Here is a 54,441-nt window from a genome sequence, read left to right as displayed (position 1 = left end):
ATGTTTCCGGCAAAGTCAGGAGCGTCACCGTAGTGAATACGGGGGCCTTCCAGCGCCTTGTCGATGATGCCGGCTTCGTGAAGATTGCCAGGGACAAGTCGATTTCACCCTCTCAGGCACTCAAACAGTTGTCAGTGGAGAATCTTCAACCTTGCTACGGAGTGGTCGTGGTGGACCACAGTGCTGCGACGGTGCGCGCGCGGTTGCGATTGTGGCAAATGCAGGAGGGCGAGGGCCCAGGGGTATTCAGAGAACCAGGCGTAAGCGACTGCCCCAATAACAGACCAGTCAAATGAGGTGAGCAGGCCAAGAGCCCCTGAGGTAGATTACACCTGCCTGAGTTGTATCACGACGGCAACTGCACCTGCGGCTTGGTCGAGGCAAAGATCGCCCAGCTGGAAATGAACAACGCCGCGATCAACGGCCCAATCACAAACCCGTTGAGCCCGAATACCGCCAACCCACCCAAGGTCGACACCAGCACCAGGTAATCCGGCATCCGCGTATCCTTGCCCACCAGGATCGGCCGCAGCAGGTTGTCCACCAGGCCGATCACCAGCACGCCGAACGCGGTCAGCACGATCCCCTGCCAGATCGCCCCGGTCAGCAGGAAGTACAGCGCCACCGGCCCCCAGACGATTCCCGCCCCCACCGCCGGCAGCAACGACAAAAACGCCATCAGCACCGCCCACACCAGCACGCTGGGAATGCCCAGTACCCAGAAGATCAGCCCGCCCAACGCCCCCTGGGTGATCGCCACCAGCAGGTTGCCCTTGACCGTGGCCCGCACCACGCGCTTGAACTTCAACTGCAGGCGGCGCTTCTGCTGCTCGGGCAGCGGCACCGCCTGGCGCACCTTGCGCGCCACCTCCGCGCCCTCGCGCAGGAAGAAGAACAGCAGGTAGAGCATGATGCCGAAGCTCACCAGGAACTCGAAGGTGCCCTGGCCGAAGCTGAACGCCTGGCCGGCGAGGAACTGGCTGCCCTGGGTCGCCCACTTGCTGATCTTGTCGCGCAGGCCGTCGAGGTTGCCCATGCCCATGCGGTCGAGGAAATGCTGGGCATAGGCCGGCAGCATGTCCTTGCCGCGTTCGATATAGCCGGCGATATCCAACTGGCCGCTCTCGATGCGCTGGTATAGCGCGGCGCCCTCCTGCACCAGCAAGGCGCCGATGACGATCACCGGCAGCACGGCGATCAGCAGGCAGGTGAGCAGCGCCGTCGCCGTGGCCAGGTTGCGCCGCCCGCCGAAGCGCAGCAACAGGTGGCGCTGCAGGGGCGCGAAGAGTATCCCGAGGATCACCGCCCAGAAGATCGCGCCGGAGTACGGCAGCAGGATCCAGATGAAGGCGATGGTCACCAGTGCCAGCAGCACGGTCAGGGCTTTGTTCTGCAAGACGGCTTCGTTCATGGGCATTCCTCGAGGGCTCAACAATTTAGTGCCTCGCGCATCGGCAAAAGTGCCGTTGATCCAGATCAATACCTGCGCGATGCCACCGTCTTAGCATCCGCGCCTTTTGCCCCCGGTGCGCACCATGACATTTCCCGCCAAGCCCGAACTGCTCGCTCCCGCCGGCACCCTCAAGACCATGCGCTACGCCTTCGCCTACGGCGCCGACGCGGTCTACGCCGGCCAGCCGCGCTACAGCCTGCGGGTGCGCAACAACGAATTCGACCACGCCAACCTGGCCCTCGGCATCCAGGAGGCCCAGGCCCAGGGCAAGCGCTTCTACGTGGTGGTCAACATCGCCCCGCACAACGCCAAGCTCAAGACCTTCCTCAAGGACCTCGCACCGGTGATCGAGATGGGTCCGGATGCACTGATCATGTCCGACCCGGGACTGATCATGCTGGTGCGCCAGCACTTCCCGCAGATGCCCATCCACCTGTCGGTGCAAGCCAACACGGTGAACTGGGCCAGCGTTCAATTCTGGCAAGGCCTGGGGCTGACCCGGGTGATCCTGTCGCGGGAGCTGTCGCTGGAGGAGATCGAGGAGATCCGCCAGCAGGTACCGGAGATGGAGCTGGAAGTCTTCGTGCACGGCGCGTTGTGCATGGCCTATTCCGGGCGCTGCCTGCTGTCGGGCTACATGAACAAGCGCGACGCCAACCAGGGCACCTGCACCAATGCCTGCCGCTGGAAGTACCAGGCCACCCCGGCCAGCGAGAACGCCACCGGCGATATCGTCCGTGAATGCGAGCCGACCCTGGGCCTCGGCGCGCCGACCGAACAGGTGTTCCTGCTCCAGGAGTCCAACCGCCCCGGCGAAGAGATGCCGGCCTTCGAGGACGAGCACGGCACCTACATCATGAACGCCAAGGACCTGCGCGCCATCCAGCACGTCGAGCGCCTGGCTCGGATGGGCGTGCACTCGCTGAAGATCGAAGGCCGCACCAAGTCGCACTTCTACTGTGCCCGCGCCGTGCAGTCCTACCGCCAGGCCATCGACGACGCGGTGGCCGGGCGGCCGTTCGACCGCGGCCTGATGAGCAACCTCGAATCCCTCGCCCAGCGCGGCTACACCGAAGGTTTCCTGCGCCGCCACGTGCACGACGAGTACCAGAACTACCAGCGCGGCAACTCGGTGTCCGAGCGCCAGCAGTTCGTCGGCGAACTGACCGGGGTGCGCGTGGACGGCCTGGCCGAGGTGAAGGTGAAGAACCGCTTCGCCGTGGGCGACCATCTGGAGCTGATGACCCCGCGCGGCAACTACCACTTCGACCTGCACCGCCTGCGCAACCGCCAGCAGCAGGCCATCGAAGTGGCGCCGGGCGACGGCCATGTGGTGTACCTGCCGATTCCCGAGCAGGTCTCGCTGGAATTCGGCCTGCTGATGCGCGACCTGGAGAGTGGCGAGGCCGCTGCCTGACAAATCTGTAATCCCCGCCTCAGGTGGCTGACAGGCGCTGGCGACGACCATCGGAGTCATTCCCGATCGCGGGGCAAGCTCCCACCGTGGGAGCGGGCTTGCCCCGCGATTGGATGGACCTTGCCAGCACCGAGAACACGCCATGCCACCGACTCCAACCCGCCGCACCTTCGTCAAGGGCCTGGGTGCCGCCAGCGCCCTGGCCGGCCTCGGCCTCTGGCGCCCACTGGCCCAGGCCGCCGAAGGCCGCCTGCCGCTGCACGACCTGAGCGGCCAGCAGTTCGACCTGTTCATCGGCCAGACCCCGGTCAACATCACCGGCCGCCCACGCAGCGCGCAGACCATCAACGCCAGCCTGCCCGGCCCGCAGTTGCGCTGGCGCGAGGGCGACACCGTGACCCTGCGCGTGCGCAACCGCCTGGACCAGCCCACCTCGATCCACTGGCACGGCATCATCCTGCCGGCCAACATGGACGGCGTGCCGGGCCTGAGCTTCGCCGGCATCGAACCCGGCGGCGACTACCTCTACCAGTTCACCCTGCGCCAGAGCGGCACCTACTGGTACCACAGCCACTCCGGGCTGCAGGAGCAGGCTGGCGTGTACGGTGCCATCGTCATCGAGCCCCGCGAACCCGAGCCGCACCAGTACCAACGCGACCATGTGCTGCTGTTCAGCGACTGGTCAGACCAGGCGCCGGAAGCGCTGATGGCCACCCTGAAGAAACAGTCCGACGCCTTCAACTACCACAAGCGCACGGTCGGCGACTTCGTCGACGATGTCGCGGAAAATGGCTGGAGCAAGGCTGTCGACAACCGCTGGGCCTGGGCGAAGATGCGCATGAGCCCGACCGACCTGGCCGACATCAGCGCCGCCAGCTACACCTACCTGCTCAACGGCCAGCCCCCGGACGGCAACTTCACCTGCCTGTTCCAGCCCGGCGAGACCGTGCGCCTGCGCCTGATCAACGCCTCGGCGATGACCTATTTCGATTTCCGCATCCCAGGTCTGAAGCTCACGGTGATCGCCGCCGACGGCCTGCCGGTGACCCCGGTGACCGTGGACGAACTGCGCATCGCCGTGGCCGAAACCTACGACGTGCTGGTCACCGTGGGCGACCTGCCCGCCTACACGCTGTACGCCCAGAGCATGGACCGCACCGGCTTCGCCCGTGGCACCCTGGCCCGCGCGGCGGGTTTGCAGGCCCCCGTGCCCGAGCCGGACCCGCGTCCGGTGCTGACCATGGACGACATGGGGCACGGCGGCATGGGCGGGATGGACCATTCGAACATGCCGGCGATGGACCACGGCAACATGGCGGGCATGGACCACTCGAGCATGACCATGATGCAACGCCACCCTGCCAGCGAGACCGATAACCCGCTGGTGGACATGCAGACCATGGCCCCCCGCGCCAACCTGGCCGATCCCGGCATTGGCCTGCGCGGCAACGGCCGCCGGGTGCTGACCTACGCCGACCTGCGCAGCCCCTACCCCGATCCGGACGGGCGCGAACCGTCGCGGGACATCGAGCTGCACCTGACTGGCCACATGGAACGCTTCGCCTGGTCGTTCGACGGCATCAAGTTCAGCGATGCCGAGCCGCTACGCCTGAAGTACGGCGAGCGGGTGCGCATCACCCTGGTCAACGACACCATGATGACCCACCCCATCCACCTGCACGGCATGTGGAGCGACCTGGAGGATGAACAAGGGCGCTTCCTGGTGCGCAAGCACACCATCGACATGCCCCCCGGCAGCCGGCGCAGCTACCGCGTCACCGCCGATGCCCTGGGTCGCTGGGCCTATCACTGCCACCTGCTCTACCACATGGAGACCGGCATGTTCCGCGAGGTACGGGTCGATGAATGAGAACCGCAACCGCCACATCGTCACCGGTGTCGCGCTGATGGCCTTGCTGGCCAGTGAACGGGCCCTCGCCGCGGGCATGGATCACATGAACCATGGCGCCATGCCGATGGACCACGGCCAGATGAACCACGGCAGCATGCCCATGGACCACAGCCAGATGAACCACGCGGCGGCACCTCCCAGCCAACCGCGCACACCGCTGCCGGTGATCACCGATGCCGATCGCCGCGCCGCCTTCCCGCCGTTGCCGGGACATCAGGTGCATGACCGGGCGACCAACTGGGCGGTGATCGTCGACCAACTGGAGTACCAGAACTTCGAAAACAGCAGCGCCCTGAACTGGAACGCCACCGCCTGGGTCGGCGGCGATATCGACCGCCTGTGGCTGCGCACCGAGGGTGAACGGGAACAAGGCAAGACCCACAAGGCCGAGCTGCAGGCCCTCTGGGGCCATGCCATCAGCCCCTGGTGGGAACTGGTCGGCGGCGTGCGCCAGGACTTCAAGCCCGCCAGCGGCCAGAGCTGGGCCGCCTTCGGCATCCAGGGCACGCCGCTCTACGGCCTGGAGCTGGAGGCCACTGCCTATGCCGGCGAGCGACAGCAGACCGCGCTGCGCCTGGAGGCCGGTTACGCTATGCTGCTGACCAATCGCTGGATCCTCGAACCGACCGTCGAAGCCAACTTCTTCGGGCGCAACGATGCCGGGCGCGAACAGGGCTCGGGGCTGGCCGAAAGCGAAGTGGGCCTGCGCCTGCGCTACGAGATCACCCGCGCGTTCGCACCCTATGTTGGCGTCAGCTTCAACCGCCTGCACGGCAACCGCGCCGACCAGGCTCGGGAGGATGGCGAGGACATCGGCCAGACCCGGCTGGTGGCCGGGGTTCGCCTGCGCTTTTAAGGCCTGACGCCGCCCCTGTGGGAGCGGGTTTACCCGCGAATGCGATGGTGGGCTCGCTGACGCATTCGCGGGTAAACCCGCTCCCACAGGATCGGTGCTGATCAACCCGATATGTTTAGTTTCACAGGAGCTCCACCATGCTGCGCAAACACCTGCTCACACTCGGCCTGTTGGCCGTCACCGGCCTGGCCCAGGCCGCCGAGACCATCGACGTCTACCGCGACCCCAACTGCGGTTGCTGCAAGGAATGGATCAAGCACCTGAGCGACAACGGCTTCACCGTCAACGACCACGTCGAGCCGAACATGAGCGCGGTCAAGCAGCGCCTGGGCGTCGAGCCACGCCTGGCGTCGTGCCACACCGGGGTGATCGACGGCAAGTTCGTCGAAGGCCATGTCCCGGCGGAGCAGGTACGCCTGCTGACCAAGCGCAACGACCTCAAGGGCATCGCGGTGCCGGGCATGCCGATGGGCTCGCCGGGCATGGAGATGGGTGACCACAAGGACGCCTACCAGGTCATCGGTGTGACCCGGGATGGCCAGGACACCGTGGTCGCCAGCTACTGATGCTCAGCCTCGGGGCGCTGTTCCTCAGCGCCTTCGGCGCCGCCACCCTGTTGCCGCTGCAGTCCGAGGCGGTGCTGGTCGGGCTGCTCATTCGCGAACCGAGTGCCTGGGCGATCCTGCTGCTGGTGGCCACGCTCGGCAACGTGCTCGGTTCCATCGTCAACTGGCTGCTGGGGCGGGCCATCGAGCACCTGCGCGAACGCCGCTGGTTCCCGTTCAGCGCCAGCCAGCTGGAGCGCGCCCAGCGCCGCTACCAGCGCTGGGGCCAGTGGTCGCTGCTGCTGAGCTGGATGCCGGTGATCGGCGACCCGCTGACCTTGATCGCCGGGATCATGCGCGAGCCGTTCTGGCGCTTCGTGCTGCTGGTCACCCTGGCCAAGGGTGGGCGCTATATCGTGGTGGCGATGATCACCTTGGGCTGGTTTCACAGTGGGTGAACAGAAGGAATTCGAAGGACTGGCTGGGCCCTGAGGTCCCAGCCAGTATCAAGCTCAAGCCGCGTCGGCAGCCTGCAGGTCGCCGAGCAGGCGCCCTGCCATGTCCAGCTTCTTCTGCAGCGTGTCCACAAACGAGAGCGCGGAGTGGGCCTGCAACAGATTGGGCTCAATCTTACGCTGCCCGAAGAGGTCGCCATAGGAGTGGGACTGTCCTATCGCCGTATGGTCCAGGACCATTGAAGCGATCGCCTTTTCGGCAGCACTGCCATGTTCGGCAAGATACTCCAGGTGCTCAAACGACTGGGAGAGCGGACTGGTCGGCCGCTGCAGCGAATTCATGGTCGCGTTGAAGTCATTGCGTGTCGGCAAAGCAACCTCATCGTCAATCTTGACAAAGCCGAGCTTGACGGCCTTCAACGAAGTTGCCGGCTCAGATTGTCCGCCGGTCATCGCGTCGTAAATCGCTTCAGGCTCCACAGGCTGCGCAGTGCTCGCTCCGACCAAAGTGGCAGTCATCAGCGCAGGGGCATCGTCGCCTGCATCCACCACGACAGCCGCCACCTGCACATCAGGCTTCTGGGCGTACAACTCAATGAACTCGGCATCGACTTCTTTGACAAACTCCACCGCCGCTTCAGGCCCCACCCGCTCGGGGTCCGGAAACTCGGCAAATCGCGAAGCCAGGAATATCACCGCATCGAGCACCTTGGCGGCAGCCATCGAGTCGTTTTGCATCAGTGCGATATTGTCCGGGTACTGGGCTTCCTTCAGAGAGTATCCGCCGACGATATCGACCTCGTTGATGCTCATCTCGACCTTCAGCTCTGGCACAAGCTCGCCCAGCTTGACGACATTCGACAACAGGCAGTTGGCGTTACGCATGATATTGCTGCCCGTGAGCTGCTCCGTGTAGCTGGCCATGAACTGCTCGGTTGGCAGGTCCTCCTGCTTGGCCAGTATTCCGTTTGCCTGCGACCTCATGACATCCGGGAGTCCCTTGGCCATCTGCTCGTTGAATGAACGCATCACGTCCGGCGCCGAAGCCGTGGCCTGCGTACCACCCGTCGCAACGCCGGGACGAAAGCCAAAGAACTCGGCAATCGCGATGAACAGGCGCATCAGGATGCCATGCTTCTGCGGTTCCTCATGGCGTGCCAAGCGCTGCGCCGACTCGCTGGTTTTCACCTGTGCGCAATCGCTGCTCTCGTTGACAGGGTCCAGGCTGGCGCCACATACCCAACTGGTTGAAACCGATTCGATCATTGTGCAAACCTCATCTTGCAGCATCGTTTGGCTTGGGGAGAAGACCGCTCCCACACCTGCAAGAACAGATGTCTTCTCCGAAGTGTCTTGCCTCCAACATGACGGAAGCTGAGTGAACGATACCGACGCCGCGCATCGGGCCCCATCAGCCCTTATCGCCTTTTTTGCACTTTTCGACTGTCACCTACCAGACACGCTGTCCGTAGATTCGCAGACATGAAAAAGCCGCAAGGGCCAACGCCCTTGCGGCTCGCAACATCCTTTCAAACAGCCTGGTGTATTCAGGCCATGATGCCTGCCGCCCTGATCCCCTGGTTATCATTGCGCAGGATTTCCTGGATCAGCTGACGCACCTGGTCGATCATCTTCGCCAAATCATCGGTACAGCGCTGGAACAACTCCTTCTGGTTGCCGGCAACCGCCGCCTCGAGCTCCTGCTCCTTGGCCCAGACATCCTGCAACGACTTGATGGCATGGGCGATGCCTGTGCCGAAGGCAGCGCCACTCTGGGCCACGCCGTTGAGCGTGTGCAGGGTGGTGTTGCGGGTGTCGATGGCGTTCTGCAGGTGCTTGACCTCGATACGGTTCTCGGCGATCAGCTGTTTCGAGGCCATCGCCAGCTCGCCGGGCTTGGCATACTCGGCAGCATGGCTGGCTTGTTCCAGGCCCTTGATGGTCCGCGCATCTCCCAGGTTCTTGAGCATACCGGTAGTGCCGCTGGCCAAGGTGAACATGCCCAATGCGCCGCTGACGGCCGCCGAGGCGAACAGCGCATTGCTGGCGGTTCTCATCCAGCCGATCTGCTCCTTGCTCGCCAGCACGCTGACTTCGGCCTGGGTCCTGCGCCCCTGCGCGTTGCCGTCCCGCACCTGCATGGCGGCCCGAAGAATGGCCAGCAGGCTTTCCAGGTCCTGGCTGCAGGGCGTGGCCTGCGGCGTATCCAGGCTTACCCGCCCTTGCTTCTCGGCAAATGCCGCGCTCGTCGCTGCGTAGGGCATGGCTAGCATCGCCCACAGTGGCTGCCCAACTTTCTGTCCCTCGGTGACCGGCAGTTGGGCATCCACGTGGGACGAATGATCGATAGTGGAAATGGTCAGACTCATGATTGACTCCTTGATCAGGCAATGACGTTTCGGCAAGCGATATCGGCGCAGGCTTTGCTGCGGTTGTTCAACAGTTCCAGCAGTTGCTCGAAGCGTTGCTCCTTCCCCGCGAGCAGTTGTTCAAGCGCCTTGGCCAACTGCTCGAGAAAACTGTGTCCCTGGTCCAGCAGCAGGCGCATTTCCGCCAGCTGGGCCTCGCTGCGCAGTGCCAGCCCCTGCATCACCGAACTGGCCGCCTGCCCGGCGCTGGACAGCGTGGTGGTGGCCATGCTGGCGCCAGTGAGGGTCATCTGCAGCTTGGCCCGGGTGCCCGCGCTGGCGGTCGAGGTGACCCCGGTGGAGGCGACGCTCTGGATCTTCTGGCCCACCGACAGGACCGTCTGCGCGACCTTGCCACTCACCTTGCCGGCCACCCGGGCGGCGACCACCGCGAGGCTGCCGCCGCAGGTCAGCACCACCGAGGCCAACGCCAGAGCGACCTCCACCGCCATCAGCACCGGCCCGAGGTACTTCATCACTTCCTTGGAGATATGCCCGTCCTCGGCGGCCTGGTTCAACGACATGGACACCACACCCATGACGCCACCGGCGATCATCAGCGCGCCCGCGACAGCGCCCAGGCCGGTGGCGACCATGACGGTCCCCACCACGATGGAGACGATGGCTGCGGCCCAGCCGAAAACCTTGGCGAACACGTTCGCCGTGCCGGCATCCTGGTGTCGCTGGGCCACCTCGTCCATCTTCTGCGCGTTGAGCGCCATCTGCTGGCGGTTCTGCTCGGTGAGCTGACGTACCTGCTGCAGGTTCAGCTCGGTCTGGCGAGCACCCAACCGGCTCAGCAGTTCGGTGAGGCGGATATCCAGTTCGGCGTCGGAGATGTCCCCGGCGAGTTGGCCAAGGATCAATGCACCGACATCAGGTACCGCGACCAGCACCGGTTGCATGAGGCCTTCAGCGTCGATCAGCTTATCGACTACCTGCCCCTGTAGCTGTCCCGTCGCCAGTGCCCCTGGAGGATCCAGCCGGACATTCATGTCCTGCTTGATCGTTGCGATTCTGGACGGTGTGCCGGTCTCGCCGGGCAACTGGATCGCCGCACCCGGCAGTAGCGGTTCCGATTCGGTTTCAGCCGGCATCAGCAGCGACTGCTCCACAGGCAGAAGTTCAGCTCGCATGACGTACGTCCTCCTTCTGCTGCAAAGTCTCCAGCAGCACCTGCGCCTGACCTGCCAGGCCGGCATGCTCGCTGTCAACCGCCAGGATCTGCGCCTGCTCGTAGCCGCTGCGCGCCGATGCCAGATCGCCCAGGTGCTGGTGGCACTGCGCGGCATGGAAGGTAAAGCGCGGGTCCTGCGGCGCGAGCATCGCGCCATAGGCATAGGCCGGCAATGCGTCCTGGTAGCGCTCAAGGGCCTGGTACGCGCCCGCCACGCCCAGAAACGCCCGGGGATCGTAATGGTCGAGCGCCGCCAGCCCCTTGAACAGTGTCAGCGCATCGTCCAGCCGCCCCGCCTGGTAGAAGTTGAACGCCTGGGCATAGAGCGCTTCCAGTTGCGTCGCGCAAACCCCATGCAGCATGGCGAACGTGCCGCCATCACCGAAGAAGCGCTCGATCGCATCGACGTTGTTGTCATCGGTATCGTGGCCAACCATCTGTTGTACTGCCGTCATCACCTACCTCAGTTCTGCAGAATCTTGGACAGCATCGAGAACCAGGTCTCGACGAACTTCATCATCACCTCGGTGGAGGTGGTGTAGCGCGACCCCACGTCGTTGAGCAGGGTGGTCTGTTCGGTCACCTTGTCGTTGACGATGCGGGTACGGTCGCTGAGTGCCTGGGAGAAATTGGCCAGCGGGTTGTTGTCCTTGTCCCAGGCGTACTGCGCCTTCAGGTCGCTCATCGGCCCGCTGACCTTTTGCAGGCGGCCGCCGTTTTCACTCGACGCAGCGGCAGATTGCGCGCCCTCGAGGAAATGCCGCACCGTGACGACCCCGGCCGACTGGAACGTATCCAGGCTCGAGAGCAGTCGGCGCTCGGGGCTCTTCTCCCAGCTGTCCGCGTCAAGGTCGTAGAGCTTGCGGTCGAAAAGGTTGAAGCCATCGTCTTCCAGCTTGAAGGTGCCCTTATCGGCCATAACCACGTTGACCTTCGACTGGATCACGCTGAAGATCTTCAACTCCGCCGTGAGGCACTTGAGCTGCTCGCTGAGCTCGGTGCGTTCGGCCTTCTGCTTGCGCATGCGCAGGCCCATCGCCGCCATGACCAGCTCGTCCATGCGCAGGCGTTCGCCCAGGTTCTGCAACTGCAGAGGCGCCCCCGGTAACCAGCTGGCATAAGCCTCAAGCAACTGGCAAAGCGCATCGACATGCTGCTCAGGCAACGGTTGCGCCAGCAGGCTCTCGAAATAGGGACGATTCTGGGCCAGGCGCGCCTGCCCTTCACTCCCCAACAACTTGCCAACGACCTGCTCCCAGAGTTCCGGGTTCAGTGGTTGGCCTTGGCCGTCCACGGCCACGATCCTGTGTCGATTCAGGACCTCGTCCAGCTGCTTGAAATCCCCCCAGTTTTCCACCGGTGCGACACGATCTACCTGCGGCAATGGGACAGGGCGACTACTTGCTTCAATAGAACTGCTCATCATCTGTATCCGTTTGGCCAGGTACCCGTATTGGGGTACATGCAGATGAAGTCTATTGAAGGGCGAGCGACCCTTCCGTCAGGCCCGGCCGCGATTTTGTAGTTTCCGAATAACGCGTTCTGACGCCCGATGAGCGTCAGCCGATGCGCCCCAGCGGCTGGATATTGATCTGCGTGGTGAGCTCCTGGAACGACAGCACCGGCAAGTCGAAATAGATGCCCTCGACCAGTTTGCGTACATAGCGGCGGATATCCATCGACACCACCAGCACGGGCCTGGCCTGAACATCCTGCAGATCGCCCACCATGGCTTTCACCTGGGCGAGAAAGGCGTCGCTCTGCGCCGGTTCCAGGGCCAGGTAGCTGCCGGCGCTGGTCTGGCGGATGCCGTTGCGGATCATCTCCTCGACCTTCGGATCCAGAAGGTAGGCCGGCAGCAGGTTGTGGCCGCTGGCGTACTTGTAGCAGATGTAGCGCTTGAGGCTGCTGCGCACGTATTCGGCCAGCTGCACCACATCCTTTTCCTTCTGCCCCCATTCCACCAGGGCCTCGAGGATCGAGCGCATGTTGCGGATCGAGATGCCCTCGCCCACCAGCCGCTGGAACACCTCGGTGATGCGCTGCAACGGCAGGATGCGCTGCACTTCCTTGACCAGCTCGGCATAGCCCTGCTCCATCTGCTCCAGCAGGTAGCGGGTCTCCTGGATGCCGATGAAGTCCCCGGCGTACTCGCACAACACCTGGGACAGGTGCCAGGCGAGCACCTGGTCGATCGCCAGGAAGGCGCATCCGGCACGCTCCAGACGCTCGCGCTGGGCCTGTTCCACCCACAGCGCCGCACGCCCTGGTTGCAGGGCTTCACCTTCCTCGTAGGGCACGTCGATGAGCGCCAGCTGGCTGGGCTTTTCCTGGACCATCAGTCGCTCCGGCATCAACCTGCCACGCGCCACCGGCACCTCCTGCAACAGGATGCGATACTCGCCCGGACCGAGTGCACTGGTGAAACGCAGGCGGATGCCGGGAAACGGCACGCCATGCTCCAGGTACAGCGCCTGACGGACCCGCGCCAGCTCGTCGTTCAGCGAAGCGGCTTCCAGTGCAGCCTGCAGGCCGCTGTCCACGTCGATGAGCAACGGCACAGTCAAGGCGAACGCCTGCGTATCGGCAGCCGACTTCGCCTTGCCGGAAGGCTTGAGCGTGGGCGCGCCGGCGCCATTGGCCAGCAACGCCGGCAGGCCACCGCTTTGCTGCCGACCGTCCTCCTCGATACGCCGTTGGCGGATCGCCCACCAGCCACCGCCCCCAACCAGTAGGGCCAGGGTAAAGAACGTGACCGTCGGAAAGCCCGGAACAAGCCCGAACAACACCAGCAATGCGCCGCCGATCATCAGGGCCTTGGGTTGCGCCATCACCTGGTTGCCGATGTTCGCCCCCAGGTCGCGCGCCCCTTCGCCGTCGCGGGTGACGATAACGCCCGCGGTGATGGCGATCAGCAGCGCCGGCACCTGGCTGACCATGCCATCGCCCACGGTGAGCACCGCATAGAGCTGCAAGGCGTCAGCCGCGCTCATGCCCTTCTGCATCACGCCGATGGCCAGACCCGCCAACAGGTTGACCACGATGATCACCAGCCCGGCGATGGCATCGCCCTTGACGAACTTCATCGCCCCGTCCATGGCCCCGTACATCTGGCTGGCCTTCTCCACCTCGCCACGGCGCTCGCGGGCCTCGTTGACGTCGATGACCCCGGCGCGCAGGTCGCCATCGATGCTCATCTGCTTGCCCGGCATGGCATCGAGGGAAAACCGCGCACTCACCTCCGCCACCCGCTCGGCGCCCTTGGTGATGACCAGGAACTGCACGATGGTGATGATCAGGAACAGGATGCAGCCCACCACCAGGTTGCCACCCACCACGAAGTCGCCGAAGGTCTGCACGATCTGCCCGGCGTCAGCCTCCAGCAGGATCATCCGCGTGGTGCTGATCGACAGCGCCAGGCGAAACAGCGTGGTGACCAGCAGCACCGAGGGGAACACCGAGAAGTGCAGTGGCGAGACGACGTACACCGACATCATCATCAACACCACGGCGATGGTCATGTTCAGGGCGATCAGCAGGTCCAGCAGCAGCGGCGGCAACGGCAGGATCATCATGAACACCACCGCCAGCAGCATCACGGCCAGCATCAGGTCCTTGCGCGCGCCGATATGGCCGAGCATGCGGGTCAAAGTGTTCATGAGCGGTCCTTGCGTCGCAGGTACTCGGCGAAATTGGCTTGAGCCTGCTCCAGCCGGCCCGCCATCTGCTGAGCCTGACTCAGGCACAGCCACAGGGGTGCCCGCTGCTCGCCAGCATCACGCAGCGCCAGGCACTGCTGCTCGGCACGCGCCCAATCGCCCAGTTCCAGCGCCGCCACGACCGAGGCGCGCCTGCTGGCGAGGTGGTCGGGCTCAACCCGCAATAGCACCTCCAGCAAGGTTTGCGCCCCCTCGGGCCGACCACATCTCAGGTGCAGCCAGGCCAACAGCTGCAGGACATCACGCTGTTCAATCGTCAATTGCATCTATTCATACCTTGAGCAGAAGGTTCGCGTAGCACGCCAGCGTGTGCCGATCGGCCAGCAATGCTTGCAGCAGTACCGCCGCCTGGCGGTCCTCGCGGGCCTGGGTTTTCAGGAGTTGCTCCACCAGTGAGCCCAGTGTCGTGGCGAAACGCTGGGGGTCGTACAGGGCTCGCAGCTCGTGTTCGGGAGCGGCGTACGACAGGCGCAGGCGTGCCATCTGCTGCTGCGGGTAGAGGTCACGCAGATGAGCCTGCACGGGTTGTCCCGGCATTGGCAGCGGTTCACCCGCCGAGCGAGGAAGCGCTGTGTCGACGGCCAATGATGGCAGCCACAGGTCATGGAGCTGCCCGGCTCGCTCGATCACGCTCATGCCGTAAGCACTTCGGCGCGCACCCACGACAGCAGCCGGTATGCTTCATGCAGGAGCTGTTCGGTCACCCGGCGTTCATCGAGGCTAACCAGCAGCGCCAGACAGTCGTCCGGCAGCAGGCCGCAACGCAGCAGTTGACCAGGTGCCTGGTGGTCATGAACATGCCTGAGCGCACTCGACAGGGCACGCTCAAACAGTGTTCCATGCACGGTAAAGGTCAGCCAGAGCGTCAACTGCCCTGCCTGTCGCTCAAACTGCAGGACACCGATTTGCGAAAGTTCCAGTCGCTGAAAGGTCTCCTGCGGATGCGTCAGAACCACTCCCTGATCGCGGCAGAACCGAGCGATGGCGTCAGTACAAGAATCCATGCTCATTCCTCCTGCACACCTCGCAACGACACCTCCTCCTCGTCAATGACCAGGTCCATGGTCAACTGACAGACCGCCAGCAGATGTTCGCGCTGGGCCTCTTCCCTGAAAACCTGCAAGGGCAACAGGCGAAAGATCCGCCGCAGTTCACGCAGACAGTGAACACGTTGAGCGCCAGGGGCGAGCGGCAGCGCGGTGAGCAGGCGCAGGATGTCCTGCTCGGTTACCCAGCGTTTGTCGATCAGCGCCAGCAGGTCGCTGACCAGGTCAGAAGGCCCGTACGCCACTGGGCTCTCCGGCAAGCTGGCGGAACAGCGCGAGCGTATCGCCTTCCAGTTTCTTGAGGGCCTGCACCAGCCTCATGTCGCTGATGACCTGCTGCAGCTGGTTGCTGTCCAGATGCGAGGACGGCCCACTGATATGACTGGCCAGGCCGTTGAGCATGAACTGGGCGATATCACCGATGGCCGCGTCGCCGAAGCGTGTCCGCAGGTCGTCCCAGGCGTGCCTCAGCCCGCGATAACCGCACAGGAAGTCGCGATAAACCTCGCGCAGCGCGGCCACCTCGGCGACACCCTGCTCCTGGGTCGCCTGGGCCAGCGGACCGATCTCGATCCCCAGCGCGATCGCCTGGCCCTGTGTTTGCGCCATGCTTGCCATGACCTGGTCCAACGTGTCGAGCGCCCCACTGCCATCAGCCGTCTTGCCCAATGCGTCGCGGGCATAGGCCAGGGCCAGGTAGCGATGGCAGGCCTCGCCGGAAAAACCATCCAGGCGTGCCTCCAGTTCGTCCGACGTCAGGCTGGGATGCTGACGCAACCAGGCCACCAGCTCCTCCAGGGCGCGGCGCTGGACGTCCGGCACCTTGGCCAGCATCTCCTCGGCCGCCTGGCCCGTCTGCAGCCCATGCTGGCGCGCATCGGTGACGCGGCTGCGGGTACTGAGCCGGGCATTGGCCAACGACGAGAAGGCCATCGACACCTCCTCCGCCATCTCGGCCTGCTGCCCCATCGGGGTCACCTGCCGAGCCTGGAAGGTTGCCTGCGTCTCCCAACCGCCCCCCATGGCCACCATCGGGTCAACCCGGGCAAAGCCGATGACTTCGCTCATCCCCACCTCACATCGAAATAAATGAATGAGCGGCATGCTAGAGGCAAGCCAGCAGCCGTACTGTCAGCGTCGGGCGCTTCTTTTTAGCCTGTCGGCGCGCGCAACACGTAGCGACCGACATCTAAAAACATGCGACTCACAGTGAAATCCGTCTCCGGGCAGGCTCCCTAGAATGCTCGCCTTCATTCACGCACCCACATCGTTCCCATGTCGCCATCGCTGCTCCAGATTCCCCAGGCCCTGAAGTCTGCCGTGAACGGCGCCACCCTGATCCAGGTCAACGGCAAGGTCTCCCAGGTCACCGGTACCCTGATCCGTGCGCTGGCGCCCGGGGTGCAGGTGGGCGAACTGTGCCAACTGCGCAGGCCCAACCATGAGCAGGCGCTGCTGGCCGAGGTCATCGGCCTGCAACAGGACCAGGCGTTGCTCGCCCCTCTGGGCGATATGCAGGGCCTTTGCACGCGCACCGAGGTCTGCCCCACCGGAAGCATGCATCGCGTGGGCGTGGGGGATCATTTGCTGGGAACAGTGCTCGACGGCCTCGGCAACCCGCTCGACGGCAGCATGCCGGTCACACCGCAAGCCTGGTACCCGGTGCACCGGGATGCGCCGGCGCCCTTGAGCCGCAAGCTGGTCGACACACCCTTGAGCCTGGGCATCCGTTGCATCGATGGCCTGCTCACCTGCGCCGAAGGGCAGCGCGTCGGCATCTTCGCGCCTGCCGGCGGCGGCAAGAGCACGCTGCTGGCCTCGCTGCTGCGCAACGCGCAGGCCGACGTGATCGTGCTCGCCCTGATCGGCGAGCGCGGCCGCGAGGTGCGCGAGTTCATTCACCATGAACTCGGCGAGCAAGGCCTGCGCCGTGCGGTGGTGGTAGTCGCCACGTCAGACCGTCCGGCGATGGAGCGGGCCCGGGCGGGCTTCGTCGCCACCACCGTGGCGGAGTATTTCCGCGACCAGGGCCGCAAGGTCCTGTTGCTGATGGATTCGCTGACCCGCTTCGCCCGTGCCCAGCGGGAGATCGGCCTGGCCGCCGGTGAGCCGCCTACCCGGCGCGGCTTTCCGCCGTCGGTGTTCGCCCAGTTGCCGCGCCTGCTCGAACGTGCCGGGCACTCGGACAAGGGCTCGATCACCGCGCTCTACACCGTGCTGGTGGAGGGCGACGACCTGAACGAACCGATCGCCGAGGAAACCCGCTCGATCCTCGATGGCCATATCGTGCTGTCGCAAGCGCTGGGAGCGGCCAACCACTACCCGGCCATCGACGTGCTGCGCTCGGTCAGCCGGGTCATGCACCAGGTGGTCAGCCCTGCCCATCGCGCCGCCGCCAGCCAGTTGCGCCAGTGGATGGCGCGCTATGAAGACGTCGAGCTGCTGCTGCGGGTCGGCGAGTACACCCGAGGCCAGGACCCGGCCGTGGATCAGGCCATCGACAAGCGCGACGCCATTCGCGGCTGGCTGTGTCAGGCGCCGCACGAGCGCAGTTCGCTGCAACAGAGCCTCGAACAACTGCTGGAGATCGCCCGGTGCCCTTGACCAACCTGTTATCCATCAAGCAACGCCGGCTGCAACGGGCCGAGCGCGAAGCGCGCACTCAGCAGGCACGCTTGCAGGCGGCCCAGGCGGACAAGGCGCAATCGGTCGAGGCGCACCTGGCGTATCGGCGCTGGTCCCTCGAAGAGGAGCAGCGCCTGTTCGATGCGCAGGTGGGCCGCCTGACCAATCTGCATGGCCTGGAACACTGGCGTCGGCAGGTCGGCCTGCTCGGTGAGCGCGAAGCGAGCCTGCGTGGCCAGGTGGTGGCCTGCGAGGACGCGCTGATGCGCCAGCACTCGGCACGCCAGCAGGCGCAAGCGAAGCTCGCCAAGGCCAGCCAACAGTTGGACAGTTTCAAGCAGTTGCACGAGCAGGCTTCCCGGCAAGCCGCTCGGCGCACAGAGCACAGCCAGGAGCTCGAAGTGGAAGAGCGCCATGCCCAGCGAGGTTCGCCATGCTGAACACCCTGCCTGTCCCTGCGCTGCCGGACAATCCATTGCCTGACACGCCTGGACCTGGGCCTTGCAACGAGCAGCGACTGTTGTTCGAACACCTGCTGGAAGTTCCACGGCTCAAGTGCAGGGCACCACAGGATACTGGCCATCGACCCGCCCGGGACCAAGCCAGGCCTGAACGCCCTATCACCCCGCTAGTCCTGAACATGGCTGTCTTGATCGCAAAGTGCCCGCCCGCCTGCGCAGCAGAACGACCTGCGCTGATCGAGGACGTCATCGAGCCCTCCCTTCCGGAGCCAGTGCCAGCGATACCTGATGTAGTCAAGCCAATCTCGTTGACCGAGGCAAGTCGTGCCGAGGCAGACCCTCAATCCGTCCACGACAGTACCGACAACGTGCCGGATCGCCTGCTACCCGGTGATACCGACCCAATCCTTGCGCCCCCTGCCCCATCGAGCGAGCGCCCCCTGATCGACAGGGTCCTGCCATCAACTGTCGTTACCCCCGTCCAGGATCTGCAGACGCTTGTGGAGCGCCTGCAATTGCAACTGTTCGCCCGCAGGACTGGCACCCGCGAACAGGCCCTGTTGCAGGTGCAGTTACCTCAGCTGGGCCATGTCGAAGTACGCATGAACCCTGCGAGCGCTGGTCTGCAGGTAGAGATCCAGGCTGCGCCTGCCACCCTGCGGCAATTGCAGGTGGCCGGCACGGACCTGCTTGAACGCCTGCAACGACTCGATCCCGCACAGGCGGTCAGCCTCGGCTTCGGCGCAAATGGCGACAGCCAGCAAGGCTCGCGATCGTGTCCCAGGAAGTGGTGTAACTGAACCAGCCGAAGGCGCCCTGCGGGCGAAAGAGGATGGTCATCGTGGTTCTTGGCTAACGTTGAGTTTGCGGACTTAACCTTCACCAGAGAAACCACGATGACCAAGCCCACTATCGCATTGACCGAGTTGGTTGAGAAAGGGGCAGACGCTGATCTGCTCAAGCAAATGATCCAGTTCGTTGCCCAGCGCATGATGGAGTTCGATGTCGAAGGCCTGTGCGGCGCCGGCTTCGATGTCAAAAGCCCAGACCGGACAAACAGCCGCAATGGCTACCGTGATCGCCTCTGGCAAACCCGCGCCGGTGACGTTGACCTGAAGATCCCGAAGCTGCGCCAGGGCAGCTACTTTCCTGGCTTTCTCGAGCCTCGACGTACCGCCGAGAAGGCCATGGCAGCGGTGATCCAAGAAGCTTACATTCAGGGCGTTTCAACGCGTTCGGTGGACGAGCTGGTCAAGGCCATGGGCATGACCGGCATCTCCAAAAGCCAAGTGTCACGGCTGGCTGGTGAGATCGATGAGCGCGTTCACGCCTTCCTTGACCGACCGCTTGAAGGCGACTGGCCCTATCTCTGGATAGATGCCACCTACGTCAAAGTGCGGGAGGCCGGGCGCATCGTCTCGGTCGCCGTAATAATCGCTGTGGCCGTGAACACCGATGGTGGCCGTGAAGTCCTGGGCATGCGTGTTGGCCCATCAGAAGCCGAGCCGTTCTGGACGGACTTCCTGCGAAGCCTGATGCGGCGTGGCTTACGTGGAGTGAAGTTGGTCATCTCCGATGCCCACGAGGGGCTCAAGGCGGCTGTCTCCAAGGTCTTCAACGCGACCTGGCAGCGCTGCCGCGTGCATTTCATGCGTAACGCCATGGCCCATGTCGGCAAGGGTCAGCGCACCATGGTGGCAGCGCTTCTGCGCACGGTTTTCGCCCAGGACAGCCGTGCCGAATGTCATCAGCAGTGGCGCCTGGTCGCCGATCAGTTGCGCGAAAAGTACCCCAAGATCGCGACGCTCATGGACGGCTGCGAGGATGAAGTGCTGGCGCACATGGCGTTTCCAAAAGCGCACCGTCAGCAGTTGCACAGCACCAATCCACTGGAACGGCTCAACGCTGAAATCAAACGTCGCACCGACGTCGTGGGCATCTTTCCCAACGACCCTGCAATCACACGGCTGGTAGGCGCGATGCTGCTGGAGCAGAACGACGAGTGGTGCCTGCAACGGCGGTATATGCAGTTGGAGGCCTTCGAGGCAGTCAGCGATAATCCACAGGCCAAGCTGTCGGCCGTGATCAACTAAACGGCAAACTCAGTGGTCAAGGCCATGATGAGTTACACCACTTCCCGGGACACGATCAGGCTCGCGCAACAAGCGCCATGTAGAGGACGAAGGCTGGCCTGAACCATGAGTACACCGAACTTGCCTGCCGCCCACGCTCAGGAGCTGCGCTTGCAGCAGTTACTGAGCCATCACCAACCCCATTATGCCGACGATCAAGGGCAGGTCTCGCTGAGCGTCAGCGTTCCCGGCGATGACCTGGATCTGGCCGTGCTGATCGATTGGCATGGCGTGCAGGCTCGTCTGCTGTGTCGTCGGCAACAGCTGGCGCAATGGCTCGCACCGCAGTTGCAGGCCGCCGACTTTGCCAGCCTGCCCAGCGCACTGCAGTTGGCGGTGCTGCAACGGGACACACCTCGCCTACCCGGCCTGCAATGCCTGGGCATCGAACCGGCAGACGCCATCGACCGCACACCCGGTCTGCAGGTGACGCTGAGAAACGCGCAAGGCCTGCTGCCCTGCTGGGTACAAGGCGACAGCGAGCACCTGTTGGCGGCCTTGCCACGGCGTCCACTGCGCGAACGCCTGAACATCCAGCTCAACCTCTCGCTGCAGTGGCGCCCCCTCGAAGTGACGTTGCACGACCTGCGCGACCTGGGCACGGGCGACATCCTGCTGCTGCCTGCCGGTACGCCAAGCTCCCCGCGACTGCTGGGCGTACTCGAGGGGCACCCCTGGGCCGAACTGCAACTCGACGACACACACCTGGAGCTAGTCCGCATGCACGATACCCCCACTGTGACCGACACCACGCTGGAAGCGCTGGAGCAACTGCCCATCCCGGTCAGCTTCGAAGTCGGGCGCCAGACCCTCGACCTGCACACGCTGTCGGCCCTGCAACCTGGAGCGCTGATCGAGCTGCACAGCCCACTGGATGCCCAAGTGCGCATCCTCGCCAACCAGTGCTGCATCGGCACCGGCCTGCTGGTACAGATCGACGGCCGCCTCGGGGTGCGCGTCGACCGCCTGCTGGAACAGCAACCGACATGATCCAGCTGCCGGACGAACTGAGCCTGATCCTCGGCCTGGCGCTGCTGTCGCTGGTGCCCTTCATCGCGGTCATGGCCACCTCGTTCCTGAAGATGGCCGTGGTCTTCTCGTTGCTGCGCAATGCCCTGGGCGTCCAGCAGATCCCGCCGAACATGGCCCTGTATGGCCTGGCGATCATCCTCAGTATCTACGTCATGGCCCCGGTAGGCATGGCCACCTACGACTACCTGAGCGCCCATCAGACCACCCTCGCCGACGCCCGCTCGGTCGAACGCTTCCTCGACGAAGGCATGACGCCGTTTCGCAGCTTCCTTGATGGTCAGGTCAACGAGCGCGAGCGCGCCTTCTTCCTCGATAGCGCCCGCCAGCTATGGCCCAGCCGGTACGCCGAACGGGTCGATGGCAACAGCCTGCTGGTGCTGCTGCCGGCGTTCACCATCAGCGAGCTGAGCCGGGCCTTCGAGATCGGCTTCTTGATCTACCTGCCCTTCATCGCCATCGACCTGATCATCTCCAACATCCTCCTGGCCATGGGCATGATGATGGTCTCGCCCGTGACCATTTCGCTGCCCTTCAAACTGCTGCTGTTCGTCCTGCTCGATGGCTGGGGGCGACTCTCCCATGGCCTGGTGCTGAGCTACGGAGGCTGACATGGGCAGTACCGAAGTCCTGCACTTCGCCAGCCAGTCGCTGTGGCTGGTGCTGGTCCTGTCCCTGCCGACGGTGCTGATGGCCGCGCTGGTCGGTACCCTGGTTTCCCTGGTGCAGGCGTTGACCCAGGTGCAGGAGCAGACCCTCGGCTTTGTCGCCAAGTTGGTGGCGGTGGTCGTCACCCTGTTCGTCACCGCCGACTGGATGGGCGGCGAGTTGTACCGCTACACCGACCTGGTGCTCAACCGGATTCCCTCGGTGCGATGACGGTCCAGGCGCTTGAACAGATGCTGCTGGGCTTCAGCCTGATCCTGCCCCGGTTGTTCGGCTGCTTTGTCCTGCTGCCGATCCTCGGCAAGCAGGTGCTGGGCGGCGCGCTGGTGCGCAATGGCGTGGCTTGTTCGCTGGCGCTGTTCATCTACCCCTGCGTGGCCGACACCCTGCCCGCCGAACTGGACGGGTTGCAGTTGGGCCTGCTGATCGGCAAGGAAGTGCTGCTCGGCCTGCTGCTGGGCTTCGTGGTGGTCATCCCGTTCTGGGCCCTGGAGGCCTGCGGTTTTCTCATCGACAACCAGCGCGGCGCCACCCTGGCGTCCACCCTCAACCCGCTGCTGGGCAGCCAGACCAGCCCCACTGGTGCCTTGTTGGCGCAGACCCTGGTTACCCTGTTTTTTACCGGCGGCGCCTTCCTGGGGCTGCTGGGGGCGCTGCTGGGCAGTTATGCCAGCTGGCCGCTGGCAAGCTTCTACCCGCACATCGGCAGCCAATGGAACACCTTCTTCCTCGCCCAGTGCGACTACCTGCTGACCCTGTGCGCACTGTTCGCCGCACCGTTGCTGATCGCCATGTTCCTCGCCGAATTCGGCCTGGCCCTGGTCAGCCGCTTCGCGCCGTCGCTGAACGTGTTCATCCTCTCCATGCCGATCAAGAGCCTGGTCTGCAGCGCGCTGTTGGTACCGTACCTGTTCCTGCTGATGACATTGGCCGAGGATCAGGTGTTCATCGCGCTGGCCAAGGTACGTCTGCTCGGTCCGTTGCTGGAGCAACCATGAGCACCGAAAAAACCGAACAGCCCACACGAGCGAAATTGCGCGATGCGCGCCACAACGGTCAGGTGGCCAGGAGCAAGGAACTGGTCTCCACGGTGCTGATCCTGAGCCTGGTTGCTTTGCCCATGGCTTTTCCCGACTACTTTCTCGGGCATCTTGGTGAGCTGATGCTGCTGCCCGCGCCCTTGCTCCACCTGCCTTTTCGCCAGGCGCTGGAGCTGATGCTGGAGCAACTGCTGCATGAGTTGCTATGGCTCACCCTGCCGTTCCTGCTGACGGCGGTACTCGCCGCCATCGCCGGCAACCTGCTGCAGACCGGCTTCGTGTTCAGCGGCCAGTCGCTGGCACCGGACCTTAAGAAAGTCAGCCCGCTGGAGGGCGTGAAGCGGATCTTCTCGGTCAGGAACCTGCTCGATTTCCTCAAGTCGTCGCTCAAGGTGCTGCTGCTCGGCGCGCTGGTGCTTGGCCTGCTCAGCGATCACCTGCGCACGCTGCTGCGGGTGTCGTCATGCGGCATCGAATGCGTCCTGCCGTTGCTGGGCAGCCTGATGGGCCAGCTGATCGGGGTCTGCGCCGTGGGCTTCCTGGCGATCTCGGCGGCCGACTATGGCCTGGAGCGCTGGCAGCATCTCAAGCAATTGCGCATGAGCAAGGAAGAGGTCAAGCGTGAACACAAGGAAATGGAGGGCGCCCCCGAGCTCAAACGCGAGCGCCGCAAGCGCCATCGCGAAATGCAGAGTGGCACACTGCGCGCGGATGTCAGGCGCTCCTCGGTCATTGTCGCCAACCCGACCCATATCGCCGTAGGGCTGCGCTACAGGGCCGGGGTAACGCCGCTGCCGCTGGTTACCCTCAAGTACACCGACGAGCAAGCCCTGCTGGTCCGGCGCATCGCCGAGGAAGAAGGGATACCGGTGCTCGAACGTATTCCCCTGGCCCGGGCGCTGTTCGCGGATAGCTTGGTGGAGCAGTACATTCCAGGCGACTTGATTCAGCCCGTCGCCGAGGTGATTCGCTGGTTGCAGGCGCAGGAGGAGATGGCATAGATAACGTAAACCACAGGCAAACCAAGGTCCCTGTGGGAGCGGGTTTACCCGCGAAGCAATTGCCGCGGTGGTTGGCACCAGCTTCGCTGGTGTTCGCGGGTAAACCCGCTCCCACAGGTCCAGGACAATGGAGACGGGAGCGCTAGACCAGAATTCCCCGCTGCGGCAATGGTCGGCGCACAAGTAAGGTATCTGCGCCACCTCTCGCCGGATTTCCTGCAGGCTGACGAAGCTGTGTCCAGAACACCTGGAGCAACGCATCGCGCTCCTGATCATCGCGGATCGCCCGCTTGGCTGCGGCCAGCACGGCTTCATTCATGGTGTTTCAGCCTCATCATCAAGGTGCCGTTGCGTCAGCGCCCGCTGCAACGCAGCCAACTGCCCTTCGATACTGGCATCGATCACACAGCCTGCGGTCTCCAGGCGACAGCCGCCTCGCGCAAGCCTGGCATCGGCGCATACCTCGACCGGCCCGACCTCGGGATACAGTGCGAGCACTTCATCCAAACGCTGGCGAACCTCAGGCAACTGATCAGGCCCTACGTGCAGCAACAACGCTTCCCGTGGCTGAACCTGCGCCAGCGCCTGACGGGTCGCGGCCAATGTCAGCTCGATATCAGGATATTCCCCCAGCACCTTGCACACGGCCTGGCGCACCACCTCGCTCATCTGCCGGTCGGCCTGGCGATAGAACGCTTCGCAGCGCACGCGTGCTCCATGCAGCAACGCCGCCTGTTCGACGGCGGCCATTTCCAACCCGATCTCCCGCCCTAGCCGCTGATGCTCCTCGAGCACCGCATCGGCCCGGGCATCGATGTCCCGGGCACGCTGACGGGCATTTTCGGTCAGTACGCTGGCATCGAGGTACTGCTGATAGTCAGCGCTGCGCACTACGTTGAGGCTCGGGTCGATCATGGGCCGGGCCTCATTCAATTCAATAAATGGCAACATTCCGGGCTCCTGTCTCGGGCGACTTTCAGGCAAAGGGTGCGGGCCAGGTCGCGTAGTTCATCGTCCATCGGCAAAGTCGGCACCAAGGTCACGCCGGGCAGGCGCAGGTTCAGACGCCGAGCGAACCCCGAATCGACCTCGCCGCATGCCTGCAACCAGAACGCCAGGCCACATCCGGGCAGGTACGCGTCCAGGTCACCGGCTGGCAGCGCCTGTTGCCAGCCCACAGGCCAAGGGCCGATGACGAGACGCCACTTTTCCAGGCAATAGCGCAGGCCCTGTGGGTCGAGTGCCGCCCGCAACCGCGCCTGACCTGACCGGTCGAGTACTTGGCGGATGGCCTGGCCATGCAGCAGGCCACCCAAACTTGCCAACACCCGCTCCAACGCCGGCTGTGAAAACAGGGCCAGCCTACCGAGTCGTTCTGGCAAGTCGAACGGCTCGCACAGCTCCAGCACCGACATCAGCCAGCCGTTGACCTCGCGACTCTCCCGCCAGTACGGCAAGGCCTGAGCCATCTGATCCAGCACTTCGGGACAATGGGTCAAGTGCAGGTAGTGCGCCGGGCAGTAGCGAAACTGAAACTCGGTCATGCTCGCTGACGCCACCACAGGTACTGCGCCAGGTTGCTCAGCACCAGCACCCCGAGCAGCACGCCCAGCAGCGCCACAAGGCGCCAGCGCGAGCCTTCCAGAACCTGCACCGAAAACAGCGTGACATGGCGCAGGCCCGCCAGCGGTTGACGCGCCTGGTTCGACGGCACCAGCACCACACTGATCCGCTCGTAGTCCAGGCCTTCGATACTGTTGCTCAACAACTGCTTCATCTGCCCGATGTACAGGTCCAGCGCCGCATCCGCCGCGTGCTTGATGAAGATCGACGCCGACGCCGCACCGGCTTGCGTACGCAGGCCGTCACGTGGCTCCGGCAACACCACATGCACCCGCGCCACCAGCACGCCGTCGATCTCCGACAGGGTCCGCGACAGCTCCTGGGACTTCACATAGGTCAGCCGCGCCTGTTCCTCCAACGGCGAGGAGATCAGGCTGTCCCGGGGGAACACGTCATTGACCGTGGAGAACATCTCCCGCGGGTAGCCCTGGCGCTTGAGCGCCGCCACCGCGTGGCCGATATCGACCTCGTCGATCAGGATCTTCACCTTGCCGTCCTTGTCCTGGGCCTTCACCGCTGCGATGCCCTCGGTGTCCAGCACCGCGAGCATCTCGTTGGCCTCGCGCTGGCCGAGGCCGAGGTACAGCTCGACCCTGCACCCGCCCAGTGCCAGCACCGCCAGAAGCAGCATGCACTGCCATGATCTTTTCACAGGGCACCTACTGGGCTTTCATGAGGGTTTCGATGTTCTGCGTGGTGCGCCCCACACCCTTGGCGATCAACTCCACCTGCAGGTTGCTGCGCATCAGCGCCCAATGAGCATCCATCAGCGCCACGGGATCGCCCGTGCCAGACACCAGGTTGGCCTGCGCGCCCTGCCTGGCCTGTGAGTATTGCTGGGTGAGCTGCCCAACCTGATGCAACAGCCCGCCCTCCGGGCTAGTGACAGCACCGGACAACGCCTGCTCGAACTCGGCCACCTGCCGGGAGTCGGCAGCCGGTGCCGACAGGGATTGCAGATCGCTGACCATCAGGGATACCTCGGCAATGCCACTCATGCCTCGCCCTCTACCGTGAAGGAGTCATTCAGCAGGTCCATCGCCATGGCGAGTACTTGCAGATTCATTTGTTGCGTCAGTGCCAAGGGCGCCTGCTCGCCGTGCTGATGTTCAAGCAGGCTTGCCTGAAATTGAGCGGTGTGTTGATCGGCACACGCGGGCAACGGGGTCAGTGCATCTTGCGTGGCGGACACCAGCATCGAGGTCAGCGGACTCATGCCACCACCTGGGCCCGCATGCCCTCGGCGAACCTGACCAGATCAGGGTCCTGGCTCTGTGTCATGCGTTCAAGCCGCCGTTCCAGCGCGGCCATGTAACCCAACTGACGCTCGCACAGCGCCAACCACGGTTCAATGGACGGCCAGGGCGCCTGGTTGCCCTCTGCCAGCGCCTCCTCGCACCGTCCCTGCCCCATCAGGCTGGCAATGCGTATCGCACAAGCGGCCTCCATCGTCGCCGGCTCACGAGCCAACCAGTGCGCGATGGCCAGCGCCTCTTCATGATGACGATGCTCGACACCCAGCAGGCCAAGGCGAGCCAGCAGATTGTTCACGGAATGATTCATGCTCAGAACTTCTGCAGAATGCTGCTGATGGTGTTCTTGAAGGTCTGGCCCAGCGTCGCGTCGACCTGGAACACGTTCGACCAGATATTCGAGCGATGCCGCATGTCCGCCAGCAACGCGGGATCGTCACTTTTCTCGTTGAGCTTCTGCAGGGCGTCGAGCACCGCCTTGTTGGCCTGTTGCGCCTGCTTGACCATGCCCTCGTGGACCATGTCCATGGTGTTGCTGGTGCCGTCGTAGAAGCCGCTGCTGATGTTCGTCACTTCAGTATTCCTCCAGTTTCTCGAGTATTTTCAAGGCGGCTACAAGGGCCGCCAGTTGTTGGTGCAATACCTGGAACTCGGGAGGTGGCAGCGGCTCCGACAACTGCCTGGCACAGGCCTGCCGTGCATGCTCCAGCACCGAGAACATTCGCGCCTGCTTACGCGGATCACGCACCTCCCGCATGAGTTCATCCATCATCTGCCGGTCTCTCCTTCAGGTTGATCACGTAGTCCCGACCGCCCTTGCTCAGCGTGATCGCCTGCCGGTCGATCGCCAGGATACGGATGCCGGAGGGCATCAGGGCGCCCACTGGGTAACGGCGGTTATCGCTCAGCGTCACGTAGGGCAACCGCCCCAGCGAGACGCCTCGAACAGGGAAATCGAGTTTCGCGGGCGCAGGTGCCCTGCCCTCGTCGATCAACCGTAACGATGGGTGGTCGCCGAATGCCTCGCGGTACTGTCGCTGCAGGCTCTGGTAGTCCTGAAGCTGGCGCTCGCGCAACGCCCCGCGCAGCACCAGAGTGTGTCCCTGGTCGGTCACGCTCAAGGTGTCCTCCAGGCGCCATTCGCGCAGCAGTTGCGCCAGCCGCGTCCGGGCTTGCTCCTGGGGCTGGGACGGTTGCTCGACGGGCTCTAACACTGCCGTTGGCGTGTCCTGTGCCTCAGCGTCGGCAATCAGCAATCGCGTGAGCAGCACGAGCAGCAAAAGCAACCCGGCACCCGGCACCATGAACCAGCCGTGGCGCAAGCCTGGCCGAGGACGCTGCGCGGGAGGCCACTCGGCGAACATGTCGTCTTGATTGCAGAAGGCCCACTGCAGCGGACCGCAACATTGAGTCGCCAATGCCTGGAGTTCGGCCTGCGCTGCCACCTCCCGTCCATCCTGGGTGGGTGCTTCGCTCGAACCCCACTCCAGCAGGCGTATGCCATCGGGTTCTACCATCAGCACCAGGTGAATGGCGGCAATGCCCGTATCCGCCAGGACCAGGTCGGCCTGGGCCGGATCGGTGCCGATGACCACCCGCCCAGGCATCAGGGACACCTCGGCGCCGGCATTCAAACCGCTGTAGACCCGCAGTTTCCAGGCCATGTCAGGCACGCTCGCCAAGCCCGGGATCGATCAGCCTCGGCTCGATCAGGAACAGCCGCACCGAACGCCGGGTGTTGCTCGACTGATAGCGGAACAAGGCGCCCACGAAGGGAATGTCACCCAGCAACGGGACCTTGCGGATGCTTTCGCTGGTCTCGTCGCGATGGATGCCACCGATCATCAGGCTCTGTCCGAGATCGACCCGGGCCAGCGTGTCGATGACCGTGCGGCTGATGGTGGGGATGCCATCGGGCCCAGTGCTGTTGGGTTTCTGGCTGCCGTCCTCGATATGCAGGCTCAGGCTGATTTCCGGCCGGTCCGTGCTGCGGATCAGGCGCGGGGTCATCTTCAGCAAGGTGCCGTAGGTAATGGCCTTGAGCTCGGCCACCCGCTCGCCCATCACCCGCACATAGTAGGTTTCGCTATGATCGATCACCGCCAGGGTGTTTTCCTGGGTCAGCAAGGTCGGTCGCGACACCACCTGGGCATGGCCCTCGCCCTGCATCAGGGTCACCTTGGCCAGTAGCCGGTTCAAGCCGCGACTATCGACCAAACTGCCGGACAACGTGGTTTGCGCCAATCCCGCTTGGGTACGGATGTCCATCAGTTGATGCTTGCCGATTCCGAACTGCCATTCCACGCCAAGCTCATCCAGGTGTTCGGCGTTGATATCGAGGATCGTCAGAGCTACTTCGATCCGCGCCGCCGGCCGGTCCAGCGCCATGACCAGGCGCCGGTACATGGGCAGGCGCTCGGCGTGATCACGCACGATGATGGCATTGAGCGACGGTTCGGCCTGGACCACGGCCCGGCCGGCACGCACGGGCGCGCCCTCTGCCACGGACTGGCCGTCGACCGCCACCACATTGGCATCGGCCAGCAACCGGGAAAGGAGCGTGGCCACGCCAGGTACCGCCACCTTCTGGTCGCGATAGTCGATCTCGCGGTCCACGGCCACCGCATGCCGGAGCGGGATCACCTCGACGCTCAGGCTGCCACCCAGTTCATCCTGCAGGCTGGCCTGCTGCTCCAGGGCCTTGACGGTCTGCTCGATCCGATCCAGGTAACGCGGTGGCCCCGAGGCATAAACCAGCCGCCCACCTGCCGCGGCACGCCAGGCAAAGCGTGAGGTCCAGCCACCACCCTCCTGGAGCGCGGCGCGCAGTTGCGGCTCGCGCACCTTGTCCAGGTGGATCAGCCGGGTCTGCACTTCGCTCGACTTGTCGACGTGCAGCACCGCGCCGTCGTAGTACCAGGCCAGGTTGTAGAGCACCGCGACCTGTTCGAGAAACGCCTGCGGGTCCGGCTGCTCGAAGGTGGCGCTGACCTGGTCCCTGACCTTGTCGCTGACCACCACCGAACCCTGATAGCTGGCGGCAAAGTTGGTCAGCACGTCACGCAGGCTCTCGCCCTGGGCGATGTAGTGGAACGGTTCTTCCGACCAGTCCAGCGGCTCGCCCTGGGCGACAAGACTGGCCAGCAGGGCTGCCAAACCGGTGGCAAGCGATCTCAGGGCAGCCATACGCTTGCTCCCCGGGCAATCACAGGTGCTGGACCGAAACGTTGCGCACACAGATGATTCAGCAGGGCGACCTGCACCCCAAGCACATGTTCGAGGGTGTCCACATCGCCCGACGAAGTATCTACCCAAGCTTCGAGCATCAGCTCTCCCTCAGGCGTCAGCGCCAGCCGCTGCGGGCAATGCGCGGCCCACGCCGTGAGCATGCCCAGCAGGCGCCGCAGGACCTGCTGATCGAGACCGGCACCTTGCCCAACCACTGACGATAGCGAACTGCTCACCATCAGCTGTGCGCCTCGCGGTTCAAGCCGCAGGCCATGGCCATCGATGCACAGGTGGTAGCCGCCAGCGTCATCGGCCAGCCAGGGCGCCATGCCCAGGCGACGGGCCAACTGCGTTGCAAGTCTGTTCATGCAGGTCTTGTCCATGCGAACTCAGGGGGATGTCTAGCGACGGGCGTCACTGGGCGTACAGCCGAAACGCCGGCGATAGCTCTGGCTGAAATACGACTGGCTGGAAAAGCCGCTTTCCATGGCGATATCGACAATGCTCATACGCGTGTTCAGCAGCAGGTGATGCGCATGGACGATCCTGCGCTCGGTGATCCAGGCCCGTGGCGAGCAGTTGTAGAAGGAGCAGAACAGGCTCTTGAACGCCGTCAGGCCCAGCCCGAAAGCCTCGGCGTACTGGTCCAGGCGCCAATCGCGCAGGTAATGCTGCTCCATGAAGGCGTGCAGCCGATCGACATGGCGATTGCCCTGTTGGCGCAGGGCCGCCAGTAGCGTCCGACCTTGCGCCCCAAACACCAGCAGCAACAGCAGCTCCTCCAGGCGCAGCATCGCCAGCATCGACGACGTCCCCTCGCCTTCGAGCGCCGCCAGACGGGTCACGCATTCCTGCGCCAAGGTGCAGGGATGAAGGCGCAGGGTATTCACGCCGGGTTCGCCGCAGCGCTCGAGATGGCTCATTTCCTGGCCGTGACGCTGCATGAACGCCTGCACGAAATTCACGTCCAGCGGCAGCCACAGCACCTGGCACGCCTGCCATCGGGTCGCCACCAGGTAGGTGCCACGTTTGACGAACAGCAGTTCGCCGGCCTGTAGATCGATGACGTTGTCTTTTTCGCGCACGGCCAGCTCGCCTGCCATGATCGCGTAGAAGCCTTCCTGACCCTGGGACGCAAAACCCGCCCCGACAACATCCAACTGCCGCCCTTGCACACACCAGTCCTCAACTGGAGAAATCCCTCTCGCACCAGGCTCACTTCCCGTAGGCCCCTTTACACACCACGTCGAAGCTCAACCGGTGTAGTCATGGCCATAGGCTACGATGCCCTCCCACGCTTGAACGCAGGGATTGTCCTCGCATGGACAGAGGCATTTCGCCATCGCTTGTAGGAAGTTCGCCGAGCTTGGCGCACAGCAGAAAGCGGGAGAGCGCCGACAGCTAAAAAATGACGACAGCCTCCGATAGTCGAGCAGGCGACGCGGTCGTTACCGTGGCGGCCCCCTCCAACGAGAATTCGCCATGCCAGGCACGAACTATGACTATGCACTGACCCAGCTGTACGCGGCCTTGAAACTGGAGCCCCCTGTGGCCTTCGAGCCCGTGATCAGCCTGCGGGTAGGCACCCATGTGTGCAACGTGACCGAGCACCCTGCCGACCAGTTGCTGATGTTCATCGAACTACCCGCCACCGATGGCGTGGGCTGGGGCCAGCAGAACCTGTTTTGCCAGGACCTGTGCAAACCCATGCTCGGGGTCGATCCGCTCACGGGCATGCACGTGCTGTGGAACCGCCAGCCCCTGGTCCAGATGGACCGCGCCATGGTGCATCACCAGCTGGAACAGCTGGTTCAGGCCGCCCACGACCTGGCCGACAGCGAAACGCCTTGAGCCGCGTTCAGCGCTGCGCCCAGATCTGCGCCTCGCTCCAGCCCAGGGCGGCAAAGTCCTCGGCGCGCAGCGAGGCCTCCTCCTCGCAGAAGAATTCATCCAACTGCGGAGGCCTGATCGACGTGTCACTGAGCATCGCATGTACCTGGCCACGGTGATGGATCTGGTGTTCGAACAGGTGCGACAACAAGCGCAGGCGCGGCTCATGCTGCATCCGCTCTGGCCGCGCGATGCTGACATAGCGTCCGAGCTGGTCATCACGCAACTGCCGGCAATAGGTGATCAGTCGCTGATCGGCCTGAACCTGCTGGGCGTGCAGGTCGGTGCACGTGGCAAAAGGTTGCTCAGGCACGAAGAAGCGCTCGCCGTCAGGATCGGGCGCTTCACCACGCTGCTCGCACTCCAGCGCGTCCAGGTAGAACCAGTCCACCGTCAACAGGTGGTTGAGGGTGGCCTTGATCGAGGGGAAGAAGCTGCAGCGGGGGGCGACGAACTCGTCCTGGGTCAGTTGCAGGCAAGCCTTGTACAGGCGGTGGTTGGCCCAGCCATTGTTGTAGGCCTGGGTCAGCAGATGATGCGACAGCGGCTCCATGGTCGACTCCTTCAGGCGAAGCGTTGCAGTTGCATCTCCCGTAGCCGGCTCAGGGTTCGTTGGTACGGGAACGCCAGATACCCTTGAGTGTAGAGCGCTTCCAGCGGAACCTCGGCCTCCAGGTACAACGCCACACGACGGTCGTAGCACTCGTCGACCAGCGCGATGAAGCGCCGCACGCTGTCATCCTTGGGCGCCAGGGTCGGCAGTTCGCGGTCTCCGGCCTCGACGCGGGCCGCACCATCTTCAGTCCCACGGGCGATACGCCCGGCCTGCTGCACGCCGCCCAGGGCCGGCACATCACTGAGCAGAATGGCCGGGTAACGGTCGCACAGCGCCATGAAGTCCATGGCGGCCAGGGGCTGCTCGCACAGATCGGCAAATCGGCACCAGAGCGCCCGTCCGCTGTGGCGCACCACCTGGACATGGCGCGAACCAATCTGAACGGCCTGCGTGCTACCGAGGTCATCCGGGCTCAACTGGTCGAACACCGCCGCCAGCGCCCCGCCACCGCCCGCAGGTGCCACCCAGTAGCGCTGCAGCCGAGCCCCCGGATGCAGGCGATGGTCCTGCTCTCCGGCTACCGACAGCACGCGCATATGCTGCTCGATGGCGGCAATGGCCGGCAGGAAGCGCTCGCGGTTGAAGCCGTCGCGGTACAGCTGGTCGGGGGGCTGGTTGGAGGTGGCGACGATTACCACGCCCTGGTCGAACAGCACTTGGAACAACCGGCCGAGGATGATCGCATCACCGATATCGCTGACGAACAGCTCGTCGAAACACAGCACGCGGATCTCGCCGGCCAACTCGCGGGCCAGGGCCTTGAGCGGGTCGGCGGTGCCGTTGAGCTGGAACAGGCGCTGGTGGACCCAGGCCATGAAGTGGTGGAAGTGCTGGCGCCGTGCCGAAAGCTTTAATGAACGGTGGAACAGGTCCATCAACCAGGTCTTGCCGCGGCCGACCGGGCCCCAGAGGTACAGGCCCTGGGTCGGTTTATCCTGGCCCAGGGCGTCGAAACAGGCCTGCAATGCGGTGACGACGGCCGCCTGGGCCGGGTCGGGGAAGAAACCGCGTTCGTTGAGAGCTTGGAGATAGAGGGATTCGGGCGTCATGCCAGCCATGGTACGACACTTTCGCCCCTATCGTGCGTGGGAGCGGGCTTGCCCCGCGATAGGCCCCCTCAGGCATCAACCGCCCGTCAACCCCACCTTCAGCAATGCCCCATCCTTGGCATCGGTCAGCACATACACATAGCCATCCGGCCCCACCCGCACGTCACGGATACGCGCCTTGAGATCGCCCAACAAGCGCTCTTCATGCACGATCTTGTCACCATCGAGCTGCAAACGAATCAACTCCTGGGTCGCCAGCGCGCCAATGAACAGGTTGTGGTCCCACGCCTTGAACGTCGGGCTGTCGTAGAACGCCATGCCGCTGATACCTGGCGACTTCTCCCACACATGATGCGGGTCGACCATGCCCTCGACATGCTTGCCCTTGGCTTCCGGGATCGGCAGCATCGAGTAATTGATGCCATGGGTGGCGATCGGCCAACCGTAGTTCTTGCCGGGCCGCGGAATGTTGATCTCGTCGCCACCACGGGGGCCGTGCTCGTGGGTCCACAGCTGGCCGGTCCAGGGGTTCAACGCCGCGCCCTGCTGGTTGCGGTGGCCGAACGACCAGATTTCCGGGCGCACATTGTCGCGGCCGACGAAGGGGTTGTCATTGGGCACCTCGCCATCGGGCAGGATGCGCACGATCTTGCCCTGCAGCTTGTCCAGGTCCTGGGCAGTGGGCCGCTGGTTGTTCTCGCCCAGGGCGATGAACAGGTAACCGTCGCGGTCGAACACCAACCGCGAACCGAAATGATTGCCTTCGGAGAGCTTGGGCTGCTGGCGGAAAATCACCGTGAAGTTCTCCAGACGGGCCCGGTCCTGGGACAGCTGGCCACGGCCGACCGCAGTTCCCGCCCTGCCGTCGGGGCCTTCCTCGGCGAATGACAGATAGACCGTTCGGTCCTTGGCGAAGTCCGGCGACAGCACCACGTCGAGCAGGCCACCCTGGCCTTCGGCCCACACCTTGGGCACGCCGGACAATGGCGGGCCGACCTTGCCCTCGGCGCTGACGATGCGCAGATTGCCGGGGCGTTCGCTCACCAGCATGTCCTTGCCACCCGGCAGGAAGGCCAGGGCCCAGGGGTTGCGCAGACCGTCGGCGACGGTACTGACGATCAGTTGCCCCTCTTCACTGGGAAATTGCTGCTCGGCGGCCGCCTGGGCCAACAGCGGAAACAGGCCGGCGGCGGCCAGGGTGGTCAACCAGGTACGTGGCGTCATGCTCGATTCCTTCGATAGGGCTCACGGCACGCGCAGCGAATCGCGTGGTGGCCGGGTGGGTTCCAGGTTCGGGGTCTGCAGCTCGCGGCGCAGGTTGTCGCCATTGCCGATACCCCGGTTGTCGAGGGTCGGCGGGCGCGGGTTGGGCTGCGTGGACGGGCCGCGCACCGGCGGCGTGGCGGGCACGCTGCCCTGGCGGCTGTTGGGGTTGGCACGCATGATCGGGCTGTTGTACGGATTGTTGCTGTCGTTGGCGGCAAGCAACGGCGCCGGCAGGGGCGCAGCCTGGAGCGGCATGGCCAGCAACAGGCCGAGGCCCAGGATTGGCAGGGTGGGGTTCATGCTTCACCTCCGGTACGAAAAGGCGCGCTCCAGGGTTGGATAGCCTAAAGCGCGCAGGGTTCGACGCAAAAGGATGAATATGGGTCCTGATGTTTCAGTATGGCCCCTTGGACTGGGCTGTCACGCGGGGAACAGGGGTCCAGCGTGGGAGCGGGCTGGCCCCGCGATCACCGGCGAAGCCGGTGCCAAACGCCACATCGCGGGGCAAGCCCGCTCCCACGCTGCCCCAGTCAAATCAAAGAATTATGTTTTGTTCCATGAGAGCGGCCTTGCCGAGGCGTCGGACCGGCCGGAAAGGGCCGCAAAGCGGCCCCGGCGCTACCTTGCTATATCCACCTTGTGCCGCGCCGCATACAGGCACAGCATCTCCATTGCCAGCGTCGCCCCGGCCAGCGCGGTGATATCGGCGTGATCATAGGCCGGCGCCACCTCCACCAGGTCCATGCCCACCAGGTTGATCCCGCGCAAGCCGCCGAGGATCTCCAGCGCCTGCACCGTGCTCAGTCCGCCGCATACCGGCGTGCCGGTACCGGGCGCGAAGGCCGGGTCCAGGCAGTCGATGTCGAAAGTCAGGTACACCGGCCTGTCCCCCACCCGCTGGCGGATCGCCGCGATGATCGCCTCGGTGCCCTGGCGATGCACCTGGCGGGCATCGAGGATGGCGAATCCCTGGCTGTCGTCATTGGTGGTGCGCAGGCCGATCTGCACCGAGTGCGCCGGGTCCACCAGGCCTTCACGCGCCGCGTGCCAGAACATGGTGCCGTGGTCGATGCGCTTGCCCTCCTCGTCCGGCCAGGTGTCGCTGTGGGCGTCGAAGTGGACCAGCGCCAGCGGGCCATGCCGGCTGGCATGAGCCTTGAGCAGCGGGTAGCTGATGAAGTGGTCGCCACCCAGGGTGAGCATGGCGCAGCCGGCCTCGAGGATGCGCTCGGCATACGCCTCGATGCTGTCCGGCACCGACGCTGGCGTGCCGCTGTCGAAGGCGCAGTCGCCGTAGTCGATCACCGCCAGGTGGTCGAACGGGTCGAACGTCCAGGGCCAGTGCCGGGCCCAGGCCTGCTGCACCGAGGCGGCGCGAATCGCCCTCGGGCCGAAGCGCGCACCGGGGCGGTTGCTGGTGGCGGTGTCGAACGGCACGCCGCTGACCACCACATCAACACCGCGCAGGTCGCGGCTGTAGCGGCGCCGGGAAAAACTGGTGATACCGGCATAGGTGCTCTCGGCGGCGGTGCCGTAGAGGCTGTCACGGGTCATGGCCTGGTCGTTGTCCTGGGCGAGATCCACGGTCTGTCTCCTGTCGTTGTTGTTCACTGGCGGCTGCGGAAGGCGGTCCACAGGCGGTTGCGCTGGCGCAGGTCGGACAACGCCATGCTGCGGTCGGCGAACAGGCGCTGGCGCACCTCGGCCGACGGGTAGATGTCCGGGTCGTTGCGGATCGCCGCGTCCACCAGCGGCGTGGCGGCCTGGTTGGCGTTGGCGAAGAACAGCGTGTTGGTCAGTGCCGCCACCGATTCGGGGCGCAGCATGAAGGCGATGAAGGCGCGGGCCGCCTCGGGATGCGGCGCGTCCTTGGGAATCACCAGGTTGTCCTGCCAGACCAGCGTGCCCTCGCGGGGGATGCGGTAGATCAGCTCGAACGGCTTGCCGGCGCGGCGGGCCTGGTCGGCGGCCATGGCCGCGTCGCCGTTGTAGGTCAGCGCCAGGCACACGCTGCCGTTGGCCAGGTCGTTGATCTGGCGACCGTTGGCCACGTAGCTGATCGAGGGCTGCAACTGCTGCAACAACGCCTGGGCAGCGTCCAGATCGGCCTTGCTCTGGCTGTACGGGTCCTTGCCCAGGTAGTTGAGGGTCAGGCCGATCACCTCCTGGGGCGAGTCCGGCATGGCGATTCCGCAGTCCTTCAGGCGGCTGGCGTACTCGGGCTTGAACAGCAGGTCGAGGCTGTCCAGTGGCACGTCACCGAGGCGCTGGCGCACGGCCTCGACATTCACCCCCAGCCCCAGCGTGCCCCAGGTGTACGGCACGGCATGGCGGTTGCCGGGGTCGGCCTCGGCCAGCTTGGCCAGCAGGTCCGGGTCGAGGTTGGCGTAGCCGGGCAGCGCCTGGGCATCGAGCGGCTGCAAGGCGCCGGCCTTGAGCGCCCGGGCCAGTACCGTGGCCGACGGCACCACCACGTCGTAGCCACTGCCGCCGGTCAGCAGCTTGGTCTCCAGCACCTCGGTGGTGTCAAAGGTGTCGTAGCGGACCTTGTAGCCGGTCTCCTGCTCGAACCGCGCCAGGGTTTGCGGGGCGACATAGTCGGCCCAGCTGTACAGGTTGACGACCTTCTCCTCGGCCTGCAGCGGCAGGGCGATCAACAATGAAAGCAGGCACAACGTTCGACGCATGGCGGGCACCTCGGCGTGGGGGTGGATGCCGCCAGCATGCGTGCCGGGTTACATTGTAAAAATGGCAACTATTCAAAGCTGACATTCATCAGGACCAATGTGATGCTCGGACAACTGCACGACCCCGACCTGCACCTGCTGCGGCTGTTCGTCACTGTAGTCGAGGCCGGCGGCTTCAGCGCCGCCCAGGGCGTGCTGGGGCTCAGCCAGCCCAGCATCAGCCAGCAGATGGCCAGGCTCGAGACCCGCCTGGGCTATCGCCTGTGCAGCCGTGGCAAGGGCGGTTTCCGGCTGACCGAGAAAGGCCAGCTGCTGCTCCAGGCGACCCGCGGCCTGCTGCTGCAGATCGAGCAGTTCCGCCAGCAGGCCAACGGCGTGGCCGGACGCCTGCTCGGCAGGCTGCGCATTGGCCTGGCCGAGAACCAGGACCGCGAGGTCACCTTGCGCCTGGCCCGGGCCATCGCCCGGTTTCGCCAACGTGACGAGCAGGTGCGCCTGGAGGTGACCTGCGCACCACCCGCCGAACTCGAGCGGCTGTTGCTGGAGCAGCGCCTGGACTGCGCCATCAGCTACTTCTCCGGCAACCAGGCGGCATTCGATTACCTGCCATTGTTCGAGGAACGCCAGCGACTCTACTGTGGCCAGGGGCATGAACTGTTCGACCAGGCCCGGATCAGTCGCGAGCAATTGCTGGAGGCCGACCAGGTCTGCCATCCCTACCGCTTTCTCAAGCAGGGCGAACCCTTCCAGAGCAGGCGCAGTCTGGCGGTGGCGGAACAGATCGACAGCGCGCTGACGTTGATCCTGTCGGGACGGCATATTGGCTACCTGCCCCGCCACTGCGCCGCGCCCTGGGAAGCCCAGGGACTGTTGCGGGCACTGGACCCGACACTGGATTTCGTGGTGCCGTTCACCTTGGCGCGGCACCGTGGGCAGGAGCCCGGTGAAGCGCAGCAGGCGTTCATGGAGGATCTGCGCAGTACATTCGCTTGAATCGGGCCGGTCTGCGGTCCGTCGCAGGCAAGCCCGCTCCCACAGGAACCGCACATTCCTTGATTGCGGCGCCATGCATTTGCCACACTGAGGACTCGCCCGTGTCCCGAGCCTCTATCACCATGTATGCCCGCGCCTGCCTGATCCTGCTGCTGACCCTTGGCCTGAGTGCCTGCGCCCTGTTCCAGGGCCGTGACCCGCTGAATATCAGCGTGATCGGCATCGATCCCCTGCCCGGCCAGGACCTGGAGCTGCGCATGGCGGTGAAGATCCGCGTGCAGAACCCCAACGAAACCCCGGTGGATTTCAACGGCATCGCCCTCAACCTGGAAGTCAATGACCAGCCCCTGGCCGCCGGCGTGAGCGATCAGCGCGGGCATATCGGTCGCTATGACGAAGCGGTGATCGTGGTGCCGGTGAGCATCACCGCCTTCGCCTTCCTGCGCCAGGCCTATGGCCTGAGCCGGGTTGAATCCCTGCAGGGTCTGCCCTATGTGCTGCGTGGCAAACTGGCGAGCGGCCCGCTGGGCACCGTGCGCTTCACTGACAAAGGCAAACTCGACCTGCCCGCCGCCACCAATGCCGGCTGGTAAACCTGTTCTCAGGTAAACGAACGATCACTCGCCAGCACGGGTGGAGCCGACAAAGCGCACGCCGGGACGCGGACGCTCGTCCACGCTGAGCTCGAACACATCCGGCCGCGCATAGTGGCCGACCACATCGAAGTCGTAGCGCGCACGCACCAGGTCGTCGGTATCGACCTCGGCGCAGAGCAGCCCGCGCTCGCCCACCAGCGGCCCGGCCAGCACCTCGCCGAGGGGGCCGACGATCACGCTGCCGCCATTGATCAACGGCCGCTCGGCCGGCCAGTTGGCCACCTCAAGGCCCAGCGCCGCCGGTGAATCCTGCACCTGGCAGGCGCTGATGACAAAACAGCGTCCTTCGGCGGCGATATGGCGCATGCTGACCTGCCACAGCTCGCGCTCGTCCACCGTCGGCGCGCACCACAGTTGCACGCCCTTGGCGTACATGGCGGTGCGCAGCAGCGGCATGTAGTTCTCCCAGCACACCGCCGCGCCGATGCGCCCGACGCGGCCCTCCACCACCGGCAGCGTGGAGCCGTCGCCCTTGCCCCAGATCAGCCGCTCGGTGCCGGTGGGCATCAGCTTGCGGTGCTTGGCCACCAGGCCGCCCTCAGGCTCGAAAAACAGCACGGTGCAGTACAGGGTGTTGCCGCTGCGCTCGATCACGCCGAGCACCAGGCTCGCCCCGGTGCGCGCCGACAGTCCGGCCAGCGCCTCGGTTTCGGCACCCGGTACATCGATGGCGTTGGCGAAATAGCGGGCGAAGGCTTCACGCCCTTCGGGCAGGCGATAGCCGAGCTGGGTACCGAAGCCCTCGCCTTTCGGGTAGCCGCCGAGCAACGCCTCGGGCATCACCACCAGGCTGGCGCCGGCCTTGCCGATGGCCTGCTCGTAGCCGAGGATCTGTTCCAGGGTGGCGGCCTTGCCCGCAGGCAGCGAACCGATCTGCAGGGCGGCAACGATGGATCTTGGCATCTTGGGGACTCCTGTCTGAAGAACGCCGAATGGTGCGCGCCGCCGTACCGGAAGTGTCCGCCTGACTCAGCGGTTGGCGCTGGCGGCGGCCATCATCTTGTTCACTTCACTGCGTACCAGCTGATTGAATTCCACAGGCGACATGCCGTCGAGCTCGGCGCGCACCCATTCGGCCCACTTGCCCTTGCGCCGCGGCTTCTCCGCGATCAGCCGCGCCGCCTCGCCCTTGGCCTTGCCCAGGTTGTTCTGCCAGTACTCGAACAAACGGGCCTTCTCTGCCTCGATCTGCGCCCGTTCCTGGAAGCTCATGTTGGCCAGATTGAAACTCATGGGGGTATTACCTGCCGCTGGAAAATGGGCGCTATCTTACACTGTAGCGACGCGCCATCGGTACGCCGCTGCAACTTTCCCGGCGCCGTGGCATCCACTGTTCAACGCCCAACCCTTCACGAGGATGTGTACATGGCCAGGAAAACCGCCACGCAAGCCGACAACGACCAGATCAAGGATCAGGTGTTCAGTGAGCTGCAGGCCTTGATCGAAGAGTCCGAGAAACTGCTCAGCGACAGCGCGTCGCTGGTGGGAGAGGAAGCAGAAGGCCTGCGCGCGCAGCTCGGCCTGAAACTGCGGCAGGCCCGAGACGCCACCGGCCGGCTGGGCCGCAAGGCGCAGCCCGCAGTCGAGGCGACCCAGGAGTACATCGGTGGCCACCCGTGGCAGACAGTGGCGATCTCGGCAGGCTTTGGCCTTGTGGTCGGGTTGCTGCTCGGTCGCCGGCAATAGCTCAGGCCGCTTGTGCCATCGGAATCCCGCTGTGGAAGCGCAGCTCCTGGTCGGGTGAGGTGATCAGCCCGGCCTCCGCCTCGCGCACCTGCTCCACCACCCGGGCGATATCCGCTTCGTCACCGTACTGGTGAGCCAGCTTCAGGTAGCCCTGGTAGTGCCGAGCCTCGCTCTTGAGCAGGCCGTGGTAGAAGGTGCCGAGCTCTTCGTCCAGGTGCGGCACCAGGGCGGCGAAGCGCTCGCAGCTGCGCGCTTCGATGAAAGCCCCCACCACCAGGGTATCCACCAGCTTGACCGGCTCATGGGCACGCACCAGCCGGCGCAGGCCCGAGGCATAGCGCCCGGCCGAGACCGGACGCAGCGGCACGCCGCGGCGCTTCATCAGGCGCAGCACCTGCTCGTGGTGCACCAGTTCCTCGCGGGCCAGACGCGACATCATGTTGATCAGGTCGAGGTGGGTGTTGTACTTGGCGATCAGGCTCAGCGCGGTGCTGGCCGCCTTGAACTCGCTATTGTCTGCGGTGTACCTACCAACCGTGGGACCAAGTGAAATTAAAATGCTTGAATGTTTAGAAACTGGATTTTTCGTGGTGTAATTTAGACATAAAAGGCACCACCCGAACCCAACCAAACAACTTTACAACGAAGGACAATTGATGCCCTACGCAGTTGGCTATGCGCGCTTTTCTAGTATCAAACAAGGCAAAGGTACAAGTCTAGCCCGCCAAAAAGAATTGATTGCAGAATGGATAAACAACAACAAAGAATACCAAATATACCCGAAAACCTTCCAAGATTTGGGCCGATCAGCTTCAAAGGGTGACCACCTGAAACATGGCTTCGGAAAGTTGTTGCAAGCTATCGAGCAGAAAGAAATAGGAGAAGGAGACGTCATCCTCGTTGAAGCAATCGATAGGATCGGCAGGCTACCCGAACTGCAAATGTTCTCCCTGATCAACGAAATTATCAAGTCAAAGGTCAAGATCGTAACACTAGAAGATGGAGTAACGTACGGCCCTGACATCAAGACAGATCAAATATGGACTCTTCTCGGGAAAGTCCAGCAGGCTTTCCATTACAGCCAGTCTTTATCTAAGCGCATCAGCGCAAGTTATCGGAGACGCGAAGAAAGCGCCAAAACTGGAATCATTCCCAAGCGCAGAACCCCCATATGGTTAACATCTGACGGCAAACTCAAAGACGGTATAGCTGCCGCAATTAAGGATGCATTTGAAGACGCCTTGGCAGGGCTCGGCGAAAGAAGAATTCTTAGAAACCTGAAAGGCAAGCATTCGGCATTTGAACGTATAAACCCCAGCACCATCAGGCGATGGCTCACAAACAAGACAGCAATTGGATACTGGAAAGAACACAAAATCTACCCAGCCGTTGTTTCTGAAGAGCTGTTTTATCAGGTACAACAACGGTTCGAGGATGAATATAAACCGGCCACAGCCCCACGCACCTATTTCCTTTCAGGACTCATCAAATGCGGTGAGTGCGGTGCAAACATGCAAATAAAAGTAAACAAACACAGTCCATTTTCGATGCACTGTAGCACCAGATGTAAATTCGGTGACGCTCGATGCCCAAACGGGAAATCGTTCCCAGTGCCAGTTCTTATGCACATCTGCCAAGACACCGCGACATCAGCAGTCGAAACAGCCATGCAAAGAACCCAACTAACCATTCAAAGAAAAGAAATTATAGTAATTGATGGAAAACTTCGAGAAGCAACAAAAATCATTGAAAACCTGACGCATCTACAAGCACTCCACGGCGTTATACCTGAACTCAATCAACAACTCACAAACGCTATCGAAAGCCGCAGGGCACTCGAAAATCAAAAGCACGCACTAAACATTGAACTCGAAGAAAACCATTGCAGGTACGAAGAGGCATGGGACTACCAATACGAACTAATCGAAGATAACCCGATGCGTCTAAACGCATTACTACAGAGTGCAAACTACAACCTAACCTGCTTTAACGATGGACGAATCAAAGCCAACACCACTGGGAACGAATTCAGCTCCTCAAGTTACACCGGATACGACCGGAAAAAACAAGCATATAAGGTGCTAGTTGGCGACACGATAAAACACGTTTTCAACAAGCAGGGAACCATCGCACTCGGACGAACCACCACCCTCCGTAAGATGCTTGAAGAACGGAGGTCAGTTAAACTAGGACAACAGGAAGACCAGCACAGCACAGAATGTGAAAACCACTGATTTTTATAAATCGATCCCACGGTAGAAGAAAAAGAAACCACGACTGTTCTGGAACATGACTTACAAAGTACCAGATCAAACCCAAACGCCTACAGGCTGCGGCTTGCAGGCCAGCCCAACCCTATGATCTTTAATTCTCTTTCTGAAGAGGGACATCCTAATCAAGAAACGAATACAGAGACAAGAATAAGTTAAAAGAAATGACATTCAAAAGACAAAAGACCATCATCCAAGATCGATTCAAAGATTCCAAGATCAAGTGCGATCCAGCACACCCAACATACGAAAACATTCTAGAAGCACTGTACGTTCTCACGTACATGAATCCAGGCAACCTAAAAACCCCCAGGGGTTTCCACATCCGAACTCGTTTCACTGACTTAATGAACTTATCGGAGTACAGCGCACACATTCGAAATTTCTTTGTACAAAAGTCCAGCTACAACCCACCACGAATTACCGTATGCGAAACTGACAACACGGGTGTGCACCATCACCATGCATTGGTGATAGATGACAGCAAAGATAGAATTTACAGTTTGCACCACCTTCACGCCAAACTGAAAAAAGCAGGCAGGCTGGCGGATTACTCGATAATCCCGCCAACCCAAGACCGATATGGTAACTATCTAATCACGCGACACGACCAAGATCGCTACTTCGAATGGATGAGCTACATTGCCAAAACCTGGTCCAAACTGTGTAGACACCAAATGTGGAGTGGTAGCCGGTCAGTTACATCTTCATTATCTCAATGGCGGGTGGATGGAAAACCGAAACTTAACCCACCCACCAATGAAGACAGACCATTAAGCAGCACTGCGTGCGATCTGAGCGGCTTTATAGGGCTCCCCATGGCACCCCTACAGGCCGCTCCCCAGAATGCCACCAGGGTGCCTACAGAGCCATTTAAAACGTCAGATCCTGTGGCGTAAGTACAATACTGAAACTGCTATGGTTGGAATACTCACCACGTGACATTTCTTGAACCTCTGGAAGAACTCCGATGTTCTTTACTGCATTGACGGCGGACTGGTCGTAGGCATGATCGCCACTGGCCTTCTCTACAGCCACCGTTCGAATTGTGCCGTCTGGCAACATAGAAATTCGTAGTTTCACGGAAAGACCGGGGCGAGCAGACGGCGGACGTGCCCAGCCTTCTGCTGCTCGTGCCTTGATCAACTCATCGAAATGGCTGGCGACATCAACACCACGGGATATCTGGGGTACAACCCCTTTCATCGCAACCTGCGGGGAAAATGCTAGGCAGTTAACCAGATACGCGCCTAGTCCAAACTCAGCGCGTCTGCACTGAAAGTACATATTCGCCCCAGGTTTTACCTGTGAAGCAAACTCCAAACTGCTTTGCATGCCGGTCATCAAGTACTGATTGTTCTTCTGCTCCCATGGCCCAGCCTGAAAGCGCTCCAGAACTACAGTGACTGCATGCGGTGTCCCAGCTCCAACTATGAAGTACGTTCCCATGTTGTCTACCAAAACCTTATCTACGCGACCGTAGTAAATCTTTGGTACCCCGTACTTGAGCCGGGCAGCAGCTTGGTTGAGTCGCCACTCATCAGCAACCAGCCCAGCGTTGGTTGCTGCTTTAAAATTCCAACCTGTGGAGGTAAGCATTTCTTGTAGTCGGTCATTGAAAACCGAACCATCGCCGGACGTGAAACCTTGTGCATTTACGGCTACGGAAACAAACGCCAGTACAGCAGCCATTTTGAATTTCATGACTTGTCCTTAAGTCCAATTACATACGTGGCTCAATCGTTTGCAAACGAAGCCGCTTGCTCATCGCAGGCACACCCCATAGGAACATGATCAAGGCGAGTAGAAGAATCGCAGAGCAGACCAGGACACCAACACCAGTAGCCTGCCTGATAGACCAGACAAGTCCGAACTCGAAAGCGCAAACCCCAGCGACCGCAGCAGTTGGTAGGCTGATGGCTGCCAGGAACAGAGCAACGTAGGTTTTCAAAGCACGACCTCATCAAGAGAAGGATAAATTACCAGTATACTGTGAAGACGTTCCTACGACCATCCCGGACATTGACTGGCTTTTAGGCCGGAGTCAGGAACGTGGAGATCGGGGAAGCTTTCGGGAAGGTGTTGCGGCAGAAACGAAAGGAGGCCGGTTTGACGCAGGAGCAGCTATCCTACGAAGCCGACATCCAACGCAACTACGTCAGCCTGATCGAACGCGGTATCCATCAACCGACGATTACGGTCCTATTCAAGCTTGCGAGCGCTCTATCCTGCTCCCCTACCCAACTGATAAGTGAGGTGGAGTTGCTAATGAGCAACACCACCCCAAGCCCTTAACCCTTTCGCGCGACGCTACGCCTGCACTGGGAATACCAGTAGCTGCCAGGCAATTCGTCCTGCATTCGGGTCATGCTGACGATGATTCTGCGGAGGCAACGTATGCCCTCCGGCTATCGCTATCTCATCACCACAAGCCGTACAACGGTAGATACCTGGGTGGGGCGCTGCCGTCCCAGGGCTGTGGGTTGAATCAAAGGCTTCGTGTGTGGAGTGAGCTAACAGCCCCCCGTTTTTGTAAAGCGCCATATGTGTCCCTCGTTGGATGGTGGCGAGCAAACGATAGCCCATGGCCAGCACTCTTCAAGTCTGGTGTCTTAAACGACCGTTTTTGACCCTGTACAGTTGCACCACAGAACTAGGCTCAAAAACCAGCCTTGCCTTTCTGACACCACGATATATTATGAGACCACCTTTTTGAGACCAAATAACAACACCATGTCCCGGACATTTCTATACGCTCGTGTGAGCACATCCGACCAAACCACTGACAACCAACTTGAGGAAGTCAAGTCCGCAGGCTTTGAGATTGCACCCTTCAGGGTAGTGACAGAAACCGTTTCCGGCAGCATACCTACTAGCGACCGAAAAGCCTTCACTGCATTGATGCAGCGAATGGAGCCTGGAGACATTTTACTAGTTACAAAGCTAGATCGGCTTGGCCGTAATGCAATGGATGTACGCACAACCGTCGAGAACCTAGCCAACCTGGGAATCAAGGTTCATTGCTTGGCTTTGGGTGGCGTTGACCTGACCAGCCCGGCAGGAAAGATGACAATGAGTGTTATTGCCGCTGTTGCAGAGTTTGAAAGAGACCTGTTGATTGAGCGAACGGCATCGGGGCTCGATCGCGCAAAAGCCCAAGGTAAAAAGCTAGGCCGACCAATCGCGGCGTCAACAGAGCAGGTTAAGAAATATAAATCCCAAGGTAACAGTCAGTCAGAAACTGCATCATCCTTGGGAGTTAGCCTGAGCACTGTGAAGCGGCTATGGAACAAGTGAATTCATTGAAATATGGCGGGGTGGGTAGTATAAAATCATACCACCCTATTTTTAGCACTAAACCCTATTGGGGCCCCATTAACCATCAAGCCTTGTCTTCCTGTCGAAATATATCCTCCAGCAAGCTAACCCCCATCACCTTCTGACGCATCCGGTAGTCAGCTCCAACCAAGACACGTTTTATTTCCAGCTCAAGCTGATTCAACTTTTCAGATATTTTCTCATCGAGGCTTCTAGCCAACTGCTCGCCATTGCAAAATGAGAATGACTTTCCCCAACCCCAGACAATTCTGTTAATTTTCGTCACTGCTTGGGCGTAGCAGCCAACAGCAAACAGCTCCCCACCATCAATAATGTGCTTCGCAGCATATTTTGCCTGCCTGATCTCATCATCAATCTTGGATAACAAATTCCCCCTAGCCTTCTTGCATGGTTGCACCAGACCAGGGGTTACTTGGCACCCTAGAAAATCAAAACCATCAGAAACACGCCCGTGGGAGGCCTTATCACTTGCTTCATACGGTGAGTAAGCGTTGAGCCCTACCCGCTTCAAGATTGCGGACGCACGCCTGAATGCAGAAGAAACATCTTTTTCTGTGGAGCCAAGAATGACAAAATCATCAATATAGCGAATACACGTTACGCCAGCCGAATTCATTTCACGATCAAATTCAGCCAAATACAGATTTGCAACCAAGGGCGAAAGAGGTGACCCTTGGGCAACGCCATCCATACCAATAGGGAAAAACTCCGCCAGCCTCTGACGACTTAAATCCGTCAGATTTGAAAGAGTTGTTTCAATCGAAGACTGAAACAAACGAAAGAAATCATCACTTGGCACATGCTTACGCATCTCATTAAGCACCAAGCTACGATTTACCTTCGTGAAAAAACTAGGAATATCAGAGCGAACATAAAATTTCGCCCCCAAGGCAAACTCTTGCTTAAGCCGAAAAATCGCAGCCTCGACAGACTTCCCTCTGATCCCGCCAAAGCTAGTCGGCACACTTAGAACCGAATCAACATATGAAACATGTGCTTGCAACACATCAAGCACTGCCCTTTGCACTATGCGATTTTCAATTGGTGATATAACCAGAGGCCTTGGGTCTTTTCCTTCACGCCTTTTCGCTATCCCTTTCTGAGGTTTAAAAACAAATGAACCACTTTTCAACCGCGCCTGGATACGACGCAGATTTGAGATGGAGTCAGCTTCGAATTCATTTGAGCTATTACGAATTTCCTCAGATGAAGAAAACTGCGCACTTGACTTTACTACACGCCAAGCGTTCTGAAGAGTCTTCATTTTTCTAACTTGCAGAAAGAGATCAACCATCCATGTATCCCCGCTGTCCTGTTCATTGGGGCTCACCGGCAAACCTACCCCAACTGCTAGACGGACTACCTACCTTCGGGAGACCTTGATGCATTCACTGCAATCTCGGACGCGACCCGGACAGCGCCATCATATGAGACGACCCTGCCGCTGGGCACACTGGGTTCGACACCGCTACGCAGTTCGATCAGCACGCCAGCCAAGCAGAAGGTGCACAGCACTACGGCAAACCCCCCGGATGCCACATTGGCACGTTTTTGCATGACGATTGATTCACGGCACTATTCTCCACTTTGGTAATGCTACCTTTTTGAAGGTTGCCGTCAACCTCGCCTCGAAAGCCCTCCAGCGAACGCTGAGAGCGCCCGACAGCGACACGCCATGCGGCCCCACACGAAGCCCCGCCCTGAAATTAAAGCTATCTACCGTCCGATGAGCCCCCGATACTTCATTCGTGGGAGTTCCGGCATACAACATAGCAGTCGGGCGAACCTTCCTACCTTCGGGAGACCTTGATGCATTCACTGCAATCTCGGACGCGACCCGGACAGCGCCATCATATGAGACGACCCTGCCGCTGGGCACACTGGGTTCGACACCGCTACGCAGTTCGATCAGCACGCCAGCCAAGCGGTTTGATGGTATCACCGTTGTGATTAAAAAAGGGACAGTGCAGTGACCTAACCGAGGAAAACGGAGTCAGGTAGGTATGCCACTGTGGAATCTGAACTCGCAATCTGGGCTGTTGATCAACTCAGCCTCTGCCGAACGCACCTTCTCAATCGTTTTAGCCACATCGGCGTCATCACCATATTGATAGGCCAGCTTCAGGTAGCCTTGGAAATGCCGTGCTTCGCTTTTCAGAAGGCCGTGATAGAACCGGCCAAGCTCTTCATCGAGATGTGGTACCAACGACTCGAACCGTTCGCAACTGCGTGCCTCAATGAAAGCCCCTACGACTAGCGTATCCACCAGTTTGGCAGGCTCATGGGCACGCACCACCTTTCGAAGCCCCGAGGCATAGCGTCCCGCCGAAATGGGACGAAGCGGGATACCACGCCGCTTCATCAAGCGCAGCACCTGTTCATGATGCACAAGCTCTTCGCGGGCTAACCTCGACATCATGTTAATGAGGTCGATGTGGGTGTTGTACTTGGCGATCAAGCTCAAGGCAGTGCTGGCAGCCTTGAACTCACAGTTCTTATGGTCAATCAGCATCACCTCCTGCTGCTCTAGAGCAGCCTGAACCCATGCATCAGGCGTTCGGCAGGCCAGGAAATCGTGAATTTCAGGCAGCATGATGGTTTCTCCGATTTCGTGGTTGCATTGCCGCCTTTTTCTCGCAGTTCTTGTGATCGATCAGCAGGGTCTCCTGGTCGGCCAGCGCCGCCTCGATCCAGGCATCAGGGGTACGGCAACCGAGGAAGGCGTCGATTTCGGGAATCAGGGACATGGCACTCACAATCACACAGGACATCGGCAGGACCGGCGATTATACCGGCGACCGTGCCGAGTGCCAGTGACTATGCTTGATACATATCAAGCGGCAGCGGCAGCAGCGCCGTCTATAGTCAGGCATTGGCCGCCATTCTGAAGGGAGTTCACGCCCATGCAAGCCGTACGCAGCATCCTTGTCGTCCTCGACCCCGAGCACGCCCACAGCCGTGCCCTGACTCGGGCCAAGCTGATCGCCGGGGTGACCGGCGCGCGCCTGCACCTGCTGATGTGCGACAAGAAGCAGGATCATGACGCGCTGCTCAGCTTGCTCAGCAGCCAGTTGCACGACGACGGTTACGACAGTGTCACCCACGAGCAGCACTGGAAGGACAACCTGCACAAGTCGATCATCCATGTGCAGCAGGCCGAAGGCTGCGAATTGGTGATCAAGGAACATCGGCCGGACAATCCGCTGCGCAAGGCACTGCTCACTCCCAGCGACTGGAAACTGCTGCGCGAATGCCCGTGCGCGGTGCTGATGGTCAAGAGCGAGCGACCATGGACAGGTGGCAAGATCCTGGCGGCCGTGGATGTCGGAAACCAGGACGAGGCCCATCGCCTGCTGCATGCCAGCATCATCGACCATGGCTATGACATCGCCAGCCTGGCCAAGGGCGAACTGCACGTGATCAGTGCCCATCCCTCGCCCATGCTGTCGGCCGCGGACCCGGTCTACCAGCTCACCGAGACCATCGAGAAACGCTATCGCGAGGCATGCCTGGCGTTCCAGGCGGAGTTCGATATCACCGATGACCGCCTGCATATCGCCGAAGGGCCGGCAGATGTGCTGATTCCCTATACCGAGAAGAAGCTCGATGCCGTGGTGACCATTGTCGGTACCGTGGCGCGGACCGGGATCTCCGGGGCATTGATCGGCAATACCGCGGAGGTGGTGCTGGACTCGCTGGAAAGCGATGTACTGGTGCTCAAGAGCGAAGAGGCCAAGGCGCATCTGGCCGAGTTGGCGCGGGGTTGAAAGACGCCACGCGATCCCCTGCAATAACAGAATAGCGTGGGAGCGGGCTTGCCCCGCGATAGGGCCCTAGGCAGGCAGTGATGTTGCCTGGACTTGCCCTTCGCGGGGCAAGCCCGCTCCCACGTTGTGTATTCCACAGCAGAGGTGACGTTGCTTTTCGGAACGCGGAAAAGACAAAACCCCTACCTGCTCGCGCAGATAGGGGTTTTGCGAAATGAATCTTGACGATGACCTACTCTCACATGGGGAAACCCCACACTACCATCGGCGATGCATCGTTTCACTGCTGAGTTCGGGATGGGATCAGGTGGTTCCAATGCTCTATGGTCGTCAAGAAATTCTGTTGCCAGAACATCCAGATGGATACTCCAGCGAATTCGGATATGTGAATTTGTGAAGCTGCGAACTTTCGGTTCTTTCGTCTTCACCACCGCAATCTGCGCTTTGCAAATTGCTTGGGTGTTATATGGTCAAGCCTCACGGGCAATTAGTATTGGTTAGCTCAACGCCTCACAGCGCTTACACACCCAACCTATCAACGTCGTAGTCTTCGACGGCCCTTCAGGGAGCTCAAGGCTCCAGTGAGATCTCATCTTGAGGCAAGTTTCCCGCTTAGATGCTTTCAGCGGTTATCTCTTCCGAACATAGCTACCCGGCAATGCCACTGGCGTGACAACCGGAACACCAGAGGTTCGTCCACTCCGGTCCTCTCGTACTAGGAGCAGCCCCTCTCAAATCTCAAACGTCCACGGCAGATAGGGACCGAACTGTCTCACGACGTTCTAAACCCAGCTCGCGTACCACTTTAAATGGCGAACAGCCATACCCTTGGGACCGGCTTCAGCCCCAGGATGTGATGAGCCGACATCGAGGTGCCAAACACCGCCGTCGATATGAACTCTTGGGCGGTATCAGCCTGTTATCCCCGGAGTACCTTTTATCCGTTGAGCGATGGCCCTTCCATACAGAACCACCGGATCACTAAGACCTACTTTCGTACCTGCTCGACGTGTGTGTCTCGCAGTCAAGCGCGCTTTTGCCTTTATACTCTACGACCGATTTCCGACCGGTCTGAGCGCACCTTCGTACTCCTCCGTTACTCTTTGGGAGGAGACCGCCCCAGTCAAACTACCCACCATACACTGTCCTCGATCCGGATAACGGACCTGAGTTAGAACCTCAAGGTTGCCAGGGTGGTATTTCAAGGATGGCTCCATGAGAACTGGCGTCCCCACTTCAAAGCCTCCCACCTATCCTACACAAGCAAGCTCAAAGTCCAGTGCAAAGCTATAGTAAAGGTTCACGGGGTCTTTCCGTCTAGCCGCGGATACACTGCATCTTCACAGCGATTTCAATTTCACTGAGTCTCGGGTGGAGACAGCGCCGCCATCGTTACGCCATTCGTGCAGGTCGGAACTTACCCGACAAGGAATTTCGCTACCTTAGGACCGTTATAGTTACGGCCGCCGTTTACCGGGGCTTCGATCAAGAGCTTCGCTTGCGCTAACCCCATCAATTAACCTTCCGGCACCGGGCAGGCGTCACACCCTATACGTCCACTTTCGTGTTTGCAGAGTGCTGTGTTTTTAATAAACAGTCGCAGCGGCCTGGTATCTTCGACCGGCGTGGGCTTACGCAGCAAGTGCTTCACCCTCACCGGCGCACCTTCTCCCGAAGTTACGGTGCCATTTTGCCTAGTTCCTTCACCCGAGTTCTCTCAAGCGCCTTGGTATTCTCTACCTAACCACCTGTGTCGGTTTGGGGTACGGTTCCCAGTTATCTGAAGCTTAGGAGCTTTTCTTGGAAGCATGGCATCAACCACTTCGCGCTCTAATGAGCACTCGTCATCAGCTCTCGGCCTTGAGATCCCGGATTTGCCTAAGATCTCAGCCTACCACCTTAAACTTGGACAACCAACGCCAAGCTGGCCTAGCCTTCTCCGTCCCTCCATCGCAATAACTGGAAGTACAGGAATATTAACCTGTTTTCCATCGACTACGCTTTTCAGCCTCGCCTTAGGGACCGACTAACCCTGCGTCGATTAACGTTGCGCAGGAAACCTTGGTCTTTCGGCGTGCGAGTTTTTCACTCGCATTGTCGTTACTCATGTCAGCATTCGCACTTCTGATACCTCCAGCAAGCTTCTCAACTCACCTTCACAGGCTTACAGAACGCTCCTCTACCGCATCACCAAAGGTGATACCCGTAGCTTCGGTGCATGGTTTGAGCCCCGTTACATCTTCCGCGCAGGCCGACTCGACTAGTGAGCTATTACGCTTTCTTTAAAGGGTGGCTGCTTCTAAGCCAACCTCCTAGCTGTCTAAGCCTTCCCACATCGTTTCCCACTTAACCATGACTTTGGGACCTTAGCTGACGGTCTGGGTTGTTTCCCTTTTCACGACGGACGTTAGCACCCGCCGTGTGTCTCCCATGCTCGGCACTTGTAGGTATTCGGAGTTTGCATCGGTTTGGTAAGTCGGGATGACCCCCTAGCCGAAACAGTGCTCTACCCCCTACAGTGATACATGAGGCGCTACCTAAATAGCTTTCGAGGAGAACCAGCTATCTCCGAGCTTGATTAGCCTTTCACTCCGATCCACAGGTCATCCGCTAACTTTTCAACGGTAGTCGGTTCGGTCCTCCAGTCAGTGTTACCTAACCTTCAACCTGCCCATGGATAGATCGCCCGGTTTCGGGTCTATACCCAGCGACTAAAGCGCCCTATTAAGACTCGCTTTCGCTACGCCTCCCCTATTCGGTTAAGCTCGCCACTGAATATAAGTCGCTGACCCATTATACAAAAGGTACGCAGTCACCTAACGAAGTAGGCTCCCACTGCTTGTACGCATACGGTTTCAGGTTCTATTTCACTCCCCTCTCCGGGGTTCTTTTCGCCTTTCCCTCACGGTACTGGTTCACTATCGGTCAGTCAGTAGTATTTAGCCTTGGAGGATGGTCCCCCCATGTTCAGACAAAGTTTCTCGTGCTCCGTCCTACTCGATTTCACTGGCAAGAGATTTTCGTGTACGGGGCTATCACCCACTATGGCCGCACTTTCCAGAGCGTTCCACTAATCTCAAACCAGCTTAAGGGCTGGTCCCCGTTCGCTCGCCACTACTAAGGGAATCTCGGTTGATTTCTTTTCCTCAGGGTACTTAGATGTTTCAGTTCCCCTGGTTCGCCTCTTGCACCTATGTATTCAGTACAAGATAACCAGCTTATGCTGGCTGGGTTCCCCCATTCAGAGATCTCTGGATCACAGTCTGTTTGCCGACTCCCCAAAGCTTATCGCAGGCTACCACGTCTTTCATCGCCTCTGACTGCCAAGGCATCCACCGTATGCGCTTCTTCACTTGACCATATAACCCCAAGCAATCTGGTTATACTGTGAAGACGACATTCGCCGAAAATTCGCATTTCGCTCATTGCTGAGCAGAACTCACAAATTTTACCTTAGCCTGAATAACCAGCAGTGAAACTGGTATTCAGTCTATCTATCACATATCCGAATTTTTAAAGAACGATCTGACAAAAGTCAGAAATCAACATTCACACCGGAATGTTCATTTCTAAGTTCTGAGCAGTGCTGCGAAACCTGAAAGAGTGGTGGAGCCAAGCGGGATCGAACCGCTGACCTCCTGCGTGCAAGGCAGGCGCTCTCCCAGCTGAGCTATGGCCCCATTTACTAGGCCGCACCAAGTAATTGGTAGGTCTGGGCAGATTTGAACTGCCGACCTCACCCTTATCAGGGGTGCGCTCTAACCAACTGAGCTACAGACCTATAACAGGGTCGCGTTACAGCATCGTCTTTACACAATGAATCAAGCAATTCGTGTGGGAGCTCATCAGCAGGCTGATGTCTTCGATTAAGGAGGTGATCCAGCCGCAGGTTCCCCTACGGCTACCTTGTTACGACTTCACCCCAGTCATGAATCACACCGTGGTAACCGTCCTCCCGAAGGTTAGACTAGCTACTTCTGGTGCAACCCACTCCCATGGTGTGACGGGCGGTGTGTACAAGGCCCGGGAACGTATTCACCGCAACATTCTGATTTGCGATTACTAGCGATTCCGACTTCACGCAGTCGAGTTGCAGACTGCGATCCGGACTACGATCGGTTTTGTGAGATTAGCTCCACCTCGCGGCTTGGCAACCCTCTGTACCGACCATTGTAG

General features: G+C 61.4%; 60 protein-coding genes, 2 tRNA genes, 3 rRNA genes and 1 pseudogene (2 of these 66 cut by a window edge). 23 read left to right on the top strand and 43 right to left on the bottom strand.

The genetic code is table 11. The features are described from left to right. Positions 1–296 carry the end of a metallophosphoesterase gene (locus K2O50_RS09630; protein WP_220690003.1) on the top strand. 1,243 nt of this gene lie to the left of the window's left edge, so only the last 296 of its 1,539 coding nucleotides appear in the window; its start codon lies off the left edge, out of view; the stop codon is at positions 294–296. A 50-nt stretch (positions 297–346) separates the two neighbouring features. On the opposite strand, the gene K2O50_RS09625 is transcribed toward K2O50_RS09630, so the two are convergent. After that, positions 347–1,411 carry an AI-2E family transporter gene (locus tag K2O50_RS09625; RefSeq protein WP_198744988.1) on the bottom strand — a complete coding sequence of 355 codons (1,065 nt, stop codon included), beginning with the start codon at positions 1,409–1,411 and terminating at the stop codon, positions 347–349. Between the two features lie 124 nt (positions 1,412–1,535). On the opposite strand from K2O50_RS09625, the gene yegQ reads away from it, so the two are divergent. From yegQ to K2O50_RS09600, 5 genes are all read left to right on the top strand, one after another. Continuing rightward, positions 1,536–2,870, top strand: a complete 1,335-nt coding sequence (gene yegQ / locus K2O50_RS09620; RefSeq protein WP_050704937.1) for a tRNA 5-hydroxyuridine modification protein YegQ — start codon at positions 1,536–1,538, stop codon at positions 2,868–2,870. Between the two features lie 142 nt (positions 2,871–3,012). Beyond that, complete coding sequence (locus tag K2O50_RS09615) at positions 3,013–4,740, top strand: copper resistance system multicopper oxidase (protein WP_050704936.1); 1,728 nt, start codon at positions 3,013–3,015, stop codon at positions 4,738–4,740. Then, entirely contained in the window at positions 4,733–5,638 is a 906-nt protein-coding gene (locus tag K2O50_RS09610) for a copper resistance protein B (RefSeq protein ID WP_050704935.1), read from the top strand. Before K2O50_RS09615 ends, K2O50_RS09610 begins: the two co-directional genes overlap by 8 nt. A gap of 137 nt (positions 5,639–5,775) precedes the next feature. Continuing rightward, positions 5,776–6,204, top strand: coding sequence for a DUF411 domain-containing protein (locus K2O50_RS09605; RefSeq protein WP_050704934.1), 429 nt, complete (start codon positions 5,776–5,778; stop codon positions 6,202–6,204). Further along, positions 6,204–6,641 (top strand): YqaA family protein, encoded by a 438-nt coding sequence (locus K2O50_RS09600; protein WP_050704933.1) that lies wholly within the window; start codon positions 6,204–6,206, stop codon positions 6,639–6,641. The genes K2O50_RS09605 and K2O50_RS09600 overlap by 1 nt, the downstream gene beginning before the upstream one ends. A gap of 54 nt (positions 6,642–6,695) precedes the next feature. Here K2O50_RS09600 and K2O50_RS09595 read toward each other — a convergent pair whose 3' ends face one another. From K2O50_RS09595 to K2O50_RS09545, 11 genes are all read right to left on the bottom strand, one after another. Next, positions 6,696–7,904, bottom strand: coding sequence for a hypothetical protein (locus K2O50_RS09595; RefSeq protein ID WP_050704932.1), 1,209 nt, complete (start codon positions 7,902–7,904; stop codon positions 6,696–6,698). A gap of 281 nt (positions 7,905–8,185) precedes the next feature. After that, positions 8,186–9,007 carry a hypothetical protein gene (locus tag K2O50_RS09590; RefSeq protein ID WP_050704931.1) on the bottom strand — a complete coding sequence of 274 codons (822 nt, stop codon included), beginning with the start codon at positions 9,005–9,007 and terminating at the stop codon, positions 8,186–8,188. A 14-nt stretch (positions 9,008–9,021) separates the two neighbouring features. Beyond that, entirely contained in the window at positions 9,022–10,182 is a 1,161-nt protein-coding gene (sctE, locus tag K2O50_RS09585) for a type III secretion system translocon subunit SctE (RefSeq protein ID WP_162232959.1), read from the bottom strand. Continuing rightward, positions 10,172–10,678: a SycD/LcrH family type III secretion system chaperone gene (locus tag K2O50_RS09580; protein ID WP_050704929.1), complete on the bottom strand. Its 507-nt coding sequence runs from the start codon at positions 10,676–10,678 to the stop codon at positions 10,172–10,174. The genes sctE and K2O50_RS09580 overlap by 11 nt, the downstream gene beginning before the upstream one ends. Before the next feature lie 8 nt (positions 10,679–10,686). After that, a complete protein-coding gene (locus tag K2O50_RS09575) occupies positions 10,687–11,517 on the bottom strand; it encodes a virulence-associated V antigen (protein WP_162232958.1) in 831 nt (276 codons plus the stop codon). A 265-nt stretch (positions 11,518–11,782) separates the two neighbouring features. Then, positions 11,783–13,882, bottom strand: coding sequence for a type III secretion system export apparatus subunit SctV (gene sctV / locus K2O50_RS09570; RefSeq protein ID WP_050704927.1), 2,100 nt, complete (start codon positions 13,880–13,882; stop codon positions 11,783–11,785). After that, a complete protein-coding gene (locus K2O50_RS09565; protein WP_050704926.1) occupies positions 13,879–14,208 on the bottom strand; it encodes a hypothetical protein in 330 nt (109 codons plus the stop codon). Before K2O50_RS09565 ends, sctV begins: the two co-directional genes overlap by 4 nt. 4 nt (positions 14,209–14,212) lie before the next feature. Further along, positions 14,213–14,479 (bottom strand): hypothetical protein, encoded by a 267-nt coding sequence (locus tag K2O50_RS09560; RefSeq protein WP_162232957.1) that lies wholly within the window; start codon positions 14,477–14,479, stop codon positions 14,213–14,215. 95 nt (positions 14,480–14,574) lie between these two features. Beyond that, a complete protein-coding gene (locus K2O50_RS09555) occupies positions 14,575–14,946 on the bottom strand; it encodes a hypothetical protein (RefSeq protein WP_050704924.1) in 372 nt (123 codons plus the stop codon). A 2-nt stretch (positions 14,947–14,948) separates the two neighbouring features. Then, positions 14,949–15,233, bottom strand: coding sequence for a TyeA family type III secretion system gatekeeper subunit (locus K2O50_RS09550; protein WP_050704923.1), 285 nt, complete (start codon positions 15,231–15,233; stop codon positions 14,949–14,951). Beyond that, the gene (locus K2O50_RS09545) at positions 15,214–16,056 is read right to left on the bottom strand and encodes an HrpJ domain-containing protein (RefSeq protein WP_050704922.1); all 843 of its coding nucleotides are present in this window, start codon (positions 16,054–16,056) and stop codon (positions 15,214–15,216) included. Before K2O50_RS09545 ends, K2O50_RS09550 begins: the two co-directional genes overlap by 20 nt. A 207-nt stretch (positions 16,057–16,263) precedes the next feature. Between K2O50_RS09545 and sctN the strand changes: the two genes are divergently transcribed. From sctN to sctU, 9 genes are all read left to right on the top strand, one after another. Then, complete coding sequence (gene sctN, locus K2O50_RS09540) at positions 16,264–17,592, top strand: type III secretion system ATPase SctN (RefSeq protein ID WP_050704921.1); 1,329 nt, start codon at positions 16,264–16,266, stop codon at positions 17,590–17,592. Further along, positions 17,583–18,053 carry a type III secretion system stalk subunit SctO gene (sctO, locus tag K2O50_RS09535; RefSeq protein WP_050704920.1) on the top strand — a complete coding sequence of 157 codons (471 nt, stop codon included), beginning with the start codon at positions 17,583–17,585 and terminating at the stop codon, positions 18,051–18,053. Before sctN ends, sctO begins: the two co-directional genes overlap by 10 nt. Positions 18,054–18,253: 200 nt before the next feature. Next, entirely contained in the window at positions 18,254–18,874 is a 621-nt protein-coding gene (locus tag K2O50_RS09530; protein ID WP_162232956.1) for a type III secretion system needle length determinant, read from the top strand. A 96-nt stretch (positions 18,875–18,970) separates the two neighbouring features. Further along, positions 18,971–20,167, top strand: coding sequence for an IS256 family transposase (locus K2O50_RS09525; protein ID WP_016391483.1), 1,197 nt, complete (start codon positions 18,971–18,973; stop codon positions 20,165–20,167). Between the two features lie 105 nt (positions 20,168–20,272). Continuing rightward, positions 20,273–21,196, top strand: coding sequence for a type III secretion system cytoplasmic ring protein SctQ (sctQ, locus tag K2O50_RS09520; RefSeq protein WP_050704917.1), 924 nt, complete (start codon positions 20,273–20,275; stop codon positions 21,194–21,196). After that, the gene (sctR, locus tag K2O50_RS09515) at positions 21,193–21,846 is read left to right on the top strand and encodes a type III secretion system export apparatus subunit SctR (RefSeq protein WP_050704916.1); all 654 of its coding nucleotides are present in this window, start codon (positions 21,193–21,195) and stop codon (positions 21,844–21,846) included. Before sctQ ends, sctR begins: the two co-directional genes overlap by 4 nt. Position 21,847: 1 nt before the next feature. Beyond that, a complete protein-coding gene (sctS, locus tag K2O50_RS09510; RefSeq protein ID WP_050704915.1) occupies positions 21,848–22,114 on the top strand; it encodes a type III secretion system export apparatus subunit SctS in 267 nt (88 codons plus the stop codon). Beyond that, positions 22,111–22,899, top strand: coding sequence for a type III secretion system export apparatus subunit SctT (sctT, locus tag K2O50_RS09505; RefSeq protein ID WP_050704914.1), 789 nt, complete (start codon positions 22,111–22,113; stop codon positions 22,897–22,899). Before sctS ends, sctT begins: the two co-directional genes overlap by 4 nt. Next, complete coding sequence (gene sctU / locus K2O50_RS09500) at positions 22,896–23,942, top strand: type III secretion system export apparatus subunit SctU (protein ID WP_050704913.1); 1,047 nt, start codon at positions 22,896–22,898, stop codon at positions 23,940–23,942. The genes sctT and sctU overlap by 4 nt, the downstream gene beginning before the upstream one ends. Before the next feature lie 142 nt (positions 23,943–24,084). On the opposite strand, the gene K2O50_RS09495 is transcribed toward sctU, so the two are convergent. The 13 genes from K2O50_RS09495 to K2O50_RS09435 are packed head-to-tail and all read right to left on the bottom strand — an operon-like array spanning position 24,085 to position 31,149. After that, the gene (locus K2O50_RS09495) at positions 24,085–24,261 is read right to left on the bottom strand and encodes a hypothetical protein (protein WP_156329604.1); all 177 of its coding nucleotides are present in this window, start codon (positions 24,259–24,261) and stop codon (positions 24,085–24,087) included. Further along, the gene (locus K2O50_RS09490) at positions 24,258–24,857 is read right to left on the bottom strand and encodes an HrpE/YscL family type III secretion apparatus protein (RefSeq protein ID WP_256205975.1); all 600 of its coding nucleotides are present in this window, start codon (positions 24,855–24,857) and stop codon (positions 24,258–24,260) included. Before K2O50_RS09490 ends, K2O50_RS09495 begins: the two co-directional genes overlap by 4 nt. 14 nt (positions 24,858–24,871) lie before the next feature. Then, on the bottom strand, positions 24,872–25,486 hold the full coding sequence (locus tag K2O50_RS09485) for a SctK family type III secretion system sorting platform protein (protein WP_050704911.1): 615 nt from the start codon (positions 25,484–25,486) through the stop codon (positions 24,872–24,874). Next, the gene (gene sctJ / locus K2O50_RS09480; protein ID WP_050704910.1) at positions 25,483–26,196 is read right to left on the bottom strand and encodes a type III secretion system inner membrane ring lipoprotein SctJ; all 714 of its coding nucleotides are present in this window, start codon (positions 26,194–26,196) and stop codon (positions 25,483–25,485) included. The genes K2O50_RS09485 and sctJ overlap by 4 nt, the downstream gene beginning before the upstream one ends. Before the next feature lie 28 nt (positions 26,197–26,224). Further along, positions 26,225–26,563, bottom strand: coding sequence for a type III secretion system inner rod subunit SctI (gene sctI / locus K2O50_RS09475; RefSeq protein WP_050704909.1), 339 nt, complete (start codon positions 26,561–26,563; stop codon positions 26,225–26,227). Further along, on the bottom strand, positions 26,560–26,781 hold the full coding sequence (locus K2O50_RS09470) for a hypothetical protein (protein WP_050704908.1): 222 nt from the start codon (positions 26,779–26,781) through the stop codon (positions 26,560–26,562). Before K2O50_RS09470 ends, sctI begins: the two co-directional genes overlap by 4 nt. After that, entirely contained in the window at positions 26,778–27,128 is a 351-nt protein-coding gene (locus K2O50_RS09465; RefSeq protein WP_050704907.1) for a YscG family type III secretion system chaperone, read from the bottom strand. Before K2O50_RS09465 ends, K2O50_RS09470 begins: the two co-directional genes overlap by 4 nt. Before the next feature lie 2 nt (positions 27,129–27,130). Beyond that, complete coding sequence (locus tag K2O50_RS09460; protein ID WP_050704906.1) at positions 27,131–27,391, bottom strand: EscF/YscF/HrpA family type III secretion system needle major subunit; 261 nt, start codon at positions 27,389–27,391, stop codon at positions 27,131–27,133. Between the two features lies 1 nt (position 27,392). Continuing rightward, the gene (locus K2O50_RS09455; protein WP_050704905.1) at positions 27,393–27,590 is read right to left on the bottom strand and encodes an EscE/YscE/SsaE family type III secretion system needle protein co-chaperone; all 198 of its coding nucleotides are present in this window, start codon (positions 27,588–27,590) and stop codon (positions 27,393–27,395) included. Then, the gene (locus K2O50_RS26775) at positions 27,580–28,482 is read right to left on the bottom strand and encodes an FHA domain-containing protein (RefSeq protein WP_156329603.1); all 903 of its coding nucleotides are present in this window, start codon (positions 28,480–28,482) and stop codon (positions 27,580–27,582) included. The genes K2O50_RS09455 and K2O50_RS26775 overlap by 11 nt, the downstream gene beginning before the upstream one ends. Before the next feature lies 1 nt (position 28,483). Then, positions 28,484–30,004: a type III secretion system outer membrane ring subunit SctC gene (sctC, locus tag K2O50_RS09445; protein ID WP_050704903.1), complete on the bottom strand. Its 1,521-nt coding sequence runs from the start codon at positions 30,002–30,004 to the stop codon at positions 28,484–28,486. Further along, on the bottom strand, positions 29,992–30,414 hold the full coding sequence (locus tag K2O50_RS09440) for a CesT family type III secretion system chaperone (protein ID WP_162232955.1): 423 nt from the start codon (positions 30,412–30,414) through the stop codon (positions 29,992–29,994). Before K2O50_RS09440 ends, sctC begins: the two co-directional genes overlap by 13 nt. A gap of 33 nt (positions 30,415–30,447) precedes the next feature. Then, complete coding sequence (locus tag K2O50_RS09435; protein WP_050704901.1) at positions 30,448–31,149, bottom strand: helix-turn-helix transcriptional regulator; 702 nt, start codon at positions 31,147–31,149, stop codon at positions 30,448–30,450. 379 nt (positions 31,150–31,528) lie between these two features. Between K2O50_RS09435 and K2O50_RS09430 the strand changes: the two genes are divergently transcribed. Further along, positions 31,529–31,897, top strand: coding sequence for a CesT family type III secretion system chaperone (locus K2O50_RS09430; RefSeq protein ID WP_050704900.1), 369 nt, complete (start codon positions 31,529–31,531; stop codon positions 31,895–31,897). A 7-nt stretch (positions 31,898–31,904) separates the two neighbouring features. Here the strand turns inward: K2O50_RS09430 and K2O50_RS09425 are convergent, their stop codons facing one another. From K2O50_RS09425 to K2O50_RS09400, 6 genes are all read right to left on the bottom strand, one after another. Beyond that, on the bottom strand, positions 31,905–32,489 hold the full coding sequence (locus tag K2O50_RS09425; RefSeq protein ID WP_050704899.1) for a DinB family protein: 585 nt from the start codon (positions 32,487–32,489) through the stop codon (positions 31,905–31,907). 11 nt (positions 32,490–32,500) lie between these two features. Beyond that, positions 32,501–33,601, bottom strand: a complete 1,101-nt coding sequence (gene zapE / locus K2O50_RS09420) for a cell division protein ZapE (RefSeq protein WP_050704918.1) — start codon at positions 33,599–33,601, stop codon at positions 32,501–32,503. Positions 33,602–33,676: 75 nt separating this feature from the next. Then, complete coding sequence (locus K2O50_RS09415) at positions 33,677–34,825, bottom strand: PQQ-dependent sugar dehydrogenase (protein ID WP_050704898.1); 1,149 nt, start codon at positions 34,823–34,825, stop codon at positions 33,677–33,679. A 21-nt stretch (positions 34,826–34,846) separates the two neighbouring features. After that, positions 34,847–35,167, bottom strand: a complete 321-nt coding sequence (locus tag K2O50_RS09410; RefSeq protein WP_050704897.1) for a hypothetical protein — start codon at positions 35,165–35,167, stop codon at positions 34,847–34,849. Between the two features lie 318 nt (positions 35,168–35,485). Continuing rightward, positions 35,486–36,451, bottom strand: a complete 966-nt coding sequence (gene speB / locus K2O50_RS09405) for an agmatinase (protein ID WP_050704896.1) — start codon at positions 36,449–36,451, stop codon at positions 35,486–35,488. Positions 36,452–36,474: 23 nt separating this feature from the next. Next, positions 36,475–37,554: an extracellular solute-binding protein gene (locus tag K2O50_RS09400; RefSeq protein WP_050704895.1), complete on the bottom strand. Its 1,080-nt coding sequence runs from the start codon at positions 37,552–37,554 to the stop codon at positions 36,475–36,477. Between the two features lie 102 nt (positions 37,555–37,656). Here K2O50_RS09400 and K2O50_RS09395 point away from each other — a divergent pair, with 102 nt between their 5' ends. Both K2O50_RS09395 and K2O50_RS09390 read left to right on the top strand, forming a co-directional pair. Beyond that, the gene (locus tag K2O50_RS09395) at positions 37,657–38,547 is read left to right on the top strand and encodes a LysR family transcriptional regulator (protein WP_050704894.1); all 891 of its coding nucleotides are present in this window, start codon (positions 37,657–37,659) and stop codon (positions 38,545–38,547) included. A gap of 122 nt (positions 38,548–38,669) precedes the next feature. Next, positions 38,670–39,140 (top strand): LEA type 2 family protein, encoded by a 471-nt coding sequence (locus K2O50_RS09390; RefSeq protein WP_050704893.1) that lies wholly within the window; start codon positions 38,670–38,672, stop codon positions 39,138–39,140. Positions 39,141–39,164: 24 nt separating this feature from the next. Here the strand turns inward: K2O50_RS09390 and K2O50_RS09385 are convergent, their stop codons facing one another. Next, positions 39,165–40,106, bottom strand: coding sequence for a carbon-nitrogen hydrolase family protein (locus K2O50_RS09385; RefSeq protein WP_050704892.1), 942 nt, complete (start codon positions 40,104–40,106; stop codon positions 39,165–39,167). A gap of 66 nt (positions 40,107–40,172) precedes the next feature. Next, complete coding sequence (locus K2O50_RS09380; protein ID WP_050704891.1) at positions 40,173–40,436, bottom strand: hypothetical protein; 264 nt, start codon at positions 40,434–40,436, stop codon at positions 40,173–40,175. 132 nt (positions 40,437–40,568) lie between these two features. On the opposite strand from K2O50_RS09380, the gene K2O50_RS09375 reads away from it, so the two are divergent. Continuing rightward, positions 40,569–40,889, top strand: coding sequence for a YqjD family protein (locus tag K2O50_RS09375; protein WP_050704890.1), 321 nt, complete (start codon positions 40,569–40,571; stop codon positions 40,887–40,889). 1 nt (position 40,890) lies between these two features. On the opposite strand, the pseudogene K2O50_RS09370 reads toward K2O50_RS09375, so the two are convergent. Then, positions 40,891–41,403, bottom strand: a pseudogene (locus tag K2O50_RS09370) (tRNA-(ms[2]io[6]A)-hydroxylase); the annotation flags it as partial. Positions 41,404–41,545: 142 nt separating this feature from the next. On the opposite strand from K2O50_RS09370, the gene K2O50_RS09365 reads away from it, so the two are divergent. Then, positions 41,546–43,123 carry a recombinase family protein gene (locus tag K2O50_RS09365; protein WP_220690002.1) on the top strand — a complete coding sequence of 526 codons (1,578 nt, stop codon included), beginning with the start codon at positions 41,546–41,548 and terminating at the stop codon, positions 43,121–43,123. Between the two features lie 909 nt (positions 43,124–44,032). On the opposite strand, the gene K2O50_RS09360 is transcribed toward K2O50_RS09365, so the two are convergent. Next, a complete protein-coding gene (locus K2O50_RS09360; RefSeq protein WP_220690001.1) occupies positions 44,033–44,863 on the bottom strand; it encodes a TonB family protein in 831 nt (276 codons plus the stop codon). A 348-nt stretch (positions 44,864–45,211) separates the two neighbouring features. Here K2O50_RS09360 and K2O50_RS09355 point away from each other — a divergent pair, with 348 nt between their 5' ends. Both K2O50_RS09355 and K2O50_RS09350 read left to right on the top strand, forming a co-directional pair. Next, complete coding sequence (locus K2O50_RS09355; protein ID WP_220690000.1) at positions 45,212–45,454, top strand: helix-turn-helix domain-containing protein; 243 nt, start codon at positions 45,212–45,214, stop codon at positions 45,452–45,454. Positions 45,455–45,892: 438 nt separating this feature from the next. Continuing rightward, complete coding sequence (locus K2O50_RS09350) at positions 45,893–46,456, top strand: recombinase family protein (protein WP_220689999.1); 564 nt, start codon at positions 45,893–45,895, stop codon at positions 46,454–46,456. Between the two features lie 85 nt (positions 46,457–46,541). Here the strand turns inward: K2O50_RS09350 and K2O50_RS09345 are convergent, their stop codons facing one another. The 3 genes from K2O50_RS09345 to miaE form a co-directional block, all read right to left on the bottom strand. Further along, positions 46,542–47,792, bottom strand: a complete 1,251-nt coding sequence (locus K2O50_RS09345) for a reverse transcriptase domain-containing protein (RefSeq protein WP_220689998.1) — start codon at positions 47,790–47,792, stop codon at positions 46,542–46,544. A gap of 699 nt (positions 47,793–48,491) precedes the next feature. Beyond that, positions 48,492–49,091 (bottom strand): tRNA-(ms[2]io[6]A)-hydroxylase, encoded by a 600-nt coding sequence (locus K2O50_RS09340; protein WP_220689997.1) that lies wholly within the window; start codon positions 49,089–49,091, stop codon positions 48,492–48,494. After that, positions 49,081–49,245: a tRNA isopentenyl-2-thiomethyl-A-37 hydroxylase MiaE gene (gene miaE, locus K2O50_RS09335; protein WP_409077811.1), complete on the bottom strand. Its 165-nt coding sequence runs from the start codon at positions 49,243–49,245 to the stop codon at positions 49,081–49,083. Before miaE ends, K2O50_RS09340 begins: the two co-directional genes overlap by 11 nt. A 156-nt stretch (positions 49,246–49,401) precedes the next feature. Here miaE and K2O50_RS09330 point away from each other — a divergent pair, with 156 nt between their 5' ends. After that, the gene (locus tag K2O50_RS09330; RefSeq protein ID WP_050704888.1) at positions 49,402–50,265 is read left to right on the top strand and encodes a universal stress protein; all 864 of its coding nucleotides are present in this window, start codon (positions 49,402–49,404) and stop codon (positions 50,263–50,265) included. Positions 50,266–50,484: 219 nt separating this feature from the next. On the opposite strand, the gene rrf is transcribed toward K2O50_RS09330, so the two are convergent. The 5 genes from rrf to K2O50_RS09305 form a co-directional block, all read right to left on the bottom strand. Beyond that, positions 50,485–50,600 (bottom strand): 5S ribosomal RNA (rrf, locus tag K2O50_RS09325). Positions 50,601–50,731: 131 nt separating this feature from the next. Next, positions 50,732–53,624 (bottom strand): 23S ribosomal RNA (locus tag K2O50_RS09320). A 245-nt stretch (positions 53,625–53,869) separates the two neighbouring features. Next, positions 53,870–53,945 (bottom strand) — tRNA-Ala (locus K2O50_RS09315). A gap of 24 nt (positions 53,946–53,969) precedes the next feature. After that, positions 53,970–54,046, bottom strand: a tRNA-Ile gene (locus K2O50_RS09310). An 86-nt stretch (positions 54,047–54,132) separates the two neighbouring features. After that, positions 54,133–54,441: ribosomal RNA gene (locus K2O50_RS09305) — 16S ribosomal RNA — on the bottom strand (it continues 1,228 nt past the right edge of the window). The 16S, 23S and 5S rRNA genes sit together here with 2 tRNA genes alongside, the layout of an rRNA operon.

The organism is Pseudomonas sp. 2hn (assembly GCF_019646095.1).
Taxonomy (GTDB): Bacteria; Pseudomonadota; Gammaproteobacteria; order Pseudomonadales; family Pseudomonadaceae; genus Aquipseudomonas; species Aquipseudomonas peradeniyensis.
The sequence above is the reverse complement of the archived record's forward strand: the minus strand, read 5'-3'. Positions and strand labels throughout refer to the sequence as shown.

What these genes read in the sequence shown, in the direction of transcription:
- K2O50_RS09625 (WP_198744988.1), bottom strand. Translation starts at nt 1,411, where the DNA reads ATGAACGAAGCCGTCTTGCAGAACAAAGCCCTGACCGTGCTGCTGGCA.
- yegQ (WP_050704937.1), top strand. Translation starts at nt 1,536, where the DNA reads ATGACATTTCCCGCCAAGCCCGAACTGCTCGCTCCCGCCGGCACCCTC.
- K2O50_RS09615 (WP_050704936.1), top strand. Translation starts at nt 3,013, where the DNA reads ATGCCACCGACTCCAACCCGCCGCACCTTCGTCAAGGGCCTGGGTGCC.
- K2O50_RS09610 (WP_050704935.1), top strand. Translation starts at nt 4,733, where the DNA reads ATGAATGAGAACCGCAACCGCCACATCGTCACCGGTGTCGCGCTGATG.
- K2O50_RS09605 (WP_050704934.1), top strand. Translation starts at nt 5,776, where the DNA reads ATGCTGCGCAAACACCTGCTCACACTCGGCCTGTTGGCCGTCACCGGC.
- K2O50_RS09600 (WP_050704933.1), top strand. Translation starts at nt 6,204, where the DNA reads ATGCTCAGCCTCGGGGCGCTGTTCCTCAGCGCCTTCGGCGCCGCCACC.
- K2O50_RS09595 (WP_050704932.1), bottom strand. Translation starts at nt 7,904, where the DNA reads ATGATCGAATCGGTTTCAACCAGTTGGGTATGTGGCGCCAGCCTGGAC.
- K2O50_RS09590 (WP_050704931.1), bottom strand. Translation starts at nt 9,007, where the DNA reads ATGAGTCTGACCATTTCCACTATCGATCATTCGTCCCACGTGGATGCC.
- sctE (WP_162232959.1), bottom strand. Translation starts at nt 10,182, where the DNA reads ATGCGAGCTGAACTTCTGCCTGTGGAGCAGTCGCTGCTGATGCCGGCT.
- K2O50_RS09580 (WP_050704929.1), bottom strand. Translation starts at nt 10,678, where the DNA reads ATGACGGCAGTACAACAGATGGTTGGCCACGATACCGATGACAACAAC.
- sctV (WP_050704927.1), bottom strand. Translation starts at nt 13,882, where the DNA reads ATGAACACTTTGACCCGCATGCTCGGCCATATCGGCGCGCGCAAGGAC.
- K2O50_RS09565 (WP_050704926.1), bottom strand. Translation starts at nt 14,208, where the DNA reads ATGCAATTGACGATTGAACAGCGTGATGTCCTGCAGCTGTTGGCCTGG.
- K2O50_RS09560 (WP_162232957.1), bottom strand. Translation starts at nt 14,479, where the DNA reads ATGCCGGGACAACCCGTGCAGGCTCATCTGCGTGACCTCTACCCGCAG.
- K2O50_RS09555 (WP_050704924.1), bottom strand. Translation starts at nt 14,946, where the DNA reads ATGGATTCTTGTACTGACGCCATCGCTCGGTTCTGCCGCGATCAGGGA.
- K2O50_RS09545 (WP_050704922.1), bottom strand. Translation starts at nt 16,056, where the DNA reads ATGAGCGAAGTCATCGGCTTTGCCCGGGTTGACCCGATGGTGGCCATG.
- sctN (WP_050704921.1), top strand. Translation starts at nt 16,264, where the DNA reads ATGTCGCCATCGCTGCTCCAGATTCCCCAGGCCCTGAAGTCTGCCGTG.
- K2O50_RS09530 (WP_162232956.1), top strand. Translation starts at nt 18,254, where the DNA reads ATGGCTGTCTTGATCGCAAAGTGCCCGCCCGCCTGCGCAGCAGAACGA.
- K2O50_RS09525 (WP_016391483.1), top strand. Translation starts at nt 18,971, where the DNA reads ATGACCAAGCCCACTATCGCATTGACCGAGTTGGTTGAGAAAGGGGCA.
- sctQ (WP_050704917.1), top strand. Translation starts at nt 20,273, where the DNA reads ATGAGTACACCGAACTTGCCTGCCGCCCACGCTCAGGAGCTGCGCTTG.
- sctR (WP_050704916.1), top strand. Translation starts at nt 21,193, where the DNA reads ATGATCCAGCTGCCGGACGAACTGAGCCTGATCCTCGGCCTGGCGCTG.
- sctS (WP_050704915.1), top strand. Translation starts at nt 21,848, where the DNA reads ATGGGCAGTACCGAAGTCCTGCACTTCGCCAGCCAGTCGCTGTGGCTG.
- sctT (WP_050704914.1), top strand. Translation starts at nt 22,111, where the DNA reads ATGACGGTCCAGGCGCTTGAACAGATGCTGCTGGGCTTCAGCCTGATC.
- sctU (WP_050704913.1), top strand. Translation starts at nt 22,896, where the DNA reads ATGAGCACCGAAAAAACCGAACAGCCCACACGAGCGAAATTGCGCGAT.
- K2O50_RS09495 (WP_156329604.1), bottom strand. Translation starts at nt 24,261, where the DNA reads ATGAATGAAGCCGTGCTGGCCGCAGCCAAGCGGGCGATCCGCGATGAT.
- K2O50_RS09490 (WP_256205975.1), bottom strand. Translation starts at nt 24,857, where the DNA reads ATGATCGACCCGAGCCTCAACGTAGTGCGCAGCGCTGACTATCAGCAG.
- K2O50_RS09485 (WP_050704911.1), bottom strand. Translation starts at nt 25,486, where the DNA reads ATGACCGAGTTTCAGTTTCGCTACTGCCCGGCGCACTACCTGCACTTG.
- sctJ (WP_050704910.1), bottom strand. Translation starts at nt 26,196, where the DNA reads ATGCTGCTTCTGGCGGTGCTGGCACTGGGCGGGTGCAGGGTCGAGCTG.
- sctI (WP_050704909.1), bottom strand. Translation starts at nt 26,563, where the DNA reads ATGAGTGGCATTGCCGAGGTATCCCTGATGGTCAGCGATCTGCAATCC.
- K2O50_RS09470 (WP_050704908.1), bottom strand. Translation starts at nt 26,781, where the DNA reads ATGAGTCCGCTGACCTCGATGCTGGTGTCCGCCACGCAAGATGCACTG.
- K2O50_RS09465 (WP_050704907.1), bottom strand. Translation starts at nt 27,128, where the DNA reads ATGAATCATTCCGTGAACAATCTGCTGGCTCGCCTTGGCCTGCTGGGT.
- K2O50_RS09455 (WP_050704905.1), bottom strand. Translation starts at nt 27,590, where the DNA reads ATGATGGATGAACTCATGCGGGAGGTGCGTGATCCGCGTAAGCAGGCG.
- K2O50_RS26775 (WP_156329603.1), bottom strand. Translation starts at nt 28,482, where the DNA reads ATGGCCTGGAAACTGCGGGTCTACAGCGGTTTGAATGCCGGCGCCGAG.
- sctC (WP_050704903.1), bottom strand. Translation starts at nt 30,004, where the DNA reads ATGGCTGCCCTGAGATCGCTTGCCACCGGTTTGGCAGCCCTGCTGGCC.
- K2O50_RS09440 (WP_162232955.1), bottom strand. Translation starts at nt 30,414, where the DNA reads ATGAACAGACTTGCAACGCAGTTGGCCCGTCGCCTGGGCATGGCGCCC.
- K2O50_RS09435 (WP_050704901.1), bottom strand. Translation starts at nt 31,149, where the DNA reads ATGGCAGGCGAGCTGGCCGTGCGCGAAAAAGACAACGTCATCGATCTA.
- K2O50_RS09430 (WP_050704900.1), top strand. Translation starts at nt 31,529, where the DNA reads ATGCCAGGCACGAACTATGACTATGCACTGACCCAGCTGTACGCGGCC.
- K2O50_RS09425 (WP_050704899.1), bottom strand. Translation starts at nt 32,489, where the DNA reads ATGGAGCCGCTGTCGCATCATCTGCTGACCCAGGCCTACAACAATGGC.
- zapE (WP_050704918.1), bottom strand. Translation starts at nt 33,601, where the DNA reads ATGACGCCCGAATCCCTCTATCTCCAAGCTCTCAACGAACGCGGTTTC.
- K2O50_RS09415 (WP_050704898.1), bottom strand. Translation starts at nt 34,825, where the DNA reads ATGACGCCACGTACCTGGTTGACCACCCTGGCCGCCGCCGGCCTGTTT.
- K2O50_RS09410 (WP_050704897.1), bottom strand. Translation starts at nt 35,167, where the DNA reads ATGAACCCCACCCTGCCAATCCTGGGCCTCGGCCTGTTGCTGGCCATG.
- K2O50_RS09400 (WP_050704895.1), bottom strand. Translation starts at nt 37,554, where the DNA reads ATGCGTCGAACGTTGTGCCTGCTTTCATTGTTGATCGCCCTGCCGCTG.
- K2O50_RS09395 (WP_050704894.1), top strand. Translation starts at nt 37,657, where the DNA reads ATGCTCGGACAACTGCACGACCCCGACCTGCACCTGCTGCGGCTGTTC.
- K2O50_RS09390 (WP_050704893.1), top strand. Translation starts at nt 38,670, where the DNA reads ATGTATGCCCGCGCCTGCCTGATCCTGCTGCTGACCCTTGGCCTGAGT.
- K2O50_RS09385 (WP_050704892.1), bottom strand. Translation starts at nt 40,106, where the DNA reads ATGCCAAGATCCATCGTTGCCGCCCTGCAGATCGGTTCGCTGCCTGCG.
- K2O50_RS09380 (WP_050704891.1), bottom strand. Translation starts at nt 40,436, where the DNA reads ATGAGTTTCAATCTGGCCAACATGAGCTTCCAGGAACGGGCGCAGATC.
- K2O50_RS09375 (WP_050704890.1), top strand. Translation starts at nt 40,569, where the DNA reads ATGGCCAGGAAAACCGCCACGCAAGCCGACAACGACCAGATCAAGGAT.
- K2O50_RS09365 (WP_220690002.1), top strand. Translation starts at nt 41,546, where the DNA reads ATGCCCTACGCAGTTGGCTATGCGCGCTTTTCTAGTATCAAACAAGGC.
- K2O50_RS09360 (WP_220690001.1), bottom strand. Translation starts at nt 44,863, where the DNA reads ATGAAATTCAAAATGGCTGCTGTACTGGCGTTTGTTTCCGTAGCCGTA.
- K2O50_RS09350 (WP_220689999.1), top strand. Translation starts at nt 45,893, where the DNA reads ATGTCCCGGACATTTCTATACGCTCGTGTGAGCACATCCGACCAAACC.
- K2O50_RS09345 (WP_220689998.1), bottom strand. Translation starts at nt 47,792, where the DNA reads ATGGTTGATCTCTTTCTGCAAGTTAGAAAAATGAAGACTCTTCAGAAC.
- K2O50_RS09340 (WP_220689997.1), bottom strand. Translation starts at nt 49,091, where the DNA reads ATGCTGCCTGAAATTCACGATTTCCTGGCCTGCCGAACGCCTGATGCA.
- miaE (WP_409077811.1), bottom strand. Translation starts at nt 49,245, where the DNA reads ATGTCCCTGATTCCCGAAATCGACGCCTTCCTCGGTTGCCGTACCCCT.
- K2O50_RS09330 (WP_050704888.1), top strand. Translation starts at nt 49,402, where the DNA reads ATGCAAGCCGTACGCAGCATCCTTGTCGTCCTCGACCCCGAGCACGCC.